At 59.7% G+C, this 55,776-nt stretch carries 55 protein-coding genes, 1 tRNA gene and 1 pseudogene (2 of these 57 running past the window's edge); 27 read left to right on the top strand and 30 right to left on the bottom strand.

Annotated features, from left to right (window positions below; all coding sequences use genetic code 11):
* Both TK42_RS16620 and TK42_RS16615 read left to right on the top strand, forming a co-directional pair.
* Positions 1–210, top strand: partial view of a paraquat-inducible protein A gene (locus TK42_RS16620; RefSeq protein WP_032878056.1) — the final stretch only. The gene continues 414 nt to the left of window position 1, outside the view; only the last 210 of its 624 coding nucleotides appear in the window; its start codon lies off the left edge, out of view; its stop codon occupies positions 208–210.
* Positions 203–2,506, top strand: a complete 2,304-nt coding sequence (locus TK42_RS16615; protein ID WP_103734689.1) for a PqiB family protein — start codon at positions 203–205, stop codon at positions 2,504–2,506. The genes TK42_RS16620 and TK42_RS16615 overlap by 8 nt, the downstream gene beginning before the upstream one ends.
* A gap of 186 nt (positions 2,507–2,692) precedes the next feature.
* On the opposite strand, the gene mksF is transcribed toward TK42_RS16615, so the two are convergent.
* The 3 genes from mksF to mksB are packed head-to-tail and all read right to left on the bottom strand — an operon-like array spanning position 2,693 to position 7,504.
* Positions 2,693–5,533: an Mks condensin complex protein MksF gene (gene mksF / locus TK42_RS16610; protein WP_103734688.1), complete on the bottom strand. Its 2,841-nt coding sequence runs from the start codon at positions 5,531–5,533 to the stop codon at positions 2,693–2,695.
* Complete coding sequence (mksE, locus tag TK42_RS16605) at positions 5,530–6,237, bottom strand: Mks condensin complex protein MksE (protein ID WP_032878054.1); 708 nt, start codon at positions 6,235–6,237, stop codon at positions 5,530–5,532. The genes mksF and mksE overlap by 4 nt, the downstream gene beginning before the upstream one ends.
* Positions 6,227–7,504, bottom strand: coding sequence for an Mks condensin complex protein MksB (gene mksB / locus TK42_RS16600; RefSeq protein WP_005784507.1), 1,278 nt, complete (start codon positions 7,502–7,504; stop codon positions 6,227–6,229). The genes mksE and mksB overlap by 11 nt, the downstream gene beginning before the upstream one ends.
* 187 nt (positions 7,505–7,691) lie before the next feature.
* On the opposite strand from mksB, the gene TK42_RS16595 reads away from it, so the two are divergent.
* Both TK42_RS16595 and rimI read left to right on the top strand, forming a co-directional pair.
* A complete protein-coding gene (locus tag TK42_RS16595; RefSeq protein WP_050549356.1) occupies positions 7,692–8,438 on the top strand; it encodes a hypothetical protein in 747 nt (248 codons plus the stop codon).
* Positions 8,431–8,883: a ribosomal protein S18-alanine N-acetyltransferase gene (gene rimI, locus TK42_RS16590; protein ID WP_003188286.1), complete on the top strand. Its 453-nt coding sequence runs from the start codon at positions 8,431–8,433 to the stop codon at positions 8,881–8,883. Before TK42_RS16595 ends, rimI begins: the two co-directional genes overlap by 8 nt.
* Before the next feature lie 58 nt (positions 8,884–8,941).
* Here the strand turns inward: rimI and TK42_RS16585 are convergent, their stop codons facing one another.
* Positions 8,942–9,346, bottom strand: coding sequence for a serine kinase/phosphatase (locus TK42_RS16585; protein ID WP_103734687.1), 405 nt, complete (start codon positions 9,344–9,346; stop codon positions 8,942–8,944).
* A 139-nt stretch (positions 9,347–9,485) separates the two neighbouring features.
* Here TK42_RS16585 and can point away from each other — a divergent pair, with 139 nt between their 5' ends.
* Positions 9,486–10,130 carry a carbonate dehydratase gene (gene can, locus TK42_RS16580; RefSeq protein WP_005784518.1) on the top strand — a complete coding sequence of 215 codons (645 nt, stop codon included), beginning with the start codon at positions 9,486–9,488 and terminating at the stop codon, positions 10,128–10,130.
* Here the strand turns inward: can and TK42_RS16575 are convergent.
* From TK42_RS16575 to acpA, 3 genes are all read right to left on the bottom strand, one after another.
* Complete coding sequence (locus tag TK42_RS16575) at positions 10,127–10,642, bottom strand: hypothetical protein (RefSeq protein ID WP_032878050.1); 516 nt, start codon at positions 10,640–10,642, stop codon at positions 10,127–10,129. The genes can and TK42_RS16575 overlap by 4 nt on opposite strands.
* Before the next feature lie 137 nt (positions 10,643–10,779).
* Entirely contained in the window at positions 10,780–11,949 is a 1,170-nt protein-coding gene (locus TK42_RS16570; RefSeq protein WP_103734686.1) for a hypothetical protein, read from the bottom strand.
* 119 nt (positions 11,950–12,068) lie between these two features.
* Positions 12,069–13,769: an acid phosphatase gene (acpA, locus tag TK42_RS16565; RefSeq protein ID WP_032878048.1), complete on the bottom strand. Its 1,701-nt coding sequence runs from the start codon at positions 13,767–13,769 to the stop codon at positions 12,069–12,071.
* 157 nt (positions 13,770–13,926) lie between these two features.
* Between acpA and TK42_RS16560 the strand changes: the two genes are divergently transcribed.
* Complete coding sequence (locus TK42_RS16560) at positions 13,927–14,217, top strand: nucleotidyltransferase family protein (RefSeq protein WP_078820214.1); 291 nt, start codon at positions 13,927–13,929, stop codon at positions 14,215–14,217.
* Entirely contained in the window at positions 14,214–14,555 is a 342-nt protein-coding gene (locus tag TK42_RS16555) for a DUF86 domain-containing protein (protein WP_103734685.1), read from the top strand. Before TK42_RS16560 ends, TK42_RS16555 begins: the two co-directional genes overlap by 4 nt.
* A 38-nt stretch (positions 14,556–14,593) precedes the next feature.
* Here the strand turns inward: TK42_RS16555 and TK42_RS16550 are convergent, their stop codons facing one another.
* Entirely contained in the window at positions 14,594–16,012 is a 1,419-nt protein-coding gene (locus tag TK42_RS16550) for a short-chain fatty acid transporter (RefSeq protein ID WP_032878044.1), read from the bottom strand.
* 186 nt (positions 16,013–16,198) lie between these two features.
* On the opposite strand from TK42_RS16550, the gene TK42_RS16545 reads away from it, so the two are divergent.
* Positions 16,199–17,488 (top strand): MFS transporter, encoded by a 1,290-nt coding sequence (locus TK42_RS16545; RefSeq protein ID WP_103734684.1) that lies wholly within the window; start codon positions 16,199–16,201, stop codon positions 17,486–17,488.
* Between the two features lie 3 nt (positions 17,489–17,491).
* Here the strand turns inward: TK42_RS16545 and TK42_RS16540 are convergent, their stop codons facing one another.
* Positions 17,492–18,862, bottom strand: a complete 1,371-nt coding sequence (locus TK42_RS16540) for a gluconate:H+ symporter (RefSeq protein WP_103734683.1) — start codon at positions 18,860–18,862, stop codon at positions 17,492–17,494.
* Between the two features lie 217 nt (positions 18,863–19,079).
* On the opposite strand from TK42_RS16540, the gene TK42_RS16535 reads away from it, so the two are divergent.
* The 4 genes from TK42_RS16535 to TK42_RS16520 all read left to right on the top strand — a co-directional run bounded on the left by TK42_RS16535 (position 19,080) and on the right by TK42_RS16520 (position 25,608).
* On the top strand, positions 19,080–19,985 hold the full coding sequence (locus TK42_RS16535) for a cation diffusion facilitator family transporter (RefSeq protein ID WP_032878042.1): 906 nt from the start codon (positions 19,080–19,082) through the stop codon (positions 19,983–19,985).
* Positions 19,986–20,094: 109 nt separating this feature from the next.
* Positions 20,095–21,321, top strand: a complete 1,227-nt coding sequence (locus tag TK42_RS16530; RefSeq protein ID WP_078820218.1) for a TolC family protein — start codon at positions 20,095–20,097, stop codon at positions 21,319–21,321.
* A 19-nt stretch (positions 21,322–21,340) separates the two neighbouring features.
* Complete coding sequence (locus tag TK42_RS16525; protein ID WP_078820219.1) at positions 21,341–22,447, top strand: efflux RND transporter periplasmic adaptor subunit; 1,107 nt, start codon at positions 21,341–21,343, stop codon at positions 22,445–22,447.
* A gap of 17 nt (positions 22,448–22,464) precedes the next feature.
* Complete coding sequence (locus TK42_RS16520) at positions 22,465–25,608, top strand: CusA/CzcA family heavy metal efflux RND transporter (RefSeq protein ID WP_103734682.1); 3,144 nt, start codon at positions 22,465–22,467, stop codon at positions 25,606–25,608.
* Between the two features lie 74 nt (positions 25,609–25,682).
* On the opposite strand, the gene TK42_RS16515 is transcribed toward TK42_RS16520, so the two are convergent.
* The 3 genes from TK42_RS16515 to TK42_RS16505 all read right to left on the bottom strand — a co-directional run bounded on the left by TK42_RS16515 (position 25,683) and on the right by TK42_RS16505 (position 29,463).
* Entirely contained in the window at positions 25,683–27,137 is a 1,455-nt protein-coding gene (locus tag TK42_RS16515; RefSeq protein ID WP_103734681.1) for a heavy metal sensor histidine kinase, read from the bottom strand.
* The gene (locus TK42_RS16510) at positions 27,134–27,808 is read right to left on the bottom strand and encodes a heavy metal response regulator transcription factor (protein ID WP_005784544.1); all 675 of its coding nucleotides are present in this window, start codon (positions 27,806–27,808) and stop codon (positions 27,134–27,136) included. Before TK42_RS16510 ends, TK42_RS16515 begins: the two co-directional genes overlap by 4 nt.
* A 335-nt stretch (positions 27,809–28,143) precedes the next feature.
* Positions 28,144–29,463, bottom strand: coding sequence for an OprD family porin (locus tag TK42_RS16505; RefSeq protein WP_103734692.1), 1,320 nt, complete (start codon positions 29,461–29,463; stop codon positions 28,144–28,146).
* A 226-nt stretch (positions 29,464–29,689) separates the two neighbouring features.
* Between TK42_RS16505 and TK42_RS16500 the strand changes: the two genes are divergently transcribed.
* From TK42_RS16500 to TK42_RS27355, 3 genes and pseudogenes are all read left to right on the top strand, one after another.
* The gene (locus TK42_RS16500; RefSeq protein ID WP_003188305.1) at positions 29,690–30,022 is read left to right on the top strand and encodes a DUF2790 domain-containing protein; all 333 of its coding nucleotides are present in this window, start codon (positions 29,690–29,692) and stop codon (positions 30,020–30,022) included.
* A 96-nt stretch (positions 30,023–30,118) separates the two neighbouring features.
* Positions 30,119–30,895: pseudogene (locus TK42_RS27360) on the top strand (PAS domain-containing protein); the annotation flags it as partial.
* 108 nt (positions 30,896–31,003) lie between these two features.
* Positions 31,004–31,435, top strand: coding sequence for a methyl-accepting chemotaxis protein (locus TK42_RS27355; protein WP_371920264.1), 432 nt, complete (start codon positions 31,004–31,006; stop codon positions 31,433–31,435).
* Positions 31,436–31,588: 153 nt separating this feature from the next.
* Here the strand turns inward: TK42_RS27355 and TK42_RS16485 are convergent, their stop codons facing one another.
* Both TK42_RS16485 and TK42_RS16480 read right to left on the bottom strand, forming a co-directional pair.
* A complete protein-coding gene (locus TK42_RS16485) occupies positions 31,589–31,825 on the bottom strand; it encodes a hypothetical protein (RefSeq protein WP_005784550.1) in 237 nt (78 codons plus the stop codon).
* 451 nt (positions 31,826–32,276) lie between these two features.
* Entirely contained in the window at positions 32,277–33,086 is an 810-nt protein-coding gene (locus TK42_RS16480) for an AraC family transcriptional regulator (RefSeq protein ID WP_032878033.1), read from the bottom strand.
* A 162-nt stretch (positions 33,087–33,248) separates the two neighbouring features.
* Between TK42_RS16480 and ddlA the strand changes: the two genes are divergently transcribed.
* Positions 33,249–34,343: a D-alanine--D-alanine ligase gene (ddlA, locus tag TK42_RS16475; RefSeq protein ID WP_103734679.1), complete on the top strand. Its 1,095-nt coding sequence runs from the start codon at positions 33,249–33,251 to the stop codon at positions 34,341–34,343.
* Positions 34,344–34,346: 3 nt separating this feature from the next.
* Here the strand turns inward: ddlA and TK42_RS16470 are convergent, their stop codons facing one another.
* The 5 genes from TK42_RS16470 to TK42_RS16450 form a co-directional block, all read right to left on the bottom strand.
* Entirely contained in the window at positions 34,347–35,063 is a 717-nt protein-coding gene (locus TK42_RS16470; RefSeq protein ID WP_103734678.1) for a polyphenol oxidase family protein, read from the bottom strand.
* A 27-nt stretch (positions 35,064–35,090) separates the two neighbouring features.
* Positions 35,091–36,920, bottom strand: coding sequence for a gamma-glutamyltransferase (gene ggt / locus TK42_RS16465; protein ID WP_103734677.1), 1,830 nt, complete (start codon positions 36,918–36,920; stop codon positions 35,091–35,093).
* A gap of 36 nt (positions 36,921–36,956) precedes the next feature.
* Positions 36,957–37,736 carry a PhzF family phenazine biosynthesis protein gene (locus tag TK42_RS16460; RefSeq protein WP_103734676.1) on the bottom strand — a complete coding sequence of 260 codons (780 nt, stop codon included), beginning with the start codon at positions 37,734–37,736 and terminating at the stop codon, positions 36,957–36,959.
* Between the two features lie 127 nt (positions 37,737–37,863).
* A tRNA-Met gene (locus TK42_RS16455) sits at positions 37,864–37,940 on the bottom strand.
* A 238-nt stretch (positions 37,941–38,178) separates the two neighbouring features.
* On the bottom strand, positions 38,179–38,730 hold the full coding sequence (locus tag TK42_RS16450) for an RNA polymerase sigma factor (protein WP_078820225.1): 552 nt from the start codon (positions 38,728–38,730) through the stop codon (positions 38,179–38,181).
* 263 nt (positions 38,731–38,993) lie between these two features.
* Between TK42_RS16450 and TK42_RS16445 the strand changes: the two genes are divergently transcribed.
* From TK42_RS16445 to sctU, 11 genes are read left to right on the top strand one after another with little or no spacing between them, the layout of a single operon-like run.
* Positions 38,994–40,058 (top strand): TyeA family type III secretion system gatekeeper subunit, encoded by a 1,065-nt coding sequence (locus TK42_RS16445; protein WP_078820226.1) that lies wholly within the window; start codon positions 38,994–38,996, stop codon positions 40,056–40,058.
* Positions 40,055–42,148, top strand: a complete 2,094-nt coding sequence (gene sctV, locus TK42_RS16440) for a type III secretion system export apparatus subunit SctV (RefSeq protein ID WP_103734675.1) — start codon at positions 40,055–40,057, stop codon at positions 42,146–42,148. Before TK42_RS16445 ends, sctV begins: the two co-directional genes overlap by 4 nt.
* A gap of 37 nt (positions 42,149–42,185) precedes the next feature.
* Entirely contained in the window at positions 42,186–43,091 is a 906-nt protein-coding gene (locus TK42_RS16435; protein WP_103734691.1) for an FHA domain-containing protein, read from the top strand.
* On the top strand, positions 43,088–44,446 hold the full coding sequence (locus TK42_RS16430; RefSeq protein ID WP_103734674.1) for a FliI/YscN family ATPase: 1,359 nt from the start codon (positions 43,088–43,090) through the stop codon (positions 44,444–44,446). Before TK42_RS16435 ends, TK42_RS16430 begins: the two co-directional genes overlap by 4 nt.
* The gene (locus TK42_RS16425; protein WP_032878023.1) at positions 44,433–44,861 is read left to right on the top strand and encodes a YscO family type III secretion system apparatus protein; all 429 of its coding nucleotides are present in this window, start codon (positions 44,433–44,435) and stop codon (positions 44,859–44,861) included. The genes TK42_RS16430 and TK42_RS16425 overlap by 14 nt, the downstream gene beginning before the upstream one ends.
* Positions 44,858–45,316 (top strand): type III secretion system HrpP C-terminal domain-containing protein, encoded by a 459-nt coding sequence (locus TK42_RS16420; protein ID WP_078820228.1) that lies wholly within the window; start codon positions 44,858–44,860, stop codon positions 45,314–45,316. Before TK42_RS16425 ends, TK42_RS16420 begins: the two co-directional genes overlap by 4 nt.
* The gene (locus tag TK42_RS16415) at positions 45,313–46,326 is read left to right on the top strand and encodes a FliM/FliN family flagellar motor switch protein (protein ID WP_032878020.1); all 1,014 of its coding nucleotides are present in this window, start codon (positions 45,313–45,315) and stop codon (positions 46,324–46,326) included. Before TK42_RS16420 ends, TK42_RS16415 begins: the two co-directional genes overlap by 4 nt.
* Positions 46,323–46,976: a type III secretion system export apparatus subunit SctR gene (gene sctR / locus TK42_RS16410; protein ID WP_078820229.1), complete on the top strand. Its 654-nt coding sequence runs from the start codon at positions 46,323–46,325 to the stop codon at positions 46,974–46,976. Before TK42_RS16415 ends, sctR begins: the two co-directional genes overlap by 4 nt.
* 7 nt (positions 46,977–46,983) lie before the next feature.
* Positions 46,984–47,247 (top strand): type III secretion system export apparatus subunit SctS, encoded by a 264-nt coding sequence (gene sctS / locus TK42_RS16405; RefSeq protein WP_014716816.1) that lies wholly within the window; start codon positions 46,984–46,986, stop codon positions 47,245–47,247.
* A gap of 10 nt (positions 47,248–47,257) precedes the next feature.
* A complete protein-coding gene (sctT, locus tag TK42_RS16400; RefSeq protein ID WP_078820230.1) occupies positions 47,258–48,046 on the top strand; it encodes a type III secretion system export apparatus subunit SctT in 789 nt (262 codons plus the stop codon).
* Positions 48,043–49,140, top strand: a complete 1,098-nt coding sequence (gene sctU / locus TK42_RS16395) for a type III secretion system export apparatus subunit SctU (protein WP_103734673.1) — start codon at positions 48,043–48,045, stop codon at positions 49,138–49,140. The genes sctT and sctU overlap by 4 nt, the downstream gene beginning before the upstream one ends.
* Here the strand turns inward: sctU and TK42_RS16390 are convergent, their stop codons facing one another.
* The 11 genes from TK42_RS16390 to TK42_RS16340 form a co-directional block, all read right to left on the bottom strand.
* A complete protein-coding gene (locus TK42_RS16390) occupies positions 49,141–49,506 on the bottom strand; it encodes a hypothetical protein (RefSeq protein WP_032878015.1) in 366 nt (121 codons plus the stop codon).
* On the bottom strand, positions 49,503–49,706 hold the full coding sequence (gene hrpT, locus TK42_RS27145) for an HrpT family type III secretion system protein (RefSeq protein WP_081883307.1): 204 nt from the start codon (positions 49,704–49,706) through the stop codon (positions 49,503–49,505). The genes TK42_RS16390 and hrpT overlap by 4 nt, the downstream gene beginning before the upstream one ends.
* On the bottom strand, positions 49,703–51,829 hold the full coding sequence (sctC, locus tag TK42_RS16380) for a type III secretion system outer membrane ring subunit SctC (protein ID WP_103734672.1): 2,127 nt from the start codon (positions 51,827–51,829) through the stop codon (positions 49,703–49,705). The genes hrpT and sctC overlap by 4 nt, the downstream gene beginning before the upstream one ends.
* A 14-nt stretch (positions 51,830–51,843) precedes the next feature.
* The gene (locus tag TK42_RS16375; RefSeq protein ID WP_078820233.1) at positions 51,844–52,236 is read right to left on the bottom strand and encodes a type III secretion protein; all 393 of its coding nucleotides are present in this window, start codon (positions 52,234–52,236) and stop codon (positions 51,844–51,846) included.
* Positions 52,237–52,452, bottom strand: coding sequence for a hypothetical protein (locus tag TK42_RS16370; protein ID WP_032878012.1), 216 nt, complete (start codon positions 52,450–52,452; stop codon positions 52,237–52,239).
* Positions 52,453–52,540: 88 nt separating this feature from the next.
* Complete coding sequence (gene sctL, locus TK42_RS16365) at positions 52,541–53,134, bottom strand: type III secretion system stator protein SctL (RefSeq protein ID WP_032878011.1); 594 nt, start codon at positions 53,132–53,134, stop codon at positions 52,541–52,543.
* Entirely contained in the window at positions 53,112–53,693 is a 582-nt protein-coding gene (locus TK42_RS16360) for a type III secretion protein (RefSeq protein ID WP_228309320.1), read from the bottom strand. Before TK42_RS16360 ends, sctL begins: the two co-directional genes overlap by 23 nt.
* Before the next feature lie 13 nt (positions 53,694–53,706).
* Positions 53,707–54,507, bottom strand: a complete 801-nt coding sequence (gene sctJ, locus TK42_RS16355) for a type III secretion system inner membrane ring lipoprotein SctJ (RefSeq protein WP_032878009.1) — start codon at positions 54,505–54,507, stop codon at positions 53,707–53,709.
* A gap of 2 nt (positions 54,508–54,509) precedes the next feature.
* Positions 54,510–54,881, bottom strand: coding sequence for a hypothetical protein (locus TK42_RS16350; protein WP_032878008.1), 372 nt, complete (start codon positions 54,879–54,881; stop codon positions 54,510–54,512).
* Positions 54,882–54,999: 118 nt separating this feature from the next.
* Positions 55,000–55,197, bottom strand: coding sequence for a type III secretion protein (locus tag TK42_RS16345; protein WP_081883306.1), 198 nt, complete (start codon positions 55,195–55,197; stop codon positions 55,000–55,002).
* Between the two features lie 241 nt (positions 55,198–55,438).
* Positions 55,439–55,776, bottom strand: partial view of a sigma 54-interacting transcriptional regulator gene (locus TK42_RS16340; RefSeq protein ID WP_032878007.1) — the 3' end only. The gene runs 586 nt beyond the window's last position; 338 of the gene's 924 nt are visible here — the last part of the coding sequence; its start codon lies off the right edge, out of view; the stop codon is at positions 55,439–55,441.

The raw sequence follows: 55,776 nt of genomic DNA, 5'->3' as shown, positions 1-55,776 counted from the left end.
ATCGAATTCATTGGCCGTTGGTCCATGCTGGATATCTTCGTGATCGCTATCCTGGTGGCGGTCGTTAACTTTGGGCGACTTGCCAGTGTCGAGGCCAATCTCGGCGCTGCAGCGTTCGCCAGTGTGGTGATCTTGACGATGCTTGCCGCAGTAACTTTCGATCCCCGACTGATTTGGGATAACACGGAGTCGGACGACGACCATGAGTGATTTGCCTAAAGCTAAAACCCGCCCGGCCTCCAATTGGTCGGCTATTTGGGTGTTGCCCCTGATTGCCCTGATCATCGGTGGCTGGCTGGGGTGGCGCGCCTACTCCCAGCAAGGTCTTGAGATTCAGGTTCGCTTTGAGAGCGGCGAGGGTATTCAAGTCAACAAGACTGAAGTGGTCTACAAAGGCATGACCGTCGGCAAGGTCAAGACCCTGGCCCTGGATGACGAAGGCAGCAATCGCGGGGTGATCGCCACCATCGAGATGAACAAGGACGTCGAACAATATCTCAAGACCAACACCCGCTTCTGGTTGGTCAAGCCCAGCGTCAGCCTCGCCGGCATCACTGGCCTGGAGACCCTGGTTTCGGGTAACTACATCGCCGCCAGCCCGGGCGATGGTGAGCCCACGCGCAAGTTCAAGGCGCTCTCTGAAGAACCACCGTTATCCGACGCCAAGCCGGGCCTGCACCTGACGCTCAAGGCCGACCGCCTGGGCTCGCTGAACCGTGGCAGTCCGGTGTTCTACAAGCAGATTCAGGTCGGCCAGGTCAAAAGCTATCTGTTGTCCGAAGACCAGAGCATCGTTGAGATCAAGGTTTATATCGAGCCGACCTACGCCAGCCTGGTGCGCAAGCACACGCGTTTCTGGAACGCCAGCGGCATCAGTATCGACGCCAACCTCTCCGGGGTGAAGGTGCGCAGCGAATCGCTTTCCAGCATTGTGGCCGGTGGTATCGCCTTCGCCACGCCTGAGAATCGCCAAGACAGCCCACCCACCGACCCGAGCCTGCCTTTTCGCCTGTACGAGGACTTCGATGCCGCCGCAGCCGGCATCAAGGTCAAGGTCAAACTCACCGATTTCGAAGGCCTCCAGGCCGGGCGTACCCCGGTCATGTACAAAGGCATCCAGGTTGGTAGCCTGAAAACCTTGAAGATCGACCCGGACCTGTCCAGCGCCAGCGCCGAGTTGACCCTTGATCCTTTGGCCGAAGACTACCTGGTCCAGGACACGCAATTCTGGGTGGTCAAGCCGTCCATCTCCCTGGCAGGCATCACCGGCCTGGAAGCACTGGTCAAAGGTAACTACATCGCGATCCGCCCGGGTGACAAAGGCACCCCGCCACAACGTGAGTATGTGGCCCGCGCCAAGGCGCCGCCGTTAGACCTGCGCTCCCCCGGCCTGCACATGGTGCTGCTCACCGACAATCTGGGCTCGCTGGATGTCGGCAGCCCGATTCTGTACAAACAGGTCAAGGTGGGTTCGGTGCAGAGCTACCAGTTTTCACGCAAGAAGAAGCAACTCGTGATCGGCGTTCATATCGAGAAAGAGTATGAAGGCCTGGTCAACGGCTCGACACGTTTCTGGAACGCCAGCGGTGTCACTCTCACTGGTGGGCTCACCGGTGGCATCCAGGTCAAAAGCGAATCCCTGGCCAGCCTGATGGCCGGCGGTATCGCCTTCGAAACACCGGAGCCCAACGTTCCCCTGAAGCACCGTATCCCGCGCTTCCGTTTGTTCGCCGACCGTGACGCCGCGAATCAGCATGGCACCCTGGTGACGATCAAGGTCGATCGTGCCGACGGCCTGCGCCCCGGTACAGCCGTACGCTTCAAAGGCCTCGATGTTGGCAAGGTCGAGAGCGTCGACCTCAGCGCCGACATGCAGTCCGTATTGCTGCGCGCCCGTATTACTCAGGTGGCTGATCGTATCGCCCGCGCAGGCAGCCAGTTCTGGGTGGTCAAGCCGGAGCTGGGCCTGATGAAGACCTCCAATCTTGAAACCCTGGTCACCGGGCAATACATCGAGGTGCAGCCTGCGGTGAAAAATGCCGGGCCGCAAAAAAACTTTGTTGCACTGGATCAGCCGCCGGAGGCTGTCCATCAGGAGCAAGGCCTGAGCCTGACACTCAGCGCCGCTCGCCGTGGTTCGCTCAAAGAAGGCGTGCCGGTCACTTACCGTGAAGTCACCGTGGGCAAGGTCACCGGCTATGAACTGGGCCAGACCGCCGACCGTGTGTTGGTGCATATCCTGATCGAGCCCAAGTACGCACCCCTGGTACGCAGTGGCAGTCGCTTCTGGAACACCAGCGGCTTCGGTCTCGACTTCGGCCTGTTCAAGGGCGCGACGGTGCGCACCGAGTCCCTGGAGACCTTGGTGGCCGGCGGTATCGCCTTTGCCACGCCGGATGGCGAACGCATGGGCAACCCGGCACGGCCACAGCAGACCTTCCCGTTGTTCGATAAGTTTGAAGATGAGTGGCTGACCTGGGCGCCCAAGATTCCACTCGGTAAATAAACCGATGCGCGGCCTTCGCGAGCAAGCCCGGCTCCCACAGGGATATGCATTTTCAGCAAGTATGCATTCCAACTGTGGGAGCCGGGCTTGCCCGCGATGAGGCCCACAAACACACCGCAAATCCCAAGCCGAAAAAAAGGCCGCGATCCAAAAGATCGCGGCCTTTTTGCATGTCAGCGCAACGCGTCAGACCTCATCCAGCTCCGGCTCATCGGCTTGCACATTCATCGTCGCCTTCACCACATCATGGCGACGGATGTATTTCCAGTCCGCCTCATCAATGTAGATTCCGTTCGGCCCGCTGCCGCCTTCCAGGTCGATCGCCACCTGGGCGGAGACCTGCGGCTTCACACTGGCCAGGATCGGCACGAAGCCCAGTTGCAAGCTGGTTTCCAGCAAGGCAGCCTGGTTCTTCTCATCAATGTCTGCAGCCTCATCGAGGTAATACGGCAAACGCACACGGCCGGCCTGGTCACGGTCCATCAAGTGCAACAACAAGTACATGTTGGTCAGCGCCTTGATGGTCATGGTGGTGCCGTTGGACGCGGCGCCATCGATGTCGGTATGAATCACCGGCTGACCGTGCACCTTGGTGATCTCGAACGCCAGTTCGAACAAGTCCTTGAGGCCCAGCTGGTTATGGTTGGCCGCAACGAGGCGCGCCAGGTATTCCTTGGCCTCTTCGTTCTTGTTGTCCTGCTCGGCGCTCTGGCTGAGGTCGAACACCGACAGCGTTTCGCCTTCTTCATACTGGCCAGCACTGTGGATGATCTGGTCGATATGCTTGAGGGCTTCCTTGTTCGGCGCCAGCACGATGCGAAAACTCTGCAGGTTGGAGACCTGGCGTTTGTTGATCTCGCGGTTGAATAACGCCAACTGGTGTTCAAGGCTGTCGTAGTCGCTACGGATATTGCGCAGGGTACGGGCAATATCGGTCACCGCTGCTCGGCGTGCCTTCCCCAGCGTCAACGCCTCATCGGTGCGGTGCGCGTAAGCGTTGATCAGCAGCTGCAGGCGACGCTCCATGTCATCTTCGCTGTCGAACTTGGCCACACCCTTGAGGCGCACCTGAGCGTACAGGGCTTCGATCTGGCCGTCGGCGCGCAGCAAGCCCTGCCAGCTATCCTGGTAGTCATTGAGCAGTGGCAGCAAGTTGTCCATGGAGTCGTCGACCGGGTCCATGAACGGCGTGCCGAACGGCAGGTCCGCCGGCAACAGCTGACGACGACGCAACGCATCATCCAGCGTGCGTTGCTTGGCTTCCATATCGCCGATCTGGCGGCCGACCAGTTGCAGCTTGGCCGATAATTGCTGGACGCGCTCGGTAAAGGCATCGCTGGAGCGCTTCAGCTCATCCTGGGCGGCTTCCATTTGCGCCAGGTTTTCCAGCTTCTCGCCTTCTTCTGCACTTAGGGTCTGGGTGCGGCGGAAATCTTCCAATGCCTTCTGAGCATCCAGCACCTGCTGATACAGCGCTTCGGTCTGGGTCTTGCTCGCCGCGCGGTCGGAAGCTACGGCGTGCTGGGTTTTGAGTTGCTTGAGTTCTTTTTCCAGGCGCTCCTTCTGGTCGCGCAATGCGGCGCGGTCGGCCAGGGCCTGCAACGCAGGCGGCTCGATGTGCGAGATGTCGATGGACAGCCCCGGCACTTCAAAGCGCTCGCCTTTGAAGCCATCGAGAATCTGCTCCAGGGATTTGACCCACTGGCCGTCCTCATCCAGCGTGATGCCGTGCTCACCCAGAGGCAGGCTGAACAACGAGCTGTTGAACAGGCGCATCAGACGTTCGACATCCTGTTGCGAGAACTCCTCGCGCAGCTTGGCATAGCTGTTGTTGTCGGCGTGATCGAGTTGCTGCCTGACCGACTTCAAGCGCTTTTCCAGGTCGCGCAGACGCTCGTCCAGGTCCTCGGCGCTGAACTGTCGCGACTGCGCCAATGCGCCCGCCAGTTCATCGTGGGCGTCCTTGGCGGCGAGCAACTGTTGCTCCAGCACCTTGACGTCATCCACCAGGGCAAAGCGATGCTTGAGTACCGACAGCTCGCCCAGCCAACGCTGGATACCGCTGATCTCCCGCTCCAGACGCATCAGTTCCTGAGTACCGCCACGCTGGTCGTTCTGCAGCGCGTCCTGCTCGTTGCGGTAGTGCTCGGCCTGGATGGTCAGCTCTTCCTTGCGCGCACTGGCGTAGTCCGACCAGGTGCCCAGCAACGAATCCAGCAGCGGTGACAGGCGATGCAGTTTGCCGCGCAAGGCGTCGCGTTGTTTCACGCCATTGGCCAACGCCTCGACCAACGGCCCGGCAGCCACCAGCGAGTTGTAGTCCTGCTCCATGCGTCGCACATCACGGAAGGCTTCTTCGCACGCAGCGATGTAGTCGACACTGCCTGAACGCAAGCTGTGTTCGAACGCGTCGAGGAACAGTTGCTTGAGCTTGGCCGCGGTGATTTCGCGCATGTGCAGCAGGTTGATAAACAACGCACGGAACGTCTTCAAGCTCTGTTCGCTGGTGGAGCGCAGCGGGATCAGGGTCAGGTCCAGCGGGATCGACGTATGGCCGCCCACCAGCAAGCGCCGTAATTCATCAGGCTTGAGTTCGTAGGCTTTGAGACCCTCGCGCTCAAGGTTGGTAAACAGCTCTTTCTGACGCAGACAGGTGTCGTTTTTCTGGTAGTGAGCCAGGTCCAGCTTGCCCGCATAGGCAAAGAACTGGTGACCGAAACCGCCGCCCGGCCCGCGTCCGACCACGCCGATGACGTGCGGGCCGTGGGGCAGGGAGACTTCTACCAGGATGTAGCTGGTATCGGTGGCAAAGTAGAAGCGCCGCGATTGTTCCAGCGTGTACTTGCCGAAACTCATGTCCGACATGCGCGCCAGGATCGGGAACTGCAAGGCGTTGATGGATGCGGATTTACCCAGGTTGTTCGCGCCGTACACCGACAGCGGCTCTTCCAGCGGGAACAAGCCCAGGCTGTAACCGGCGGTGTTCAATAGGGCGAAGCGGCGGATGCCGTAACGTTCCTTACTCATACGTCGGTTTCCTGTTCTTCGGCAATGGCTCGGGCCAGGGCGTCTTCTTCGCTTTCCTCATCGAAGGCGCTAAGGTCCAGCGGGTCATCGGTCTTCAGCAGTTTTTCATCGCTGTCTTCGTCGATGATCACTGGCACCGGCAGCGGCAATACGCTGTGCACGCTGGCGGCGAGGTCGCGGTCCTGTTGCACCGACAGGCACACGTCGAGGAAACGGTGCATTGGTGGCAGGAAGCGGTAGATACCGTTGTCTTCGCTGGCAAAACCGAGTTGGGTCATGCGACGCATGATTTTTTCTTCGAGCTCTTCCTGGGTCTGCACTTCGGCCTGGATAAACAGGTCGCGGTACTTCTCCAGCAACGAAGGCAATTCGTCGCGCCCCAGGCTGCCGCCGTCGAGCACGGCAACCGGGTCGCGGCCCTGGTCGGCCAGGTGCTCGACGAGAATGAAGGTAAACAAGGCCAGGCGCTGGGCGGTCTTGTTGACCTGCGCGGCAGCCACGGCGGTGTCCGGGACGAAGTAGTAGAAACCGCGGGTATCGCATACCAGCTCAAAGCCCAAGGCCTTGAACAGCGTGCGGTACTGGTCCTGGAAGTTCGACAGCTGCGCGTACAGCTCCGGGTCGCGGCGGCTGACGTGGTAACCCTTGAACAGCTCGCGAAAAATCGGCGCCAGCTGGGACAGTTCGGATAGATCAAGATGCATAAGGGGTGCTCGCAGAATTCTCGGTGGCGTCAACGCCGGCCGGGAGCAGGGCGAAGGAGCGCAGGCTGACCTGATGCTCGTGGGTGTGGTAATCGCGACGTTCCAGGCGCTCGCGCTTGAAGCGTTTTTCCCGGGACAGGCGTGAAAACCAGTACAGCAATTCGTCGGTGGCGCCGTCGGGCTCCTGTTCCAGCAGCCAAGTCATCAGGTCCGGCATCGGCAGGGCGTCTTCGCAGCGCTCGAGCATTTCCTTGACCGTACGCGGCGCGCGCGGGGCTTCGCCCTTGTGGGATTTGTGCGCCTTGGGGAATCGCGCCGGTTTCGGCTCGAAATTGGCCAGGGCATACACATAAGCCTCGACCTGGCTGGCGCTGCCCAGGAAGGTGCTTTGCGGTCGGGTGAACATCGGCATCGCCGCTTGCGGCACCGCGTCCAGGCCTTTACGGCGAATCGCCGACAAGGCTAGCGCAGCGCCGCGAGTCACTGCGTTATGCCGGCGTGCTTCTTCGCGCAGCGGCAACAGCAGCTCGCGCGCATGGCGCAAGGTCAACTGGGCGCTGGTCTGCATTTCGAGGATGCGCGCGTGAGTGCGCAGCAGCATGTCGTCGTCCACCAGGTGGCCAAGACGCTGTTGCTCGGTGAGCATGCGCAGCAGCACGTTTTCCACCTTGCGCACGCCTTGCTCGAAGGCGCCGTCAGCGTTCACCAACTGAATCATCGGCTCGACGTATTCGTCCCAGGTTGCCAACACCTCGGCGTAGCGCTGGCGCAACGGGATCTGGCGGTCGCTGGTCTTGGCGCGATCGGCCACGGCGGCGAGGGCCTGTTCGTCGTTGGCAAGTTTTTTCAGCACGTCGCGCACGCGCATATCCAGCAAGCGCAGTTGCCGGGCCAGGTCATGGCCGTCGCGGATGTCAAAGGCGTCCTGGATATAACCGGCCAGACGCTCGAGGTGGCGCAGGTAGGCTTCGATTTCCAGGCACAGGCCAAGCCGGTGCTCCTTGCGAAGATAAGCGAGGAAGTCGTGGATCTGCGCGTTGAGCTCGAAACGGTTCGGGCTCTTGGCGACAGGTACCAGGATATCCAGGCGAATCCACACGTCCAGCAGGCTGGTAATGTCCTGGGGCGTGCTGTCCAGTTGTTGGGCGGCCAATTGTGCGCGCAGCTCGCTCAGGCTCAGGGTGCCTTGGTCGAAGTGTTCGCACAGAGGCTCAAGTAAGGCCCAGTGTTCGGCGAGGGCGCGCAGGACGCGCTTGGGTTCGATCATGGGAATGGCCGGCTGGTTGGCGATTAAAAGTCGCGATTGTACTGCATCAGGCGCGGGATTTATCCACAGCCGGTCAGTGCGCAGTGGGCGATTGTTGCCGAACAGCGGTAGAATCCCCGCTCTTTACTTATCCACAAGTGGCCGAGCTGTGCTTATCGAGTCCCGACGTCGCGCTTACTTGACCGCCATGCAGGTGGTCAACTGGCTGCCCCGCACCGAACTGCCGTTTGCCGCGCCGTCGCGGCCCGAGTTGTTGCAGGCGCTTGAGCCCTATGAGGCGTTCGAGTCGTCGGGGGAAGAGGCTGCCGCGCCCGTGGCGGTGGTCAAGCCCCCAGTCGAAACACGCCCGGTGGTCGAACGGGCAAAGATCGAAGTGCCACGCCCTGCGCCGGTGACCAAGGCTGCCAAGGTGGTGGAGGAGGCCGCGCCGGTGGTCAAGGCACCGGTAGTGCCGCCGCCCCGCTTTGCCCTGCAATTGCTGCGGGCCGGGCGTTGCCTGTTGCTGGTGGAGCTGCCCACCGGCGAGCGCTTCCAGTCCCGCGACCCGGCCTACCTGCTGCTCAAGGACATGCTGCGCGCCGCCGGCCTGCCCGACAGCCCGCAAATCATCGGTGAGCCTGTACGCTGGCCGCTGCTGGTACGCGGCACCATGGACCAGGGCCCGGAAGCTGCGCGGGATTTTGTCCAGGGCTTTGTCTCGGCGCGTCTGGAAGACGAACCCTGCGTGTGCCTGTGGCTGATCGGCTTGCCTGCCGTGCGGTTTGCCGGTGAAGCCAATGCCGAGGCCTGGTACCGCGAACTGCAGGTCGACAGCCTGGGTTCGGTATGGGCCCTGCCGGGTCTGGAATTATTAATGGAAGAGCCACAGCGTAAGGCTGATGTCTGGCAAGCCATGCGCCGGCTGATGGCGCGCTGGAAAACAACTGATGAGTGAGGCTTTATCCTTCCGCCCGATGACCGAGGCCGACCTCGACGCGGTGCTGAAAATCGAATACGCGGCGTTCAGCCATCCCTGGACGCGAGGGATCTTTCTCGACGGGCTGGGCAAGTATCAAATCTGGCTGATGTTCGAAGGTGAGCAGCAGGTGGGCCATGGGGTGGTGCAGATCATTCTCGATGAAGCGCACTTGCTGAACATCACCGTTAAACCGGAAAACCAGGGGCGCGGATTGGGTTTGGCGCTGCTGGAACACCTGATGTCCCGTGCCTACGCGGCCAACGCGCGGGAATGCTTCCTGGAAGTGCGGGACAGCAATACCGGGGCTTTTCGGTTATATGAGCGCTATGGCTTCAATGAGATTGGCCGTCGCCGGGATTATTACCCTGCTGTGGGTGGTCGCGAAGACGCGGTCGTCATGGCTTGCACCCTCGTCGACTAAATACCGGAACCAATGTGGGAGGGAGCAAGCCCCCTCCCACATTTTGAGCTGCGTTGTGTCAGCGTTTGCCGTTGAGCGGATCCAGATCGGCCAGTTCGGCCTCATCCAGGCCATTTCCGCCACCAATATCCTCTTCACCAACAACACTCAGATCGTAGTCCGCCGGGCTGTCTTCTCCTTCCTCCCAAGCATCTCTGGCACCGTCCTCGTGAATCAGCGTTTCCGGGCTCATATCATCATCGGTTGATTCATGATCAGCGGTCGAGGCCCCGGTCATCCCGGCCTCTCGTACCCGTTCGTCGGGCATCAGCTGCTCGCGCTCGCCACGCGGGATTTCATCGCCGATTTCCGCTGTCTGGTCCTCTTCGTCAAAATCCAGCTCGCGCATCGAACCCATGCGGTCTTCGTTGTCGTCGATCGGTTCCGGCTGGGTTGCGCCGTAGGGACGTCGTGATTCAGTCATGGCCAATCCTCATACTGTGGGGCTTATAGTGTGTGGACAGGCGCTGAGCCCCAAAGATTCAAGCTAATTTGCGCCAGGCGTGACCCGGACGAGGGGTTGTCAGTCACAAAACTGCGCATCATTCCTGAGGCTTTCCCTGATGAACGAACTACAAGACCTGCTTGATAACAACGAACGCTGGGCGGATGCGATCAAACAGGAAGATCCCGAATTCTTCGCCAAGCTCGCCCGCCAGCAAACCCCGGAATACCTGTGGATCGGTTGCTCCGACGCGCGGGTGCCGGCCAATGAGATCGTCGGCATGTTGCCCGGTGATCTGTTCGTGCACCGCAACGTGGCTAACGTGGTGCTGCACACCGACCTCAATTGCCTGTCGGTGATTCAGTACGCGGTGGACGTGCTCAAGGTCAAACACATCCTCGTCACGGGGCACTATGGTTGCGGCGGCGTGCGTGCGTCGATGCAGGACCGCCAGTTCGGCCTGATCGACGGCTGGCTGCGCACTATTCGTGATCTCTACTACGAGAACCGCGAACTGTTGGCTCAACTGCCAACTGAAGAAGAACGCGTTGACCGCATGTGTGAACTCAATGTGATCCAGCAGGTGGCCAATGTCGGTCACACCAGCATTGTGCAAAATGCCTGGCATCGTGGGCAGAGCCTGTCGATCCATGGCTGCATCTACGGCATCAAGGACGGTCGCTGGAAGAGCTTGAACACCACCATCAGTGGCTTCGAGCAACTGCCGCCGCAGTACCGCCTGCGTCCGTTGGGCGAAGCCTAGGACCTTTTGTTTTCGCGCCACCAGGCCAGGCCTTGGGCGTTCAACGGCTCTTTGCTGCCGGTGATCCAGCCCCGGCAGTTCAGCTCGCCGCAATGGCAAGCGAACTGCCGGTAAAGCGCGTCTTCAGTAATGGCGTAATCCAGGGTCAGCAGGCTGCCTGCGGTAATGGTGTTCAGGGTCCATAGTTCCATGTACGTGGTGTCCAGGAGCACGTTCGGCTTGCAGGAGTGCCGTATCAGGCCGCAGAACCATCTATCGTACAAGTGAATACGCGGCGACAGTTGCAGCGTATGCGCCCGGCGCTCGCTGACTGCGTAGCCTGAAACCAGAGCGATGCGTACTCGACTGTCAAAGTCGATGCGAGCCTTGATGCCACCCCGCTTGCCATTAGGGTATCGCACGACCTTGAATTGTGCGGTCGAGGGGTAACCCTGTTCCACCTGCAGCGTCTCAAAGGGGTAGAGGCAGTCATTCACTGCCGTTTTAGCCTTATCCATGGCTTGAGTCTTCATCACTCTCCTGAATTGGGCTGCATGGATCTGGGGTGTTCTGACTGCCAGTCTTGCAGCAAGTGGGCGCAAGCCAAGACTCGCCGAAGTTGAAGCCGGTTTCTACTGTCAGATCTGACAGTAGAAACCGCGGGTTCGCGTTAAAGCGCGGGAGAGGTAACAGTGGGGGGCGGCGCGGCGTTTTTCAGCTGCTTCAATTGCGCCTTGATAGGCGGTGTGGCGCACTTGGTATTGGCCTGCTCCGGGGTCAGGTTGCGCACCGAGGTGAAGAACAGCTCACAGGTCTGCTCCTTGCGTGTGACCTGCCAGGTATTCAAGCAGGCTTTGAGCAACACATTCGCATCGCTGGCGGGTTTCTGGCCCATGCCCGCTTGCCAGCAGGCCGCGCTTAAATCCTGCCCCATTACTTTCAATCCGGCCTCGTCGGCCTTTTGTTCATCGCCGTCATAGCTTGCCGGGTCCGCCGCGTACCAGATGTAGCTGGGGTGGTTGGCGCCCAGCACTGACACGCTCGTGCCTGGTGTCGGGCTGATCTGGGTCAGCTCCAGCACGCCGACGTTCTGACCGTATTGTTGCTTGAGCCAACTGCGCACCGGCGCGCCGAACGCCACCATCGGCAGTGAGCCGTTGGCGTGCAGGCTCAGTTCCTTGACCATGCGGGTCTGGTAGTCGGTGAAGTAGCTGTAGACGCTCTCGAGATCCTTGCCTGCGTTGGACGGTGCGGCGATGGGCGCGATATCGATGATGGTCTGGTAAGCCGGTGTCTCGCTGGCCGGGATGCCGTTGTCGGTAAGCAAGGCCGCCCAGCGGTCAGTGGTGGCCGACTCCAGGTAGTCCTGGGCCTGGGTGAGCGAGTAGTCCGGAGGAAAGTGCAGCAGTTCGATGCTCTTGCGGTTCTCCAGGGCCATGCCCAGCGGCAGGAACAGGTACCAGTTATAAGCCCACTTGCCATCGCTGTTGAGCCGGCTGGCACCCTGATAAGCGAGGTCGGCGGTACTGAGCAAGGTGGTCAAGGATTGGCCGTAGGTGTCCGGTACGCCGCTGAAATTCGCCCAGACCTGGCCATCGTGGGTTTTCACACTGACCCTGGCGCGGCTGTAGCCGTCACGCTGCAGGCTCTGGTTCAAGTAGTGCTCAGCGGTCTGCTCCAGCGTCCATGGCCGAAAGCAGATCACGTTGCAGTTATTGGGAAATGCGAATAACTGGGTGACGCGCTGCGTACTGCCCAGAGGCACCTCGATGTCGGCCTGTACGACCGCACTCACCAGCAGTGCGGCGAGGGTGAAGGACAGCCTGGTCGTTTTAAACATAGTTGGTTCCTTGTCAGCGACGCCCGTCTGCGCGGGATAAAAGCCCACCTGCACACAGTAGCGGCTGACCGGGAAAATCGCGTGTTAAATCGCCAGGCATGTCGTTATTGGATAAGCCTCTACGGGTGAAATTGCAAAGCGTTGGTCAGGTCGCCCATGGGCTTCTGGCCGCGGGCGATCATCGCGTCGTCACGCTGCTTGAGGCCGTCCAGAGTCTCCAATTGGAACACTCGGGTGATCAAACGCAGGATCGATGCAGTGTCGTACACCGTGTGGTCAACCGTGCCTTTGCGCGCAAACGGCGACACCACCAGGGCCGGCACCCGCGTGCCCGGGCCCCAGCGGTCACCCTTGGGCGGCGCGACGTGATCCCACCAGCCGCCGTTTTCATCGACGGTGACCACCACCACCATGTTTTTCCACTGCGGGCTCTCTTGCAGCACTTTCAGGGCGCGGGCGATATGGCGGTCGCCCGAGGCCACATCGGCATAACCGGCGTGCATGTTCAGGTTGCCCTGGGGTTTGTAGAAACTCACGGCCGGCAGCTTGCCGGCCTGGGCATCTGCGAAGAACTTGTTCGTGCTTGATTCATCCCCCAAGCCGCCGTCGCGCAGGCGTTTATCACGTTCCGCACGGTTTTGCGGACCTTGCTGCTTGAAGTAGTTGAACGGCTGATGGTGGTACTGGAAGTTCGGGATCTTGGGGATCCCGCCCGAATCCTTGAACTGCTCCAGAGTGGCCTGCCACGCGCCGGCATACCAGGCCCAGTCAACGTTCTTTTTCGACAGCTTGTCGCCAATGTGCTCGTGGGTTTGCGGCACCAGCACATTGGGCAGGTCAGGCTTTGAGTAATCCGGGTTTTGCGGGTCGCGAATCCAGGTGGGCCAATACGGCGGGGCCAGGGTGTTTACGGCGTAACCGTCCGGGGTCAGCGCGCTGGGGCCGAACTGCGGCGGGCCGGTCATGGCGCTGGCCGGGGACGCGTCCAGCGGCTTGAGGCGCGTGTCGGTGGGGTCATCACTTTGCAGCGTGGCGATCTGCGCCTTGGCCACCGATTGCGCGGCATTGGGATAAACCGGCGCCGTGGCGCTGATCAGGTAGTGGTGGTTAAGAAACGAGCCGCCAAATGCGCCCTGGAAAAAGTTATCGCAGAGCACAAACTCCCTGGCAACGTCCCACAGGCGCAGAGAATAACGACTTTGGGCGTAATGGCCCATCACCAGGCCCCCGGCATCGCCCCAGGCGACAAAACCGTCGTTCTTGCCGCCGTTGATCTGCATCTGGTTTTGATAGAACACATGCCACAGGTCGCGGGTTACCAAGCTCAATGGCAGGTCTTCGGCGTTCGGGCCCTTGAGGGCAAACGGTGCGTTGGAAAGGTTTTCCTGGAATTGCACACCGCTGGGGTAGGTCACCCCGTCGACCGTTTGCGGGCCTACTTGCAACACACCGCCCCATGTGGGCGGCAGGCTGGCCAGCACACTACCGTCGCGGTCGCGCTGCCGGGTGTCAGTGGCGGATAACGCCGACAGTGGTTTTTCAAGCCCGGGGAAATCGGCAAACAGGTTGTTGAAGCTGCGGTTCTCGGCGTAGATCACCACCACGGTTTTAACCTGGTCGCTCAAGGCCTTGTCCAGTTCCTGGGGCGTGAGCGGCCTGGCTACCGGTGTGCTCGGCGCTTCGCTGGTATGGCCGCAGGCACTCAAAGTCGCGCCTACCCCCAACACCGCCGCACCGCCGAGGAAGCGCCGACGGCTGGTGTCGACCGGCGTTTTGGGGGCGGAGTCGGGGGTAGGGCGGTCGTTGTGCTCGTCACTCATTGCGGGGGGAGTCCTTGGCGAGATGTTGCAAGATATTTCGCAGGACGGTAGCAATGGAATGTGACGGAACGAAGACACACATGTGATGTGCGGGGCGTGTCTACACAGAGTAAGCGCTGCTAGACTGGGCTTCTAATGCACACCATCGAGGTGAGTCGTGAAACCTTCAACTGCACTTGATCTACAACGAGCAGCTGTCAGAGAAGTGATAGGACGTTTCCAAATATCAAACCCGAGAGTATTTGGGTCTGTATTAACGGGTACCGACCAAGAAGGCAGTGATCTTGATTTGTTGGTTGATGTGCCACCGGGGACAACTCTTTTTGATCTTGGCGGGTTGCAGGTCGAGCTTGAGGACTTGTTAGGCGTCAATGTCGACCTGTTGACGCCTGGCGACTTGCCTTTGAAATTTCGCGCCAAGGTGTTGGCTGAGGCCCGTCCTGTATGACAGAAAATCGCTTAGGGGATTATCTGGAGCACATAAGGCAAGCTGCCACTGACGCTATCACTTTTGTAGAGGGCTTGAGCAAAGAAGAGTTTTTGGAGGACCGGCGAACACAACAAGCTGTGGTCATGAGCCTGATCATCGTTGGTGAAGCGTCGACGAAAATCATGGATCAGCATCCGGACTTCGCGGCACGCCATTCACATATTCCTTGGCGCAATATGCGAGCGATGCGCAACCGAATCGCTCATGGTTACTTCGATATCAACTTGGATGTTGTTTGGGACACGATACAGAGTGCATTACCTGATCTATTGGCACGCCTTCCTGTAAATCCTTGACCGCAGCTGTTCTACCAACAGTTGCGGTCACCCGTTATTCAGGGCATCACAGGCGGCAAATACTTCAACGTCGTCCCCAGCGCCCACAACAAGAACAACACCAGCGGCGTGTGCACCAACAACTGCACAAACGAAAACCCGATCAAGTCCCGCGCCTTCAGCCCCAACACCCCCAGCAGCGGCAGCATATAGAACGGGTTGATCAAGTTCGGCAGTGCCTCGGCGGCGTTGTAGATCTGCACCGCCCAGCCCAGGTGGTATTGCAGGTCATTGGCCACTTGCATCACATAGGGCGCCTCGATAATCCACTTTCCGCCACCCGATGGGATGAAGAAGCCCAGCACCGCCGAATACACGCCCATCAGCAGCGCGTAGGTGTCGTGGGAGGCGATGGAGGTGAAGAACGTCGAGATATGGTGCGCCAGGGTCTGGCCGTCACCGCCCTTGACCACCGTCATCAGTGCGGCAATCGAGCCGTACAGCGGGAACTGGATCAGCACGCCGGTGGTGGTCGGCACCGCACGGGCCACGGCATCGAGGAAGCTGCGCGGGCGCCAGTGCAGCAGGGCGCCGACCATGATGAACAGGAAGTTATAGGTGTTGAGCCCCGAGATGGCGCTGATCGCCGGCTTGGTTGAGAACTCATGGAACAGCCAGCCGGCTGCCAGCAATGCCAGCAATATCGTCAGCAACGGGCTGTGTTCCAGCCATTCGCCAGGACGCGTCGGCGGTTGTGGCTTGGGCAGGTTAAAGGCCGGGTCGACGCCGCAGGCCTTGGCATCCCGGGCACTGTTGGGGCCTGGCGCGGTGGCGTAGGCGATGATCAGCGACACCACGATCAGCGCCAGAAGCAGCACACCGGATTGCCACAGGAAGATCGTTTCGGTGAACGGGATCATCCCGGTGATCGACAGGATCGACGGCGGCAAGCTGGCCGGGTTGGCCTGCAACTGCGCGGCTGACGACGACAGCCCCAACGCCCACACGGCACCGAGGCCCAGGTATGCCGCAGCGCCAGCGGCGCGGTAGTCCATGCGCAAATCGGTACGACGGGCCAACGCCCGCACCAGCAAACCGCCGAACACCAGGGACAAGCCCCAGTTGAGCAACGATGCCACCATGGAAATCAACGCCACCCAGGCTACCGCCGAACGACCGTTCTTGGGGATGCGCGCCAGGCGGTCGATCAACTTCACCGCGGGCGGCGAGCTGGCGACTACATAACCGCCGATCACCACAAACGCCATCTGCATGGTGAACGGAATCAGGCTCCAGAACCCGTCGCCAAATGCCTTGGCCGCTTCGGCGGGCGCTGCGCCCATGCCCAGGGTCGCCACGGCGACGATAATCACCGCGAGGGCGGCAAACACCCAGGAGTCGGGAAACCAGCGCTCGGCAAAATTGGAACAACGCAGAGCAAATCGAGCGTAACGGCTTTCTTCGATAGCATCGGCCATGAAGCTTTCCTCTTGTATTTATTATGGGGTTTGGCAGTTTTACGGCATGTTCCTCTACCCCCATTGATTTGGGAATGTAGTTATCTTCAACGATCAATGAGTAAAACAAATATATCCGTCGTGATTGCCTTCAATGGGTTCAGCTCATAACCTGCACGCCATTTTGTTTGTCTGCCGAGCCTGCACATGACTGCCACCTTTTCCCCACGGGCGCAGCGTTTTTCCCGCTCCGACTACAAAACCCTGGGCCTGGCCGCCCTCGGTGGAGCCCTGGAAATCTACGACTTCATTATTTTTGTGTTTTTCGCGCTGACCCTCAGCCAATTATTTTTCCCCCCGGAAATGCCTGAGTGGCTGCGCCTGTTGCAAAGCTTCGGCATCTTCGTTACTGGCTACCTCGCCCGTCCGCTGGGCGGCATCCTGATGGCGCACTTTGCCGACCACCTGGGGCGCAAGCGCGTATTCAGCTTGAGCATCCTGATGATGGCCTTGCCCTGCCTGCTGATCGGCATCATGCCGACCTACGCGCAGATCGGCTATTTCGCACCCTTGATCCTGCTGGCGCTGCGCGTGCTGCAAGGTGCCGCAGTGGGCGGCGAAGTGCCCAGCGCCTGGACCTTCGTCGCCGAGCACGCGCCGCGCCTGCACCGTGGCTACGCCTTGGGCTTCCTGCAAGCCGGCCTGACCTTCGGTTACCTGCTGGGCGCATTGACTGCCACCTTGCTGGCGCAAGTCTTCACCCCGGCCGAAATCCTCGACTATGCCTGGCGCTTGCCCTTCCTGCTCGGCGGCGTATTCGGCGTGATCGGCGTATGGCTGCGTCGCTGGCTCAGCGAAACCCCGGTGTTCCTCCAAATGCAGGCGCGTCGCCAGGCCGCCGCCGAAATGCCATTACGCACCGTGCTGCGCGAGCATCGCGCCGTGCTGTTGCCGGCCATGATCCTGACCTGCGTACTCACCTCAGCCGTGGTGGTGCTGGTGGTCATCACCCCGACCATGATGCAGAAAACCTTCTGCATGAGCCCCAGCCACACCTTCGCCCTGAGCGCGTTGGGCATCGTCTTCCTGAATATCGGTTGCGTCCTCGCAGGCTTGCTCGTGGACCGCATCGGCGCCTGGCGCGCGGTGCTGGTCTACAGCCTGTTGCTGCCGGTAGGGATTTTTATCCTGTATGCCAGCCTGATCAGCGGCGGTGTGTGGCTGGGCGCGGCGTACGCCGTGGCAGGCTTGAGCTGCGGGGTGGTGGGCGCGGTGCCGTCAGTGATGGTCGGCCTGTTCCCGGCGCAGGTGCGGGTGTCGGGGATTTCCTTCACCTACAACATTGCCTATGCGCTGTGGGCGAGTACTACGCCGCTGCTATTGATCGCGCTGATGCCGACCAGCCCGTGGGTCTGCGTGGGGTATTGCGTGGTGATGGGGGCGGTGGGGGTGGGAAGTGTGGCGTTGTTTGGCAAACGCCACACCTTGGCCGCCTGAAGTTCAGGTCAAGAAGTGCCAGAGCAACAAGGTACCCACCAGCCCAACCACCGAAACAATCGTCTGCAACACCGACCACACCCAGATCGTCTGTTTCAACTGCAAGCCAAAGTACTCGCGCACCATCCAGAACCCGGCGTCGTTGACGTGGCAAAAAAACACCGAACCGGCGCCAATCGCGAGGGCGACCAATGAGCTTTGCGTTGCCGCCAGCCCGGCCATCATCGGCGCGAGGATGCCCGCCGTCGTAGTGGTAGCGACGGTGGCCGAGCCGGTGGCTTGGCGCAGGGCCACGGCGATCAGCCAGGCCAGCAACAGGTAGGGCATGTGCGCGCCTTCGGCGACCTTGCTGATGGTCTGGCTGACGCCTGCGTCCAGCAGGGTTTGCTTGAGGCCGCCACCAGCGCCGATGGTCAGCAGCAACACGGCGATGGGCGCCAGAGCTTTGCGCAGGGTGTTGCCGACGTCGGCGCGTGGCCTGCCTGCGGCCCAGCCGAGGCAAATCACTGCGGCGATGACGGCCAGGCCGAGAGCGATCAGCGGTTCACCGAGGAACTTCAAGGTCAGGCCGAGGGGGCTTTCTGGCGCCAGCGCGACTTTGGCCAGCGTGCTGCCGAGCATCAGGATCACCGGCAACAGAATGATCAGCAACGACACCCCAAAGCTCGGCTGGCGCGGAGCCTTGGGCGGTGCGCTGAACAGCGCGCCAATCTCGGCCGGTTCGTCCACATGCAGGCGCTTGGACAACCAATTGCCGTAGAGCGGCCCGGCCAGGATCACCGCCGGTACCGCCAGGCACAAACCCAGCAACATGGTCAGGCCCAGGTCGGCGTGCAACGCACCCACGGCAATCAGCGGCCCCGGATGCGGCGGCATCAGGGCGTGCAGGGTGGTCATGCCCGCCAATGCCGGGATGGCGATTTTCAGCAGCGGCTGGTTCGAACGCTTAGCCATCACAAAGATGATCGGCACCATCATCACCAGGCCCACTTCAAAGAACAGCGGCAGGCCGATCACCATGGCGACCAGCGCCATCACCCACGGCAATGACTTGCCTTTGCCCAGCCCAAGCAAGGTAGTGGCGATACGGTCGGCTGCACCGGATTCGGCCATCAGCGCGCCGAGCATTGCGCCCAGGGCAATGATAATACCGGCCTCACCCAGAATCGCCCCGGCGCCCTTGCTGAACGCTTTGGCCACTTCCTCTGGTGGTAGACCGGCACCCACACCGGCGATAAAGGTGCCGATCAGAATCGACAGGAACGGCGGCAATTTGGTCGCGCTGATCAGCACGATGATGCTCGCGATGGCCAGCAGGACGCAGAGCATAAGACGGGTGTCGTGAACCATCCACGCGGCAGTCGATAACTCCAAAACGGAACTCCTTATCGAGCAGGTTGGCTAATATGTTTCTTTTTGTTTCGGCTTGAAAAGCATACCTGATAGAACTGCCCCATCGTATCCATGAACGATTTTGGTGCGCTCAACGCTAACGACGTTCTGGCGTGCAGATGACAATTTTGCAAACCATGCCCGTGGATCTGGCCTATAGCTCTATGATCCGTTTCCTCCCAACCCACAAGGACATCCCATGAGCGCAGGACACAGCCACGCCCAAGTACGCGCCGGCCACGAACGCAAGTTGTGGATCGCCCTGGGGCTGACCGGCAGCTTCATGCTGGCCGAAGTCATCGGCGCCTTTATCACCGGCAGCCTGGCACTGTTGTCGGACGCGGCGCACATGATGACCGACGCCCTGGCCCTGGCGATTTCCCTGGTGGCGATCCAGGTCGCCAAGCGCCCGGCAGATCGCAAGCGCACCTTCGGGTATGCGCGGTTCGAGATTCTGGCGGCTGCGTTCAATGCATTGCTGCTGTTCGCCGTGGCGTTCTACATCTTGTACGAGGCTTACCTGCGGCTGCAGACGCCCGCCGAGATCCAGTCCACCGGCATGTTGGTGATTGCGCTGCTGGGGCTGGTCGTCAACCTGATCTCCATGCGCCTGCTCAGCGCGGCCAGCGGCGAGAGCCTTAACGTCAAGGGTGCCTATCTGGAAGTCTGGAGCGACATGCTCGGCTCCGTCGGCGTGATCATTGCCGCGCTGGTGATCATGTTCACCGGCTGGGGGTGGGTCGATTCCGTGGTCGCGGCCGCCATCGGCTTTTGGGTATTGCCGCGCACCTGGACCCTGCTCAAGGCGAGCATGAACATCCTGCTGCAAGGTGTGCCGGAAGGCGTCGATATCGAGCAGGTGGAGCAGGCCATCCGCAGCGTGCCTGGGGTCAGGGACGTGCACGACCTGCACATCTGGGCCCTCACCAGTGGCAAGAATGTGCTGAGTACGCATTTGGTCGCGGATGCATCCCAGGGCACTGAGCAGCAGATCCTCAGCCGAGTGACGGAGTTACTGCACGAGCAATTCGATATTTCCCATGCCACGATCCAGGTCGAGGGCGAGGGTTTTCAGCATGACGATCACGACGACGTGCATGCCTGAGCCTGGCTAACGGATTTGTAATCTTTCACCCACGGCCCTGATAAGTACCGACAGCTACATTGCCCCCGCTGGGACACCTCAGCGACTTCATGGGCGTGGAACTCTCGTTATGGCAATTTCCGTTAGAACACTGTTGGGGGCGGCAGCATTGGCATTGTGGATATCCGCAAACGCCGCCCAGGCACAACCCCTCACCCTCGATGCAGCGCTGCAAACCGCCTTCGCCAACAACCCGGACCTGGCGGCCGCACAATGGGAAATCGACATCGCCCAGGGCGGCCGCCAGCAGGCCGGCTTGATCCCCAACCCGGTGGCCTCCTGGGATGCCGAAGACACCCGCCGCAACAGCCGCACCACCAGTATCAAACTCAGCCAGACCCTGGAACTGGGCGGCAAGCGCGGTGCGCGCATCGAGGTGGCCACCCGCGCCCAGGACGCCGCCGCGCTGACCCTGGAGCAGCGCCGTAACCTGTTGCGCGCCGAGGTCATCGACAGCTACTACGGCGCCCTGCGCGCCCAGGAGCGCCTCGACCTGGCGCAACGCTCCATGACGCTTGCCGAGCGCGGCCTGGTGGTCGCCAACGGGCGTGTCACCGCCGGCAAGTCATCACCGGTGGAAGCTACCCGCGCCCAGGTGCAGGTGTCGGAAATCCGCCTGGAATTGAACCGCGCACAGATTGGCCTCACTGATGCCTACCGTCGCCTGGCCACCAGCACCGGCAGTGCGGCCACCGACTTCCAGGCCGTCGCCACGCCAAACACCTCCGCGCCGGCGTTACCCGCCGCCGCGCCTTTGCTGGCACGTCTTGAGCAAACCGCCGAACTGCGCCTGGCCGAACTCAATATTGTGCAGAACGAAGCCAGCGTGGGCCTGGAAAAAGCCCAGCGCATTCCGGACCTGGATGTGTCCATTGGCAGCCAGTACGACGCCAGCGTGCGCGAGCGGGTCAACCTGGTGGGCGTGTCGATGCCGATCCCGCTGTTCAACCGCAACCAGGGCAACATCCTCGCGGCCACTCGACGCGCCGACCAGGCCCGCGACCTGCGCAACGCCGCCGAGCTGCGCCTGCGCACCGAAACCCGCCAGGCCCTGGACCTGTGGCAAACGGCGAACACCGAAGTGCGTGCGTTCAACCAACAGATCCTGCCTGCCGCACAGAGCGCGGTAGACAGCGCCACCCGTGGTTTCGAGATGGGCAAGTTCAACTTTCTCGACGTGCTCGACGCCCAGCGTACCTTGATCGCGGCCCGCACCCAGTACCTCGCGGCGACGGCCCAGGCCACCGACGCCTGGGTGCGTATCGAACGAATTTACGGCGACCTCGCCCGGTTTTGATTTTTCCTGGAGTTCCCTGATGAACAAAAAACATGGCATGGCGCTCGCCGTCGCCTTGGGCCTGCTGCTATCGGGCTTGGCCCACGCCGAGGAAGAAGAAGGCAAACTTGAACTCACCGAGCAGCAGATCCAGGCCGCCGGTATTCAACTGGCCCAGGCGCAACCGCGCTCGATCAGCACGGTGCTGACGCTGCCCGGCGAGGTGCGTTTTGATGAAGACCGTACCTCCCACATCGTGCCCCGTGCTGCGGGCGTAGTGGAAGCGGTGAACGTCAATCTGGGCCAGTCGGTAAAAAAAGGCGAACTGTTGGCGGTGATCGCCAGCCAGCAGATTTCCGACCAGCGCAGTGAGTTGGCGGCCAGCCAGCGCCGGGTCGAACTGGCGCGTACCACCTTTGAGCGCGAGCGCCAGTTGTGGCAGGACAAAATCTCCGCCGAGCAGGATTACCTGCTGGCGCGGCAAACCCTGCAAGAGGCCGAAATCGCCCTGAACAATGCGCGGCAGAAGATGACCGCCCTCAGCGGCAGCGCAGTTCTGGCCGGTGGCAATCGCTATGAACTGCGGGCGCCGTTCGCCGGGGTGGTGGTGGAAAAACACCTGGGCGTGGGCGAGGTGGTCAGTGAAACCAGCAACGCATTCACGCTCTCGGACCTGTCTCAGGTGTGGGTCACCTTCGGTGTCTTTCCCAAGGACTTGAACAAGGTCCGCGTAGGCAAACCAGTAAAAGTCAGCTCGACGGAAATGGGCACCGAAGTGCTGGGCACCGTGGCGTATGTCGGCAACTTGCTCGGCGAGCAAACGCGTACCGCCACCGTGCGTGTGACGGTGCCCAACCCCGACGACGCCTGGCGTCCTGGTTTATTCGTGGCCGTGCAAGTCGCCACCGATACCTACCAGGCCAAGGTCACCGTACCGCAAGCCGCCATCCAGACCGTCGAGGACAAGCCCTCGGTGTTCGTGCGCACTGCAGAAGGCTTTATCACCCGCCATCTTGAACTGGGCGTCAGTGAAAACGGCTACGTCGAAGTGCGTCAGGGCCTGGAGGCCGGTGCGCAAGTGGCGACGGCTGGCAGCTTCATCCTCAAGTCCGAACTGGGCAAAGGCTCGGCCGAACACGCCCATTGATCTGCGAGTGATTCCCCATGTTTGAGCGCCTTATCCAATTCGCCATCGAGCAGCGCATTATCGTGTTGCTGGCGGTGCTGTTGATGGCCGGTGTCGGCATCGCCAGCTATCAGAAACTGCCCATCGACGCGGTGCCCGATATCACCAACGTGCAGGTGCAGATCAACTCGGCGGCCGCCGGTTTTTCGCCGCTGGAAACCGAGCAGCGCATCACCTTTCCCATCGAAACCGCCATGGCCGGTCTGCCCGGCTTGCAACAGACACGTTCGCTGTCGCGTTCCGGTTTGTCCCAGGTCACGGTGATTTTCAAGGACGGCACCGACCTGTTTTTTGCCCGCCAACTGGTCAACGAGCGCCTGCAAGTGGCCCGAGGACAATTGCCCGATGGCATCGAAACCGCGATGGGGCCGATTTCCACCGGGCTTGGGGAAATTTTCCTGTGGACCGTGGAAGCTGAGGACGGTGCGCGCAAAGAGGACGGTACGCCTTACACCCCCACCGACCTGCGGGTGATCCAGGACTGGATCATCAAACCGCAGCTGCGCAATGTGCCGGGCGTGGCCGAGATCAATACCATTGGCGGCTTCGCCAAGGAATATCAGATCGCACCGGACCCCAAGCGCCTGGCCGCCTACAACCTGACGCTCAACGATCTGGTGACCGCGCTGGAGCGCAACAACGCCAACGTTGGTGCCGGTTATATCGAGCGCAGCGGCGAACAGTTGTTGATCCGCGCGCCGGGGCAAGTGGCGTCTATCGATGACATCGCCAACATTGTCATCACCACCTCGGACGGCACCCCGATTCGTGTGCGCAACGTGGCCCAGGTCGACATTGGCCGCGAGCTGCGCACCGGCGCCGCCACCGAAAACGGCCGCGAAGTAGTACTGGGCACCGTGTTCATGTTGATCGGTGAGAACAGCCGCAGCGTGTCCCAGGCAGTGGCGAAAAAGCTCGAGGAGATCAACCGTTCACTGCCCGAAGGCGTGGTGGCGGTCACCGTCTACGACCGCACCAACCTGGTGGAAAAAGCCATCGCCACCGTGAAGAAGAACCTCTTCGAAGGTGCGTTGCTGGTGGTGGCGGTGTTGTTCCTGTTCCTGGGCAATATCCGTGCGGCGCTGATCACGGCGATGGTGATTCCGCTGGCGATGCTGTTCACCTTCACCGGCATGTTCACCAACAAAGTCAGCGCCAACCTGATGAGCCTCGGTGCGCTGGACTTCGGCATTATCGTCGACGGTGCGGTGGTGATCGTCGAGAACGCCATCCGTCGTCTGGCCCATGCGCAGCAGCGTCACGGCCGCCTGCTGACCCGCAGTGAGCGCCTGCACGAAGTGTTCGCTGCTGCCAAAGAGGCGCGACGGGCGCTGATCTTCGGGCAACTGATCATCATGGTGGTGTACCTGCCGATCTTCGCTCTTACCGGGGTGGCCGGGAAGATGTTCCACCCGATGGCGTTCACGGTGGTGATTGCCTTGCTCGGCGCGATGATTCTGTCGGTGACCTTCGTACCGGCGGCGATTGCGTTGTTCGTCACCGGCAAGGTCAAGGGAGAAGAAAACTTCGTCATGCGCAGCGCACGCCGGGTGTATGACCCAGTGCTCAATTGGGTGATGACGCGCCGCCCCTTGGTATTTGGCCTGGCGCTGCTGACCATCGTCGTATCGGGCCTGGTCGCCAGCCGTATGGGCAGCGAATTTATCCCCAGCCTCAGCGAGGGCGACTTCGCCCAGCAGGCGCTGCGCGTACCTGGCACCAGCCTGACGCAATCGGTGCAGATGCAGCAGCAATTGGAAAAAACCTTGCTGGCCGAAGTGCCGGAAATCGAGCGGGTATTTGCGCGCACCGGTACGGCGGAAATCGCCTCCGACCCGATGCCGCCGAACATCTCCGACAGCTACGTGATGCTCAAACCCAAGGACCAATGGCCGGACCCGAGCAAGTCACGCGAGGCGATCATTGCCGACATCCAACGCGCCAGCGCGATTGTGCCGGGCAGCGTGTATGAGCTGTCGCAACCGATCCAGCTGCGTTTCAACGAGCTGATTTCCGGGGTGCGCAGCGATGTGGCGGTGAAGGTGTTTGGCGATGATATGGCCGTGCTCAACACCACTGCCGGGGAAATCGCCGAGACCTTGCAAAAGCTCAACGGCGCCTCGGAAGTGAAGGTGGAACAGACCTCCGGCCTGCCGGTGCTGACCATCAATATCGACCGCGACAAGGCCGCTCGCTTTGGCCTGAATGTGGGCGATGTGCAGGACACCATCGCTGTCGCCGTCGGTGGGCGTCAGGCCGGTACGTTGTACGAAGGTGATCGGCGTTTCGATATGGTCGTGCGCTTGTCCGACGCACTGCGCACAGACATCGAAGGCTTGTCACGGCTATTGATTCCGGTGCCGGCGCTGGCCGGTAGTACCTCGGGACAACTGGGCTTTATCGCCTTGTCCCAGGTCGCCAGCCTCGACCTGGTGCTGGGCCCCAACCAGATCAGTCGCGAGAATGGCAAGCGCCTGGTGATCGTCAGCGCCAACGTGCGTGGGCGTGATATCGGCTCGTTTGTCGAGGAAGCCGAAGCGGCCATTGCCACTCAGGTGAAAGTGCCCGCCGGTTACTGGACCACCTGGGGCGGGCAATTCGAGCAGTTGAAAGAAGCCTCCGAGCGCCTGCGTATCGTGGTGCCGGTGGCGTTGCTGCTGGTGTTCGGCCTGCTGTTCATGATGTTCAACAACCTCAAGGATGGCTTGCTGGTGTTCACCGGGATTCCGTTCGCGTTGACTGGTGGAATCATGGCGCTGTGGCTGCGGGATATTCCGCTATCGATTTCGGCGGGGGTGGGCTTTATCGCTTTGTCGGGTGTGGCGGTGCTGAACGGCCTGGTGATGATCGCCTTTATCCGCAACCTGCGCGAAGAAGGGCGCTCGTTAGCGGTGGCGATCCACGAAGGCGCGCTGACCCGCTTGCGCCCGGTGCTTATGACTGCGCTGGTGGCGTCCCTCGGGTTTATCCCCATGGCACTCGCCACCGGCACCGGCGCCGAAGTACAACGCCCGTTGGCAACGGTGGTGATTGGCGGGATTATTTCCTCGACCTTGCTGACGTTGCTGGTGCTACCAGCGTTGTACCAATGGGCTCATCGCCGTGAAGAAGAGGCCGAATAACAATCTTGAATGCACCACACAACCAATGTGGGAGGGGCGGTGCGACGATTCGACTTGCTCCCGATAGCGGCAGGTCAGTTGATACATGTGTTGACTGACACACTGCCATCGGGGGCGAGCCCCCTCCCACATGAGATCTCTGTTGTTTGCAAAGGAAACACCAGGCTAAACCGTGTGAAACGCCCAGGTTGGCTGGTGACATGAGCATGCCCCTGATGCAAATGCATGATCGATTTCACTATGGCCAACCCCAGCCCGTTGCCGCCTTCGGCGCGGGTTCGGCTGCTGTCGGCGCGGTAGAAACGTTCGAACAGGTGCGGCAGGTGGTGCGCGTCGATGCCTCGGCCGGGGTTGCCCACCGACAGCGACACGCTCTGGCCATAGGTTTCCACCAACAGCAGGATGCTCGAACCTTCTGGCGTATGGCGTATGGCATTGGAGAGCAAATTGGAAATCGCCCGCTGGATCATCAGACGATCCCCCGTCACCCAGGCCTCGCCGCGCAGGCTCAGGGTGACTTGCTTGTCTTCGGCACTCAGGGCAAACAGCTCCATCACTCGCTCGGCCTCTTGCCCCAGGGATACGTCGGTGAATGACGCCCGCGCCGCCGGATGGCTGACCTGGGCAAGGAACAGCATGTCGCTGACAATACGCCCCAGGCGTTCAAGCTCTTCGGTGCTGGATTCCAGCACTGCCTTGTATTCCTCCGGCGGGCGCTGGCGCGACAGGGTCAGTTGAGCCTTGCCCATCAGGTTGGTCAGCGGGGCGCGCAGTTCGTGGGCCAGGTCATCGGAGAATTGCGAGAGTTGCTGTACGCCCGCATCCAGGCGGTCGAGCATCACGTTGAAGCCTTGGGCCAGTTCCCCCAGTTCGTGGGGCAAATTGTCGACGGACAAACGGTGTGTCAGGTCCTGGGTGGTGACCTTCGCCGCCACCTGGCTGAATTGCTTCAACGGCGCCAAGCCGCGTTGTACCAACCACCAGGCGCCCATGCCGATCAGTATCAACAGCAGCGGCAGCGCAATCAGCGTGGCGCGCAGATAGGCGCTGAGCAGTGCCTGGTCGTCTCTGCGGTCCAGGGACAGCAGCACCCGCACGCGTTCACCGCTGGCCAGGCGCATCAGGCTGGAGGCGCTGAGCACCTGGTTGCCGTCGCTGTCGGTCCAGTTCAGGTAGCCGAGGGTTTCCCGCGGTTTGAAGTCGGTGAGCAACGGCGATTGTGGCTTGGCGCCGATGTTCAGTAACACGCGGGTGTCGGGCGCGGTGCCGACGATGGTCAGGTAGAAATTGTCGTGGCCGATGACCAGGTCCAGCAGCGCATGGGGACGAGCGCGAATGGCCTGGGCGTCGAGCCCCAGGGACAGGCTGTGCTGGAGCTGCTCCATCTTGCTTTCCAGGCCCTTGCGCGCCAGTTTTTCCAGTTCATGGGTGAGGGCCAGGTAGGCCAGGGTGGCCAGCAGCAAGACCAGGCCCGCGCCCATCAGGCTGACGGTCAAACCCAGGCGCATCGACAGGCTGCCGGTTTTCATGGACGCGCCTCCAGCACGTAGCCGACGCCGCGAATGGTGTGGATCAGCTTGACCTCGCTCTGGTCGTCGACCTTGGCGCGCAGGCGGCTGATGGAGACTTCCACCACATTGGTGTCGCAGTCGAAATTCATGTCCCATACCAGCGAAATAATCTGCGTGCGGGTCAGCACTTCACCGCTCTGGCGCATCAGCACCTGCAGCAGGGCGAATTCCTTGGTGGTCAGGTCGATGCGCCGAGTGCCGCGATAGGCGCGGTGGCGACGCGGGTCCAGTTCCAGGTCCGAGACGCGGAACACTTCCGGCTGGGGGATGTGTTCGCTGCGCCGCAACAGGGTGCGCACCCGCGCCAGCAGCTCGGGGAACTCGAACGGCTTGACCAGGTAATCGTCGGCGCCCATGTCCAGGCCCTTGATCTTGTCCGCCAGCCTGCCGCGGGCCGTGAGCATCATCACCCGCTGGTTGCCGTTGCGGCGCAGTTGTTCCAGCACTTGCCAGCCATCCTTGCCCGGCAGGTTGACGTCCAGAATCACCAGCTCGTAGGCATGCTGCTCGGCCAGGTGCAGGCCATCAATGCCATTGGCGGCGCAGTCGGCCACGTAGCCGCTTTCGTTCAAACCCTGTCGCAAATAGTCAGCGGTTTTTTGCTCGTCCTCAATCACAAGGATACGCATGGGGGTTACCTCTTGAATGATGGAGAGAAGGCGCCCATGTCCTTATGGCGGCTGTTATCAAAGTGGGAAAAGTCTGAAGGCTAAAGTAGCTTTAGGGTCAACTGCGACCATCGGTCGCATAGCCCGGCGCACAAAAAAAACGCCCCAAGCGGGGCGTTAAAAATTCATCTCTTTCCAAAGGAGCTACACAAAAGCTTCAGAGATGAACGTGCTCGGTAAATAAGTTGGCGCGAGTATAGAAAGTTGAAACTAACGAGAAGCTGAGGCCAATATTACAATTTTGATAACCGGCTATTTGTGAACAGATGTTAGTTAATCGCGAGCGAATGTAAGTGTCACAAAACGGCCAGTGGATATTCGGCGATCAAGCGAACTTCTTCCAGATCGGACTCAAAGGCACTGGAGCGCACGGTGGCCTGGCGCAAGCGCAGGGACAAATCCTTGAAACGCCCACTTTGCACCACGTACTTGGCCTCGATATCCCGTTCCCAACGGCGTTGATCGGTCAGCGGGTTACCCACCGCATCGCGACGCATATACACGGCGTTGGCATTGCTGTAGTCGGCGCCGGTGCCCTTGCCGTAACGGGTCATGAACGACAGGCCCGGGATGCCGAACGTCTGCATGTCCAGGTCGTAGCGCACCATCCATGAGCGCTCCTTGGGCGAATTGAAGTCGCTGTACTGGATCGAGTTGTTGAGGAAGATCGAATCAGACTGGCGCAGGTAGTCGAAGTCATCGTCGCCATTGTTGCGCTGGTGCGACACGGCCACGCTATGGGCGCCGACCTTGACCCCAAGCCTGGCGCTCCAGATGTTGTTGTCGAATTCGCCGAGCCGTTTCTTGCCCTCGTCCACGGCCTTGTAGTAGTTGACGTCGCCGAACAGAGACACGTCGTCGGTCAATGCGTAATTGGCATTGCTGCCGACGTAGTACTGGTCCCACGCGTCCTTCAAGCGGCTGCTGTAAAGGCTAAAACCCAAGTGGCTGTTGAGCTGGTAGTCACCGCCGAAGTAGGCGATCCAGGGCGAGTCGACCTTGCCTGCATAGAAGGTGGCAAAGCCTTTGTTCGTCCCGCTTTCATTGGGCTGGCTCATGCCGCTCAAGCGTCCGCCTTGCAAGCTCAGGCCATTCAGGCTGTTGTTTTGTACGGTGAAACCGCGAAAGCTTTGGGGCAATACCCGTGAATCGCCGTACGCCACAACGGGCGTCAGCGGGAATACGTCGCCGGCCTTGATCACGGTGTCCAATACACGCAGTTTCGCCGCTCCGCCGAGTTTGCTGTAGCGGTTTTCGGGCTGATTGGTGTTGTCCACCGGCAACACACCGAACGAGCCCTTGCCGCCACTACGGCCTGCACCGGAGTCGAGCTTGAGCCCCAGCATGGCAAACGCGTCCAGGCCAAACCCCACGGTGCCTTGGGTAAAGCCGGATTCGAACCGGCTGATCAGCCCCTGCGCCCAGGCTTCGGAATAGCCGTTACCGGTGGGGCTGGATTGGCCCTTGCGATCGTCGCGATTGAAGTAAAAATTGCGCGCCAGTACGTTCAGGCTACTGCCTTCGATAAAACCGTCGGGCTTTTCCTGCCCTGCCGCCACGGCCAGGGGCAACGCGGCCATCAGTGAAAAGGGAAGGGTGTAGTGACGAATATTCATGATGCGCTCCTCGGTGATGGCAGTTATCGGCTTCTTATAGAGGCAGGCGTTCTTATTGATCTGGCCCAGGCTGATAGTTGCAAACGGCGTATAACAGGCGCATTGCATGAAGATTACGATTCTGGAAACTAACGGCCATCTAACAAATAAGTAATGTTCTGGTGAACTTGGCGTCAGGGTGGGTTGGTTAATCTCGACACTGAACTTTTCAGTCGAGGAAACCGCAATGAACTTTTATAAAGTAGGTGTGGCTGTATTAACGGCTGTGTTGTCATTTGGCGCACTGGCCGAAGGGGGCGGGGATCGCACCTTTGCCCTGATGATGGAGCGCAATGAGAAAGCCATGGCCGCCTACGCGATCAAAAAAGGCAAGCCGGTGCCCGAGGTTCAGGCTTACCGCTATGGCATGGACCTGGACATTGCCAAGGTCGTCAACGTGACGCCGCCGATCCGCTCGTGCAACGTCGTGCCGTCGCGCATGACCTATGAAGACTCCAGCGGCAAGCTCAATACCCTGGAATATCAGGTCATGGGCGTATGCCGTAACAATGGCGGTTGAAAATATAGTTCGGCCCAGGGCTCAAGCGCTCTTCAGAAAACCCCGGCAGCGCCGATGCAAGTTAGAACACCCACCTCACTTGCCTAACGGTGCCCCATGTTCAATACCGGCCTGAAGCAGGAGCTGACCGCTCTGCGCGAAGAATTGTCGAGCTTGCTCCAGGTGAAAGAGAGCCTGGAAAACGAAATGCTCTGCCTGACACTGGACCCTGAAGGCCGTGTGGAGTGGGCCAATGCCAACTTCCTGCAGGAACTGGCTTACTCGCTGGGCGAGATTGTCGGGCGCGCGATCGAAGACCTGGTGCCGGCACATGTGCGCCAGGACGAGTTCCAACTGCGCTTCAAGCACGCGCTGGCCCGCGGGGAACACTTTGCCGGCGCCGTGCGCCTGATGCGTGGCAATGGCAAAGAAGCCTGGTTGCGCTCAATCTTGCAGCCGGTGCGCAGTTCACAGGGGCGCATCAAGCAGTTTTCGATGTTCTCCAGCGACCTTACCCGCACCATCGAGAGTTCGCGTGAACATGAAAACCTCATCACCGCGCTAATGCGCTCCACCGCGTTGATCGAGTTCGACCTGGACGGGCATGTGCTCACCGCCAATGACCGCTTCCTCGGCGCCATGGGGTACAGCCTGGCGCAGATCCAGGGTAAACATCACCGTATGTTCTGCGAACCGCAGGAATACAACAGCGCCGAGTACCAGCAGTTCTGGAAGCGCTTGAACGCCGGTGAGTTCGTGGCGGCGCGCTTCAAGCGCGTGGACAGCCACGGTCGCCTGGTGTGGTTGGAAGCCACCTATAACCCTGTGCTGGACGCCAACGAACGGCTGTACAAAGTGGTCAAGTTCGCCACGGTGATCACCGACCAGGTTAACCGCGAGCAAGCGGTGGCCGAGGCCGCCAACATTGCCTACAGCACCTCCTTGCAAACTGACGACAGCGCCCAGCGCGGCACCACCGTGGTCACCCAGGCGGTGGACGTGATGCGCGACCTGGCCCAACACATGCAACAGGCTGGCGAAGGTATCGAGGCGCTGAATGCCCAGTCCCAGGTGATCGGCAGCATCGTCAAGACCATCAGTGGCATTGCCGAGCAGACCAACCTGCTGGCGCTCAACGCCGCCATCGAAGCCGCGCGTGCCGGTGAGCAGGGGCGTGGCTTTGCGGTGGTGGCCGATGAAGTGCGGCAACTGGCTTCACGCACCAGCAAAGCCACCGAGGAAATCGTCGGCGTAGTGCGCCAGAACCAGGACATGGCCCGCGATGCGGTTGCGCTGATGGCCGACGGTCGCCTGCAAGCCGAGCAAGGCCTGGCCCTGGCAGCCGAGGCGGGTACGGTGATTGTGGAAATTCAGGACGGTGCGCAAAAAGTGGTGAGTGCGGTCGGGCAGTTTGCCAATCAGTTGTCGAGCTAAAGAGCACGTTCGGACACCAAACTCGATTTTGGCGACAACAGAACCCAAATGTGGGAGCTGGCTTGCCTGCGATAGCATCGCCTCGGTGTATCTGATGTACCGAGGTGTCTGCATCGCAGGCAAGCCAGCTCCCACATGAGTTTTGTCGTGTTTTCAGGTGCGCGGCATGCACTCGATGGTGCGGTTTAGCACGGTCTTGGCCATCTCCAGCAAATGCCACGCGGCATGGATTCTGGCGCGGTCATGGGGTTGCAGGTGATCGCAACAGTCCCACACGGTGGCAGAGGCGCTGTTGATCAGGTGTGAGATATAGAGTTGAGCGTCTTCGAAGCTGAGGTCTTCGTTGACGACGAGGCAGTCCATGGGTGGATCGGGAAGTGCTTTGGTCATGGTGTAACTCCTATTGGGCATGGGAGCGACCACCAACGCTGCTAAACGTAGGGTGGCAGCTGTACGCGGGTTAGCAGACCGGTCAATAGGAAAACCAGCGCACCCGAAGGTGCCCCGCGCACAGCCACCATAAATGCAGATGTGGACCGTGTGCCTATTGAACTCAGGCTGCTAAACCCGATCACTGAAATCCAGCGACGGACCGAAGACTAGCCATCGATTCCAACAGGCACAAGGCGGCAGGGATTGTCTCGGAAACGTCCTGCAATTTAAAGGGACACAGCTTGCTGGCCCTTTACAAACCATGACCAAATGCCAGCAACACCACTACATTCAAAATGTGGGAGGGGGCTTGCTCCCGATAATGGTGTGTCAGTCAATATATTTGTCGCTGATACACCGCTATCGGGAGCAAGCCCCCTCCCACATTGAATGCATTCCAAGTCTTGGATCAGCGTCCGAGCATCTTTACCCAACGCGACGGCGGCATGCCGTAGGTGCTGCGAAATTGCCGGGTCATGTGGCTTTGGTCGGTGAAGCCGGCGGTCATTGCGGCATCCACCAGAGATTGGCCCTGGGCCAACAAGTGACGCACCAGGTCCAGCCTGCGCATGGTCAGGTAGCGGTAGGGGCTGGTGCCGAACAACAAGCGAAAATCCCGCGATAACGCCCAGCGGTCGCGGTCGGCATGGTCGGCTATTTCATCCAGGGTGATGCTGCGGCCCAGGGCGCTGTGGATAAATTCACGGGCGCGTTCGGCGGCCACGTAGTCGAAGGATTTACGGCTGACGACGGCACCGGATGCCTCGCTCAGGGCCTGGGCCAGGTCGAACATGGCGTCTTGCTCTTGCATCGGGTCAATCGGGCAATCCAAGCTTTGCAGCAGCACTTCGCTGGCGCGGTGCAGCCGAGGGTCGGTCGACAGGCCGCCGGGAATGAAAGGCAAGGGTTTGCCGCCGAGGATTTGCTGGATTAGCGCCGGCTCCACATAAATCATCCGGTACTTGAAGCCTTCATCGCTGCCGGCACGGCCGTCGTGGGTTTCGTCCGGGTGAATCACCATGGTGGTGCCGGGCATGCTGTGGGTCATGCCACCGCGATAATGAAAACTCTGCACGCCGAACAACGTGCGCCCGATGGCGTAGGTGTCATGGCGATGGGGGTCGAATGCGAAACCGGCAAAGTACGCCTCGATACGGTCCAGGCCGCTGGCGTGCGGGGCGCGGTGCAGCCAGTCGAGGGAGTGGGTGGGTTTGCCCATGGTGACTTGTCACAGAAGGAGGTGGGAACACGTTAACCGAGTCTGCCACGGTTGTCTGTCTGGGGTCTTGTACGATTGTGCAGGCGTCGGGTGGTGCAGATTGCTAGCGGATCGCTGACCGCCCGTGTTAAGAAGCCTTACTTTCAACAGTGAGGCCGGGTCATGAGCAAGGTGCGGGTAGGTATTATTTTTGGTGGCCGTTCGGCTGAGCATGAGGTCTCGCTGCAATCGGCGCGCAACATCGTCGATGCCCTCGACCGTTCGCGCTACGAGCCCATCCTGATCGGTATCGACAAGGCCGGCCACTGGCACCTCAACGACACGTCGAACTTCCTGATCAACCAGGAAAACCCGGCCCTGATCGCCCTCAACCAATCCAACCGCGAATTGGCGGTGGTGCCGGGCAAGGCCAGCCAGCAGGTGGTGGAAACCTCCGGGCAGGGCCTGCTGGAACATATTGATGTGATCTTCCCGATTGTCCACGGCACCCTTGGCGAAGACGGTTGCCTGCAAGGTTTGCTGCGTATGGCCGACTTGCCTTTCGTCGGCTCCGACGTGCTCGGCTCGGCCGTGTGCATGGACAAAGACATCAGCAAGCGCCTGCTGCGTGACGCCGGTATTGCCGTCACGCCGTTCATCACCCTCACCCGTGGCAACGCGGCGCGCACTTCCTTTGAAGCGGCGGCGAACAAGCTCGGCGTGCCGATGTTCGTCAAGCCCGCCAACCAGGGCTCCTCAGTGGGCGTGAGCAAAGTCGGCAGCGAAGCCGAGTACCACGCTGCGGTTGAGCTGGCGTTGGGTTTTGATGAGAAAGTGCTGGTGGAGTCCGCCGTCCAGGGCCGTGAAATCGAATGCGCCGTGTTGGGCAATGACCACCCAATCGCCAGCGGTTGTGGTGAGATCGTGGTGAGCGACGGTTTTTATTCCTACGACAGCAAATACATCGACGATCAGGCCGCCCAAGTGGTGGTGCCTGCGGCTATCAGCCATGAAGCCAGCGAACGAATTCGCAGCTTGGCCATTGAAGCCTTTGAGGTGTTGGGTTGCGCAGGGCTGGCGCGGGTGGATGTGTTCCTGACGAATGAGGGCGAAGTCCTGATCAACGAGATCAACTCACTGCCTGGTTTTACCCGCATCAGCATGTACCCCAAGCTGTGGCAGGCGGCGGGCATGAGCTACAGCGAGTTGGTGAGCCGGTTGATTGAGTTGGCGTTGGAGCGACATGCGGGACGCAAGGGGTTGAAGAGCAATCGCTGATCGTTAGCGTGTACGAGCAATCCACGAATAGATCAATGTCTTCGGCTCCTCCAAGTGATGCGTCCTCCTGCGATAGCTGGCAAACGTCGGTGACGTGCAATAAGTGCACACGTCACTCACCTCGATCTGCTCGCGCTTGACCCCCGCCGCTTGCAGCAACAGCAGCCCATACCCGCTCAAGTCAAACCAGGCACTTCCCGCTTGCCTGGCGTGGGGCGGTGTAATGTGCGGAGCTTGTAGCGGTGTCGGTTGCTCAATGCTCCAGGGCGCCTGGCTGTCCTCCCATAGGTGGCCTTGATCCGCTTGGAACTGGGCAATGAACGTTTCACTCACCTCATAGCAGCAAGGCTTGATCGACGGCCCAATTGCCACCCGCAACTGGGCCGCGCTAATGCCTTCATCGATAAAACGCTGCACGGCATTGCCGATAATCCCGCGTTGCAGGCCCTTCCAGCCGCCATGAATGGCGGCCACTAAATCACCGCCTGCGATCAGGATGGGCAAACAGTCGGCCGTAATGACCGCAATTGGCTGCCGGCTCCGGGTGAACACCCCGTCAGCCTCAATCGTGTTGGCCGGCTGACCCGGCTGCCACTCGATCACTGACGCGCTGTGCACCTGTTTGCAAATAAACACGTCATCAGGGCGCAGCGGATCGTCAATCGAGCAAAAACCGTGATCCACGCCGGGGAGGGCATTGAGGTTACGGGCTTTGTTCACCGTGCATTCTCCTTTGATCAAAACCCCTTAGTCACCCAGCGCCTCGCCTTCACGCCGAGGGTCGGCGCCGCCGCTCAGCGACACCTTGCCCTGGGCATCCCGCGTGCGGACGATGGCCTGTACGCCGCTGGTCATATCGATCTCGCTCAGGGCATGGCCCTTGTCCTTGAGCGCTTGTTTGAGTGCAGGGCTGAACAGGCCGGTTTCCAACTCAGTGGCGCCATTGCGGCTGCCGAAATTCGGCAGGCTGATGGCCGCTTGCGGGTCGAGTTTCCAGTCGAGCATGGCCACCAGGGATTTGCTCACGTACTCGATGATCTGCGAACCGCCCGGGGAGCCCACGGTGGCAAGCAACTCACCACTGTTGCGATCGAACACCAGGGTCGGGGCCATGGCCGAGCGCGGGCGCTTGCCGGGTTGCACGCGGTTGGCCACAGGCTGGCCGTTTTCTTCGGGGATGAACGAGAAATCGGTCATCTGGTTGTTGAGCAAAAAGCCCTGGACCATCACGTGGGAGCCGAACGCCGCTTCCACGGTGGTGGTCATCGACACCGCGCCACCCTGGTCGTCCACCGCCACCACTTGCGAGGTGGAGATGCGCAGCGGCGAGCGATCCGGTGCATACGCCACTTGAACGCCCTCCGGTTGGCCAGGCTTGGCGACCCCCATGCTGCGCTCGCGGATCAACGCGGCGCGCCGGGCCAGGTAGTTGGGTGCAACAAGGCCGGCAACCGGCACGGGGGTGAAGTCTGCATCGGCCACATACAGGGCGCGATCGGCAAAGGCCAGGCGCCCGGCTTCGGCGATCAGGTGCACGGCCTCGGGTGTCGGTTCAAGCCCGGCCGGCGAAGTACTCTTGTTCGGGGTCATCGGCGCGATCGCCAGGCGCGGGTCGCGGGTCTGCAGCGCCTGCAAGGTGCCAAGGATCTGCGCCACGGCAATCCCGCCAGAGGAGGGCGGCGGCATCCCGCAGATTTTCCATTGTTTGTAGTCGGTGCACAGTGGGGCGCGCTCCTTGGCGCTGTAGCCCTTGAGGTCGGCTACGGACAAGCTGCCGGCATTGTGATTGCCCTGCACCTTGCGTGCGATCTCATCGGCAATCGCCCCGTGGTACAGCGCATCCGGCCCTTCCTTGGCGATGCGCTTGAATACCGCGGCCAGCGCCGGGTTTTTCAACAGCGTGCCGGTGGCTTTGGGCGAGCCATCGGCATTCAGGAAGTACGCCGCCATCTCGGGCGATTGCACAATAAAGCGATCCGCCGCGATCAAGCTATGCAAGCGCGGTGAAATGGCAAAGCCCTGCTCCGACAGGCGGATCGCCGGCTCGAACAGCTTGGCCCATTGCAGATGGCCGCTCTTCTTGTGCGCCATTTCCAGTGCGCGTAATACACCCGGCGTGCCGACAGAGCGCCCGCCAATTTGCGCATCGGTGAACGCCATCGGCGTGCCGTCGGCCTTCAGGAACAAGCGCTCGGTCGCCCCCGCCGGTGCGGTCTCGCGGCCATCGTAGGCCTGCACGTTTTTGCCATCCCATAGCATGATGAACGCACCGCCACCAATGCCGGAAGACTGTGGCTCTACCAGGGTCAGCACCGCTTGCATCGCAATCGCCGCGTCGATGGCCGAACCGCCTTGGCGCAACATCTCGCGTCCGGCTTCGGCAGCCAACGGGTTGGCAGCGGCGGCCATATGGTGCTCGGCGTGGCGGGTACTCAGGTCAGTGCGATAGCCCGAACCCAACTCCGGTGCCGGTGGTTGTTCGGTGACAGACGTGTGGCAGGCCGCAAGGGCCAGGGCTGCTGCGATGACCGTCAACTGACGGCGGGAAGTCAAAAGCACGCGCTGAACTCCGTTCATTTTGAGAATGATCTGTTGTCCTTCGGGAATTGCGTTTTACAGATAAATCGTGCCTTGCATATACAGCACCGCCTTGCCGGAGATAATCACGCGGTCGCCCTTGAGTTCACAGCGCAACTGGCCCTTGCGCTGGCCGCCTTGCTCGGCGGTCATCTGCAACTTGCCCAGGCGCTCGGCCCAGAACGTTGCCAGCGAGGTGTGCGCCGAGCCGGTGACCGGGTCTTCATTGACCCCCACATTCGGGCCGAACCAGCGTGAGACAAAATCAAACTGTGTGCTTTTGGCGGTGACTGCAATACCACGTTTGGGCAGGCCCTTGAGCCGTGCGAAATCCGGTGTCAGTGCCGCCACCTGCGCTTCATTTTCCACCAGCACGATGTAGTCATCGGTGCCAAACACCTCAGCAGTTTCAATGCCCAGTGCGCTCAACATTCCGGCCGGTGGCTCGCAGCGTTGCGGCTGTTTGGCTGGGAAATCCATCGCCAGTTCATCGCCATTGTGCGTCACCCGCAACTCGCCGCTACGCGTTGCAAAGCGCAGCACTTGCGGCGCATCGGCCAGCATATGAATCAATACCCAGGCCGCCGCCAAGGTGGCATGGCCGCACAGGTCTACCTCGACTTCGGGGGTGAGCCAGCGCAGCTCGTAGAACTCGCCACGGGGTACAAAAAACGCGGTTTCCGAGAGGTTGTTTTCAGCCGCGATACTCTGCAGTTGCTCGTCGGGCAACCATTCGGTGAGCGGGCACACCGCCGCCGGGTTGCCGCCGAAGGGGTGTTGGCTGAAAGCGTCGACTTGGTAGATGTCCAGTTTCATCGGGGCACTCCGCATTTTAGGGAGGCTGGACACTAACAGTGGGGGTGGGGGGCGTCAAAATACAGTTGGGGAGTTTTTTACGCGCACAAAAAAACGGCCTACCTTTCGGTAAGCCGTTTTTAGTACTTGGTGGCTACACAGGGACTTGAACCCCGGACCCCAGCATTATGAATGCTATGCTCTAACCAACTGAGCTATGTAGCCAAGTGGCGCGCATTATTCGCTCGGAACGGCAATGCGTCAAGTCTTTTTGTTGAGTTTTTTTCTACGCTTTCAACCGTTTAACCGAAAACGCTGCTTTGGGTGACAGGCGGCAGGGAGGCTCGCTGGCGGATGCGCTCTGTAGCGGGGGGCAGATGCAGAGCATTGGTGTCTATCAGGCCAAGTCTGACAGTGTTGGGCAGATATCCCTGTCGCCCAACGCTTGCCCGGCTAATTCAGCTTAGCGATGCAGGGGTGTGTGGGTCACGCGCTTGAGCTGTTCGCGTGCCCGTGACAGGCGCGAGCGCACGGTGCCGATAGGGATGTCCAGTACGTCGGCGGTGTCCTGATAGCTACCGTCGGTTTCCAGTGAAGCGTACAGCGTCTTGCGCATCTCGGTCGGCAAGTGATCGATAGCGCTCAGGGTATTTTCCAGGCGCCGGTTGATCTCAAACTCCCAATCCAGACTGTGGGTGTCTTCCTGGCCATGCCACAGCGACTCATCGAATTCGCAATGTGCGGGTTTGGCGTACAGGCGCCGAAAGTGATTGCGGATCAGGTTCTGCGCGATGCCGCACATCCAGGTGCTGAGCGTTGCGGTGCCGCTGAAACGTTCGCGATTACGCCAGGCTTCCAGATAGGTCAATTGCAAAAGATCATCCGCATCTTCCGGGTTAAGCACGCGTTTATGAATAAAGCGGCGAAGCTTTTTCTGTTGATCGTCTGTCAGATGAAGCATGAATTGAGGCGAATTGCCACCAAGGTGAACTAAGGCTTCAATAGGAATATTCATGATTTTTTCCTTAAGGTAGACGCAGTCGAAACGTATCGACAGGAACCCGATTGCACTGCTTGTGCCAAACAGAAAAAATCACGTAACTACTTAATTTATATATATAAATATCTTGAATTGATGCTTTTTTACGCAGGCTTTTGCACGTGAGGATTAGAGGTCCGTGCAAGTATTTTCAAACGTGCCGTCGTCTCGAATTTCAATGGAACCGTATGGGGAGGCTTTGCCACACAGAGACACACTCTTCCTGAACTGGCCTGTCCATGAAAGTCGAATCGCGCAACGATGTGCCAACGGTCCAACGCCTGGATCAACCTGTTATCAGCAATACTGCCGTGCCTGCGCCTGCGAAGGGTGTTGATGAACTGGCCCAACTGTTCAATCAGGAAGTAGAGCTCAATAAACTTCCGCTGGCCCAGCGGCAGATGGCCCAGCGCGTGCCTGCTGCGGAACAACTGGTGCAGCTTTATGACCAGTTGGGGCATCCGGCCCAGGCGAGCATGGCCTCGGTTTCTCGCCGCATCAGGATGCAGTTACTGCAAAACGCCAGCGTCGACAAATTGCTCGACCTCACAGGCGGCGACCCGGCGCGTGCGTTCGTGGTCCTCAAGCACGTGGCAGGCCAGGCGGACGCTGAACTGCGTAAATCCGAGGCTGCCTTGGCCCGCGCAGCCATTGCCAAATTCGAGGCGCGTTTCAAGGGAGAAATCCAGGCTGGCCTGAACATTGCCGTAGCATTGCAAGCAGCCGGCGCGGACCCGCAGGAACGCCAGGCGCTCCGCGCGCTCTACTATGCCAGCGTGGTCACGCGCCAATCGCTGGCGACCATGATGCAAGCCCTGCTGGGCGTATACGGCGGCGAGCGCTTCTATGAAGGGCTCAATGTGATGCGTAAAGCCTTGGCAGACGATATCGCGGCCCGGGTGTCATCGATGCCCACCCCACTGTTGCGTTCTGTGCTGCTGGGCCTGCGAAGTTGCGGGCAGTTGGGCACCGTATTGGCCGATTGCCTGGCGTTCAACCTGCGACTGGGCATCGATCATGACGCCGTTTCCCTGCTGCAGCGCCTGCTTGGATACGCCGATAGCGGCATCGCCGCCGATGAAATCCTGCGGTTGGGGAATGAGATGGGGAGTGGATCACCCTCCAGGCAACTGGCCGCTCTCAACGCGCTTTACCCTCTTATCCGGCAGTTACCGTTGGCCTTATGGTCTGACAGTAGAGTCCGCGAGGAAACCTTGTTCAGGTTTGTAGCGGTGATGGACGAGCTGAACCGGATCGACGGTGGTACCCAGCGTTTTCCTGAGTTGGCCGGGGTTATGACGTGACCCTGCTGTCGACCATCAACGGCTTGCTGCTCAAAGTGGCACAGCGCGCAGAAGTGCTGGGCGCCGTGGTGGTCATGGCCATTGTCTTTATCTTTATCGTGCCACTGCCGACCTGGCTGGTAGATATTCTGATTGCGCTCAATATCTGCATATCTTGCCTGTTGATCGTACTGGCGCTTTATCTACCAGGCCCTCTGGCGTTCTCATCGTTCCCATCGATCCTGTTGCTGACCACCATGTTTCGTTTGGCGCTGTCGATTGCGACCACGCGCTTGATCCTGCTGGAACAGGACGCCGGTGACATCGTCGAGGCCTTCGGCAATTTCGTGGTGGGGGGAAACCTGGCGGTAGGGATGGTGATCTTTCTGATCCTGACCCTGGTCAACTTCCTGGTGATCACCAAGGGCTCGGAGCGGGTCGCCGAGGTGGCGGCGCGGTTCAGCCTGGATGCGATGCCGGGCAAACAGATGTCTATCGATAGCGATCTGCGTGCAGGGCTGATTGACGGCATGCAAGCGAGGGACAAGCGTGAGCAGTTGTCGCGTGAGAGCCAACTGTTCGGGGCCATGGATGGGGCCATGAAGTTCGTCAAGGGCGACGCTATCGCCGGCTTGATCATCGTCGTGGTCAACCTGTTGGGCGGCTTCTCCACAGGAATGTTCCAGCACGGCTTGAGCGCAGGCGATTCGATGGCGTTGTATTCGGTACTGACGATCGGCGATGGCCTGATTGCACAGATTCCGGCGCTGCTGATCTCTTTGACTGCGGGCATGATCATCACCCGTGTTGCGCCGGATGGACGCAAAGGCGTCAGTAACATGGGCGTCGAAATTGCCCGGCAAATGACCAGCGAGCCCAAGAGTTGGGTGATTGCCTCGGTGGGAATGCTTGCGTTTGCCGCGGTCCCTGGCATGCCTACCCTGGTATTTATCCTGATCGCGCTGATCACCGGCAGCGTGGGTTACTACCTGGTGCGCCAGCGCCAACACCAGGCAGAGCCTTCCAACGAGGCCGCCGAAGTCGTTCGCCCTGAAGAGAACGGTAAAGAGGACTTGCGCGGCTTTGACCCGTCGCGCCCTTACCTGTTGCAGTTTTCCCCTGTTCTGCGTGGCACGCCTGAAGTGACGAATCTGATTCACGGGATTCGCCAGGCGCGAAATTCGCTGGTCGCCAATATTGGCCTGACATTGCCGCCGTTCGAAGTCGAGCTCGATGACTCCCTGGCCCCCGATGAGATGCGCTTTTGTGTGCATGAAGTCCCCATGGTCAGGGCGTCAGTGGTCAATCATATGGCCGTTGAGCGCATGGCGCTTGAGGTTGAGCCAGAGCACGCCATCGCCGGGTTGGCTGAGCGCGATGAACAGGATTGGCTCTGGTTGGCCCCTGACGATCCGCTGCTTGATGATCCGCAACTGGAGCGCTTCACCGCCACGAGCCTGATCCTGGAGCGTATGCGCAAGGCGATGATGCTCAGCGGGCCACAGTTCCTGGGGATTCAGGAGAGCAAGTCGATCCTGAGTTGGCTTGAGCATAATCAGCCGGAACTGGTGCAGGAACTGCAGCGCATCATGCCGCTGTCGCGTTTTTCTGCGGTGTTGCAGCGCCTGGCCAGTGAAGGTGTCCCCCTGCGGGCGGTGCGCCTGATTGTCGAATCGCTGATCGAGTACGGACAGCATGAGCGTGAGCCGGAAGCCCTGGCCGACTATGCACGCATTGCTCTCAAGGCGCAGATCTATCACCAGTACAGCGAGGCCGACGGCCTGCACGCCTGGCTGTTGTCTGCGCAAAGCGAAAACATCCTGCGCGAAGCCCTGCGCCAGACCCAGACCGGGGTGTTCTTTGCGTTGGACCAGGATCACAGCGCGGCGTTTATCAACCTGCTCAATCAGGCCTTTACCTTGAGGGCCAAGAGCAAAAGCGTGATGTTGGTGGCGCAGGACTTGCGCAGCCCCTTGCGGACTCTATTGCTCGAAGAGTTCAACCATGTACCGGTGCTGTCTTTCGCTGAGTTGGGGAGCGCATCCAAGGTCAAGGTGTTGGGGCGCATTGACCTCGGTCAGGAAGCATTGATGCGTGGCGCAGCGGCATGATTTCGCAGCCATGGACAGTACGAAGGAGGGCTCGATGATGTATGAGTTACGCGTGCTTGATGGGCTGCGCCAGGGCGCTGCGTTGCCGTTGTTCGGCGAGCGATGGAGCATCGGTGCCCAGCCGGACGCTGACCTGGTGCTGAGCGATCCAGGGGTCGCCGAGCATCATGCCCTGCTGCAGTTTTGCGACGTTAACTGGTCGGTGCAGGCCCAGGCGCAGTTGGTGTACGGGACTGATGGCCAGGCCCTGGCGCAGATCCCGAGCCTGGCGTTGAACGTGCCCTTTCTGGTGGGTAGCGTGAGATTGTGCGTCGCCTTGGCAGATCATCCATGGCCTGAGCCTGTGCCTGAGGCCCCGGTATCTGCGGCATTGCCATCACCGGAACAACCTGTGCAGACACTGCCGTTATCGTCGATATCACCCTCGCAGCAAAAGCGGTTGATCAGCCTGATGCTGGTGGTGGCGGTAGTCATCGCAGTGGTGGGCATGGTTTCGACAGGGGAGCATGACGCGCAGGCTTCCCTGATGCCATCGGTGATTGGCAAACACGAATTGGCCTCACCGTTTGATGTGCGTCAGCAGTTGTTGAAAATGCTCGGCGAGCGTGAGCTGAGCCAACGGATCGACCTGCAAGTCATCAACGGTCAAGTCGTGCTCAACGGCGATGTTTCCCAGGACGATGTGGAGCTGGTGTCGCGGATGCTCAGCCGCTTTGGTGAGCAATTCGACAGTATGGTGCCGGTGATCAGTCGTGTACGTGTGCGAGATGACGCCTTGCCGTTCAGGATCGTGCAAATTGTCGGCGGACCTAACGGTCATGTGGTTCTGGAAGAGGGTAGCCGGCTCTTTTTGGGGGATCAGGTGGACGGCTTGCGCCTGGTGCTGATCGACAACAGCAAAGTGGTTTTTAATGGCGCACAGCGTTACGAGGTGCACTGGTGAGTACCTCCGAGCAAGCGCGTCTGGACGCCTGGCAGCAACGCCAGGCCCAGGCGCTCGGCAGCTTTGCGCCGGTGTCCATGCGCGGGCGAATCCAGCGCGTCAACGGCATGCTGCTGCAGTGCCGGCTGCCTCAGGCGCGTATCGGTGATTTGTGCCAGGTGGAAAAAGGTCCGGGTGACTGCATGCTCGCTGAAATCATTGGTTTTGATCAGCAGGATGCGGTGCTCAGTGCCCTTGGGAACCTGGAAGGCGTGCGCGTGGGGGCGCCTGTCGAGCGCCTGGGCGTGTCGCATAGAGTGCAAGTCAGCGAGGCGCTCCTGGGCCAGGTTCTGGACGGTTTCGGAAGGCCGATTACGGGCCAGGGTGCCAGCGCATTTGTCGAATCCGAACTGCCGGATACCAGCCCGGTGTTATGTGAAGCGCCCTTGCCCACCGAGCGGCCGCGTATCAACCGTGCGCTGGCCACCGGGGTGCGGTCCATCGATGGATTGATGACGCTCGGTGAAGGCCAGCGTGTCGGTCTGTTCGCCGGGGCCGGTTGTGGCAAAACCACCTTGTTGGCCGAGATCGCCCGTAACGTCGAATGCGATGTCATCGTGTTCGGCTTGATCGGCGAGCGGGGGCGCGAGCTGCGTGAGTTTCTCGACCATGAACTCGATGAGCAACTGCGCTCTAAAGCGGTACTGGTGTGTGCCACGTCTGATCGCTCCAGCATGGAGCGTGCCCGCGCCGCTTTTACCGCCACGGCACTGGCTGAAGGTTTTCGGCGCAAGGGCCAGCGGGTGTTGCTGCTGATTGATTCCCTGACCCGTTTCGCCAGGGCCCAGCGTGAAATCGGCCTGGCTGCCGGCGAACCCCTGGGGCGCGGAGGCCTGCCGCCTTCGGTGTACAGCTTGCTGCCGCGCTTGGTGGAGCGCGCCGGGTTGACCCGTGACGGCGTGATCACAGCGATCTACACAGTGCTGATTGAGCAGGACTCCATGAACGATCCGGTGGCCGATGAAGTACGTTCATTGCTCGACGGCCATATCGTGCTGTCGCGCAAATTGGCTGAGCGTGGGCACTATCCGGCGGTGGATGTGTTGGCGAGCCTTTCACGAATATTGAGCAACGTTGCGGCGCCAGAGGATATTCAGGCGGGCACGGCGTTGCGACGGTTGTTATCGGCGTACCAGCAGATCGAGTTGATGCTCAAGCTGGGCGAGTACCAGCCTGGCAGCGATGCGTTGACGGACCTGGCCGTGAACAGTCGCGAGGCGGTGGACGGTTTCCTGCGCCAGGATTTGCGTGAGCCGACACCGATGGCCGTCACGCTGGAGCAACTCAAGGAGCTGACGACCTATGTCCCCTTCTGATGTGCTGCACGGTGAAGTGCAGATGCTGCGTTGCCTGCGCAGGCACAGGGCTGATCGTGCCGAACGTGCCCTGCGTGAGGCCAAGCGTGCGCAGCAGGCCCTGCTCGCGCATATCCAGCAGGCCCAGGATGCACTTGAACACACTCGGCAGGAGCAAGCCCGGCAAAGTGCTGAGTTGCTCAGTCAGCACCAGGGCCAGCTCTTGACCTTAGCGGGCCTGAAATCCTGGAACGCACAGGAGCGCTCCTTATCCGCCAGTACCCAGCGCGAAGAGGGACAGCTTGAGGCGCTGCGCAACCAACGGCAAGAAAAGGAACACCACGTTGGCAGTGCCCAGAGGCAAGCCACCGAATGCCTGCGGCAGGTGGAAAAGTTACAGGAGCTATCACTTTTGCTTGCACAGGAGCCGACATGACCCAGGTTGCGAATAAACCCACCGAACGACCCCCCCTGCGTGAGCCCCGCGAAGAGCGTGACTCGGGAGCAGCGGGCATGGTTGCGTGGGAACAAGGGCGACTGTTTACGCGGTTGTTTGCGGGTGATGGGGAGGGCGCAGGGACGAGCGCCTCCTTGTCGCGAAAAAAATCTGCGGCCGGTATTGCCATGATCGAGGCGCTGGCCGAACAACTGACGCCTCGTGTGTTGGCCGGTTCGCAGTGGCCGTTGCAGGCAGTGTTGTACTTGCCACGCCTGGGACGGATCAACGCCAGCGTGCGCCGAGAGCAGAGCGGCTGGGCCATTGAATTGGAAGCGGAACACGACGCCACGGCCCGCTGGCTCAGCGGCGTACGGCAACAGTGTGAGGACCGTTTTACGCAAGCGCTGGGTCTGCCGGTCAGCCTGCTTCTGCCAAGCGTCGGCAACCCATGATCGTACCGCTACTGACATTACCTTCGATCAAGAGCGACGGGGTTGCCGCGCGCCGCCAGCTGGGCCGCGGCCTGTACCTGCCGTTCCATGTTGCGGGTCAGGCCGGTGAATTGCGGCTTGAGCCTGGACGTGCGCCTGTTGGCGGTGACGTGGTGTGCTTCGACACGCAGTGCGGTGTGCTGGCGCTCGCTAAGGCGGGGCCGTTGCTTAGCCTGCTGGGTGAATGTCCGGTGACCCTTGCAGGGGCCGACAACGAACCGGATTCCTGGTTCTGGACGTTGTTTCAGTATTACCTGAGCCCCGAAGTGCGAGCGCTGTTGGGTTATGTGCGATTGCTACACACCGGGCGACCAAAAGGCTTTGGCTGTCGCCTCACCGTGACCCTGGGGGCATCGTGGGTTGAGGGTTATGTGTGGTTGAGCCCCGAAAGCTTTTTGGCGTTGTACGAGGCGGGGGCCTGGCGGGCCACGGCTGCGCCGCTGCCGTTGTCGTTTCAACTGGCAATTGCCGTGACCCTTGGGCGGTTGCGGTTACCGATTGTACAGGCCGGCAGTCTGCGAGCTGGCGATGTGCTGGTGCTTGAACAGACCTTTTTCCAGGCCCGGGGCAGCGGCTATGTGTCGGTCGGCAGAGAGCGCCTGCATGGCGGCATTGACGATGACACCGGGTGGTTACGTTTCACTCTTACTTCTATCGAGGACGTGTCTGTGGACGAAGATTTAGATGTACCTCATCACTCGGGGCATGAAGACGATGAACCCGTAATGGACGTATTCGGCCCCGAGCCGTTCGATGAATTGAGCATGACGCTGAGCGTACGCTGCGGAACACTGAACCTGACCCTGGGGGAGTTGCGTAACCTCGTGCCCGGCTCGGTACTGGGCATTACCGGCTTTGCCCCAGGCATGGCGGGTCTGTTTTATGGCGATCGGCCCATCGGCCAGGGGCAGTTGGTGGAAGTTGACGGGCGCCTTGGGTTGCAGTTGTCCCGAGTGGTGTTCGGTCGATGATACTTCAAGGGCTGGACCCGATCGTCCTGGCGATATTTCTGGGCGCGCTGTCGTTGATGCCCATGCTGTTGGTGGTCTGCACAGCCTTCTTGAAAATCGTGATTGTGCTGATGATTACCCGCAATGCCATCGGCGTACAGCAAGTACCTCCGAGCATGGCCATCAACGGAATCGCTCTGGCGGCTACCTTGTTCATCATGGCGCCGGTGGGGTACGAAATCGCCGAGAATATCAAGGCGTCGCCTCTGGACATGAGCAACGTGCAAACGTTTCTGCATACCGGCAATGAGGCCATCAACCCCTTGCGCGCATTCATGTTGCGTAATGTGGACCCGGATGTGCTGACCCATCTGCTGGACAATACCGCACGTCTGTGGCCTGCGAAAATGGCTCAGGAGGTACAGCGTGAGGATCTTATCCTGCTGATCCCGGCCTTTGTGCTTTCGCAATTGCAGGCGGGGTTCGAGATCGGTTTCCTGATCTACATTCCCTTCATTGTGATCGACCTTATTGTTTCCAACCTGTTGCTGGCGTTGGGTATGCAGATGGTCTCGCCGATGACCATTTCCCTGCCGCTCAAGCTGCTGCTGTTTGTGCTGGTGTCTGGCTGGTCGCGGTTGCTCGACAGTCTGTTCCTTTCCTATCTCTGAGTGGCGTATGGAACCTATCGTGCTGTTCAAGCAGGGCATGTTGCTGGTGGTTGTACTGTCTGCACCGCCGCTGATCGTGGCGGTGGTGGTGGGGGTGCTGACCTCTTTGGTACAAGCGCTGATGCAGATCCAGGACCAGACATTACCCTTTGGTATCAAACTAGTGGCGGTGGGTGTCACATTGATCCTCACGGGCCGATGGATTGGCGTGGAGTTGATCCAGCTGATCAACCTGACGTTTGAAATGATCGGCCGTTCGGCCCTGAACTAAGGCGTTGCCTGTGCTGCTTTATCTTGAGTATCTCCCCAGCCTGTTGATCGGCATGGCGCGTATCTACCCCTGTGGCATCCTGGTAGCGGCGTTTTGTTTTCAACATGTGCGCGGCCTGCCCCGGCACACCATCGTGATGGTCATGGCGTTGTTGCCCGCTCCAGGTATTCATGCTGCTTTGGCAGGGCAGGACTATTCAGCATTGATGCTCGGTGCGCTGATGCTCAAGGAGGTAGCGTTGGGGTTGCTGCTGGGGGTGTTGTTGGCGATGCCGTTCTGGATGTTCGAGTCGGTGGGAGCGCTGCTGGACAACCAGCGTGGAGCCTTGGCCGGTGGCCAACTTAACCCGTCACTGGGGCCGGACGCGACGCCGATCGGGCACATGTTCAAGCAACTGGCGATTTACTTGCTGATGGCCATCCTGGGGTTGGGCGCACTCACCCAGGTGATCTGGGACAGTTACCTGATCTGGCCACCCACCGTGTGGTTTCCGCTTCCAGCAGCTAATGGCATGAGCGTATTTGTTGGGCTGCTCAGTGACACATTCATGCACATGATGCTTTATGCCGCGCCCTTTATTGCCGTGCTGTTGCTGTTGGAGTTCGGTATCGCGTTACTGGGGGTCTACAGCCAGCAATTGCAAGTGAGTACCTTGGCGCCGCCGGTCAAGTGCCTGGCGGGAATCGGTATTTTGTTGCTGTACTTCGCACTGTTACAGGATCTTATTGTCGGGCGTATGAGCCAGCTGGGTGACCTTAAGCACTACCTGGGGCTTTTGTTCAAGGTCTCGGCGCCGTGAGTGATTCGGGGGAAAAAAAGCATCCGGCGTCCGCCAAGAAGCTGCATGACCAACGTAAGAAAGGTCAGGTTGCGCAGAGCCAGGATGTGAGCAAGCTGCTGGCGCTGACGGCTATCAGTGAGGTCGCTTTGTTCACTGCCGAAACCAGCTTGCAACGCTTTCAGCAACTGCTGGTGTTGCCGATATCACGCTTGGGCCAGCCGTTTGCGCGGGTGCTGGAAGAAGTGCTGGTGGAGGGCCTGGTGATGTTTTTCTCGTTCTCTCTGTTGATGGCCGGGCTTGCGATTGCCGCGAAGCTGATTGCCAGTTGGATGCAGTTCGGCCTGCTGTTCGCGCCGGACACGCTGAAGATGGATTTCAATCGTCTCAACCCTATCAGCCAGATCAAGCAGATGTTCTCTGCCCAGTCGTTAATGAATCTGCTGATGAGCATCGCCAAGGCGTTCCTACTGGGCCTGATTGTGTACGTGGTGGTCTGGCCCGCGTTGGGGGCGTTGATTAACCTTGCCAACAGCGACCTGCAGAGCTATCTGCTGGCGCTTATCGCGTTGTTCCGTCACCTGCTGCATGCCTGCCTGGGGCTGTTGCTGGTGTTGGCGCTGATCGATCTGACTTTGCAAAAGCACTTCTTCGCCAAGCGTATGCGCATGACACAGGTTGAGGTCGTCAAAGAGTACAAGGACATGGAGGGCGACCCGCATGTGAAAGGCCAGCGCCGCCAGTTGGCGCAGGAATTGGCGCAAGAGGAGCCGAAGGTCAAGCTGCCCAAGCTGGAAGAAGCCGACATGTTGGTGGTCAACCCGACGCACTTTGCAGTCGCGCTCTACTACCGCCCAGGCGAGACGCCTTTGCCCCTGCTGATCAGCAAGGGCACGGACGACGAAGCGCGAAAACTGATCGCGCGCGCAAAGGTCGCCGAGGTCCCGGTGATTCAATGTGTGTGGCTGGCCCGCACGATCTATACCAAGCAGCTGGGTGCAAGCATTCCTCGCGAGACCTTGCAGGCCGTAGCGTTGATCTACCGCACCTTGCGCGAGCTGGATGACGAAGCCAAGCGCGAAACGCTGGAATTGCCTGAGCTTGATCAGCGCTGATCAGCGACTGGAGCCTGGGTCCAGAGCGCTGAGATTGGCCAGCGAGAGCATCCTGCTGAGGATCCTGCCCGGATTGCAGTGGGAGGAGGGCAAGGCGTGCCAGATCACCAAGGCGCCCTGGGTATCGAGATAGATAAAACAGCCATCAAACACCTGTGCCTGCTCAAAGCGGCGCTGCAATACGCGTTGTAGTTGCCCGGCTTGCAACGCTTCGCGAATGATGTGCAAGGCCAGTCCAGGGTGATTACCCGCGTTGAGCGCGCGCACCTCGATGCCGCGAGTGAGAACCTGGTGAGTGGCAGCGCCGCTCACCAGGTTCTCCAGAAATACCTGGCGTGGTTCGTCGGGTATTTCCTTGATGCTCATCGTTCCAGCGATATCGTCTGGTAATCCGCTCGCTCCCCGGAAGGGCCGGGCTCGACGCGCATGTGAGATGGCCACCAGATCACCATCTTTTGTGCGGTCGATTGGGGACGTGAGCAGGAGTCGCCTTTGCACGTGGGGGTGCAAGCGCTGACAAGCAGCGCCGTACCGATCAGAGTGACGCACAACAATTGATGTTTCATGGGCGGACCTTTTGAGATGGCGTAATCAAGGTGGGGCGCGGTACGCTGAGGTGTTCATCCTTCACCACCGGACGCATGGCAATAAATACCTCGGCTTCCTCTCCCGGTTTCAACCAGGCGTGTGGCCACACGGTGACGGCAAGCGTTTGCGAGTTGCTGCATTCTTTTTCATCGATGCGCACATTGCGGTTGAACTGGTTGCGTAGTACTACGACTGCAACGTTGTACTCAGGGCCTGCATACCATTGGCTGCGCTCGGTACTCAGTGCGAGCAGGTCGCGGGTGCTGCACAGCGTGTTCAACCCCACGGGCATTGGCGCCAACTTGAAGGCCTTGGGCACTTGCCCAGTCACCAGGTGCGCCAGGGTACTGATCACGTCGCTACGCTTGATCACCGGCTGGTGAGGGGCGTTACGCCTGGCCAGCGGTGTCAGCGCCGCCTGCAATTGGGCCTGATCTGCCTGGGGTAAATAGCGAGACGGATCGGCCTGGTCGCCGATGACGCGCGGCGTGATGATAAACAGGCGTTCACGCCGATTGTTCTGCCTTTCGCTGGAAGAGAACAGCGCCTTGCCCAGCAACGGGATATCACCCAGCAGTGGCACCTTGCTTTGCCTGTCGGTGCTTTCCGTGACGTGGAAGCCGCCTACAACCATAGAGCGCTTTTCCGCCATGACGGCCTGGGTGCTGACGTTACCGCGGCGAACATCCAGGTCCCTGAGGTTACGGTTGGGGTTGGATTCGTCGAACGTGCCGTCCTCGATATCCACGACCAAGTGAATCTGATGGCTGCCGCGGCTGGTGATGACGCGGGGTATGACCTGAACGCTGGTCCCCACGGTGACCGGCAAGATGGTTGCGTTCTGCCGACCAGGTGTCAGGTATTGAGTGCGGTTGAAGTCGATCACCGCCGGCTGGTTTTCCAGGGTGAGCACGGACGGGTTGGAAACCATAGTCGCCAGCCCCTTGGCTTCCAGGGCGCGTATGTCGGCATAGAAACGTTCGCGATTCTCAAGCGACAACTGTTGGGATGACGAACCTGCACGGAACCGGCTGTTCTGAAACCCCCAGTTCACGCCGAACTCATCCAACTGCGTACGCTCGATATCCAGAATGATCGTGTCGATCTCCACCAGTTTGCGCGCCACATCGAGTTGAGCGATCAACTCGCGGTACATGGCCTGGCGCTCTGGCAGGTCATAGATCAGGACTGCGTTATTGCGAATGTCGGCTTCGACGCGAATCCGGCTGCTGGGTATCGGTGCACGCGGGGGGAGTGTGGCGCCAATATCCAATGGCATGGTGTTGCTGTTTGTACCGAGTATCTGCCCCAGCATGGGATTGCTCAAGCGGGGAACATTCGGCGCAATAGGCGAGGGCTGTGAGGAAGGGCGCTGGCTCAGCACCGAGGAGATCGGATTTGAACGGGGCTCCAGCAGCCCTTGCACAATGCTGGAAACACCGGCAATGGTCAGCTTCTGGCCGCGGTAATCCACTTGACGATCAGCGGCATTGGCGAACTTCAGCGGGAAGCTCAGCACCGTCTGTTTTTCATCCACGGTGCGGCGTTGGCTGCTGAACTGCTTGATTTGTTCGATATAGCGCCGAGGTCCGGAGACCAGTACGACGCCATCCTCGGGCAACTCACCCCAGCCGAAGCGACTATCGAGCAGGCCAATATCAGTGAGCGCCTGCTTGAGGTCGGCAATGGTCTCAGAGGAAACCTCCAGGCGCGCGGACTCCTGCTGGTCCAGGGTGCTGATGTAGAGTGTGTTGTTGTACAGATACCATTGGAAGCGATGTTCTACTCCCAGCCGGTCGAGCAAGGATTGTGGGGTATTGGCGCGTATCTTGCCGTTGACGGTGCCCTCCAGCAGGCCCTCGATTTGCAGTTGCGTACCGAAGGTTTGGGCGAAGTCGTCGAGCACGTCCCGGACTGGCTTATGCTCGGCTTCATAAGCGTAGGCGGTGTTCTTCCATTCGGCGGGGATCGCCGCCACCGCGCTTTGAGTTGAAACCAGCAGCCAGGAAAACAGGAACACATTCCGCCAATGGGCTCTTTTGAATGAAGCATCAGGCGAGTCAAGGCACAAGCGGCCGCCCTTATGGGTCTTGTTAGGCATAGACAGTTCTCTGATTAGTACGCGCGTGAACGTAGCGGGGTGGGTTTGAGGTTTTGGGCTGGACGAGCAAGACGCGCAACGATGGCGCGCCATGTGTCACGTTGGTTCAGCAGGGTCTCGAGGCAATTCAGTACGTGGGCTTCACCACGGTCGGTGCGCAGACTTTGAATCAGCCATAGCGCACCTGTGTCAGCTTTTTGAGCCAATGCACCCTGAAAATGGTTCAAGCTGGCAGCACCCAGGCGCAGCCAGCCTTGCAAGGCTGAGTTATCTGTCACCGCTGAGGTCAGTTGAACACCCAATAAAACGGCGTCGCCCTGACGTCGCAAGGTGACTTCGTCGTCACCTTCAAATATGGCGATTTTTTCCTCCCTGCCGCTCAACCAGTCACCCACGAGCGCTTTCATTTACTGAAAACTTTCAATGGTTGTTTTGAGCATCTGATTGACTGTTTTACCGTGCTCACTATAAAGCGCAAAGGTGACCTCTCTGCGCGTTACTAAATTGTGAAACCGCTCGCTGTCTTCGGCCGCCAGGCTTTCTTCAAAACCGGACTTGAACTCTTTGTATGTAGAAGTTTTATTTCTGGCAATCGAATGAGTCAGCTCTTTGAAAAAATCCATGATTTCCCTCTGATAGCTATGTTGATGGGTGAATTTAAACAGTTAGTTCTGAGTGGAGAATATAAATAAAGTCTCTGTGCTCGTAGGATTAGATCTCGATCGAGTACTCTTTGCCCTGGTTGAAAAAAGTGTCGAGCATGGCATTCCAGCTGATACGGAAGTCCCCCTCATCTGTTTTCAATACGAGTGTTTGAGGATGAACCGTGTCGTCGGCGTTTAACTTCCAGAATCTGCTCTTGTGACGGGCAAGGCCCTGTCTTATCTCCTCAAGATCATGGGGATGACAGAGCAACGTCGCACTGACTTCCTGAACTTGGCTATCCAGCAATTGTTTCAACAGCGCTGCGAGCCGTTGCGGGGCAGTTGTCTCGTCGAGCAGACAGCGAATGGCTTGGTTGGTGATGGCGGTCGCGTAGTGTTCAAGGTTGTCGCACATCGATTGACGGTCGCGTTCCCATTGTTTGAGTTGAGCATCGGCGCGTTGCCAGATTTCCAGTGAGGCTTGTTCAAGCATGGCCTCGCATTTTTTTTCGGTCATACGTATCAATTCGTCGGCCTGGGCATTGGCGTGGCTCAAGAGATGGTTGGCCTGCTCCCAATTGGCTAGCTCTTCGCGCGGGATAAGGTTGGCTCGCGTACCGGACGCGTCCTTGCGTAACTCAATAGTATGTCGGCATAACATCGCTGCTTTCCTCATCCTTGCGAGACAGGGGCATGTTGTCGCTCGCCATGCTTGCGACGCGCCAGACGACGGCCTGCCAGAGGGTGTTCAATCGGCTGCTCGCACTTTCGAGTGGGGCGTCTGCTGTTTCAGCCTCGCTCACACGTGTACGGGGGAAACGCAATCGAAGGCGCTGCCAGGTAGCGGGCTCAACCCAGCTATGAAGTAGTCGCAGCGGATCGGAATGTGGGGGCAGCATGGAAGGGTGCAGCGCCATGGAGAGGCGCATGCACCACTCATGATGATCTTCACTCAAGGGTGATGCTGCCTGGGGATTGAACGTGTGGTTGGCCAATGCCAGCGCCAGGTTGAGTTGGTCCGTGGAGGCCAGGGCCAACCGAAGCACAGTGGCATGAGGTGCAGCCGGCAAGCAGGCGACAAAACCCGTAAGGTCTTCTGGCGCTGACCGACCGCTATAAAAAAGCCTTTCAATCGCACGATACTTGTCGCCTCTCCAGTCTTCGTGGGCCTGTTTCCAGGGAAAAGCCCACCATTGAGCCCAGGCCAGTTGCTCACGCATCAGATGATCGGGTCTAGGTGCCATGCGTTGGCCCCGTTGAGTTTCCTGTAAGCGCGGGCTCCAGATGAGGACGCTTGCGCCGCGCTTGCAGGAAGATCATGGCTGCCACGGCCGAAGCCAGACCGAGCAGCAAGATCATGATGCTGGATCGCCAGAATCCGAGATCGTCGCCGGGCACCAGGAAGGGGCCGAAATACACCAGGCGTTGTTGTTCCTGATAAGTGGAGGCCGGTACAAACACCACGGTGAGTTTTTGCGGGTTATCCACTGCGGTGGTCATCCCCGGGATACTGCTCGCCACCATTCTGCGGACCCGGGCGCGAATGTTGTCGGGGTCCAGGCGTGGATCATGCTTGATGAATACGGAAGCGGATGCGGGTTGGACCGGCTCTCCTGGCGCTATGCGTTCAGGCAATACCACATGCACACGTGCGACGATCACACCGTCGATCTTGGATAACGTGGTTTCAAGCTCTTGAGATAAGGCATAGATGTAGCGGGCACGCTCTTCCAGAGGGGTGGAAATTACCCCTTCCTTGCGAAAGGTATCCCCCATAGTGGTCCGGGCGAGCCGGGGAAGGCCGGCGGCTTCCAAGGTACGTACGGCGCGCCCGATGTCGCTTGTATTAACCGTTACGACGACCCCGTCTTTGGCCGGTACCTTTTGCGCGCGAATATGTTTATCAGCCAATTCGGCTACAACCTCATTGGCTTCTTGTTCGGACAGTTGGCGATGCAGTTCTACCCGGTCACCACATCCGCTCAATATAAAAGTCATACTCAAAACTAAAGCGACAAGCAGAGAGTTATTCATGCTCAAGACTGCATGTTGCTGATCTTGTCAATGCACTGCGTTGTCTTGGCAAGACATTTCACCATCAGTTGTGTTGTAAGTTGCGCGTTATGTAACTCGCGTGGGTAATTTCCTATGGCCTCAACATCAATCCCCTTTTTGGTTGAGCGGATTATTTTTGCGAAGCCATCTCTTGAGTTGCTCAGGTGCTTTGATGCTTCTGTCAAAAGGAGTGAGCCTTCAGGCTTGGCAGAGATTGTGCTTGTGGGATGGGAGCCTTCGAACAGTGACGTGAAAAAACTGACGTCCGTACCGCCTGCCGATTGTTCCTGTGGCTTACGGTCGTGTTCGGTATTGCTGCTTTTCTGTGAAAAGCGGTCGTTTATTATTTGCATGGAGTGTCTACTCATTCAGGGTGGACAGCGGCTCTAGAGCACTAAAATGGTCTGTCGGGCCGGTTGGATGATTACCTTTCGGGCTGCAAAGCCTGAAAGGTAATCGATCACCTCGCGATTATTGGCCTGAGCCCGACCGGATCAGTGCTTGAATATTTTTTACTTCAGCACTCTTCCAGCCATTTTTTATTGCATCAGCCTTCATTTTCTCGAAGATAGCTTCGGCTGAGCCCTCGTTCGCGCCTCCAACTCCATCCATACTCCCTGAATATGTCTGCGGTATAGAGCCTGTACCACTTCCTGCGCCAACATTCATATAGAAATCCTACTATGAGTTTTTTGGGTCTTTATTTTTCCATCGGTCAAATCACGGCAGCATCTACGTGTTACAGAGATTTGCTTCTGGCAACAACTGTGTGGCCCGTATTAGTAATGCGTTCCAGATGTTTCCAGGTCGCGATGTAACTAATTGTTTTCTTGAGTGGTTGTTTGATCAGGTCTTTGGCGATACAGGGTTTTTATGGCCTACTTGTTAGCTGTGAGAGGAATGATTGAGCTTATGCCAGTGATATCTTCAAGTGTTTCATCCTGTAATACAGCGTGCGCTTAGCGACCCCCAGTTCAATTGCTACGGTATCTACACAGTGGTGGTGGCGGTACATGGATTCTTCAATCAATGCTTTTTCAATTTGTTGGAGGCGTGTCTTCAGGTCCGTCTGAAGTGGTTGCTGTCTGCATGCGGGAGTTGAGAGCGGCGGGAGGCCCAAGACGAACCGTTTCGCCGTCGAACGTAGTTCGCGCACATTACCCAGCCAGGAGTGACAGAGCAGTTGATGCAGCAGGCTGTCAGGAGGCGATGGGGCACTGCATTTGAACTGCTCCGCTTCTTCCTGAA

This window comes from Pseudomonas sp. GZJR-8, assembly GCF_002916705.1.
GTDB classification, from domain to species: domain Bacteria; phylum Pseudomonadota; class Gammaproteobacteria; order Pseudomonadales; family Pseudomonadaceae; genus Aquipseudomonas; species Aquipseudomonas synxantha_A.
Note: the sequence above shows the minus strand (reverse complement) of the source record. Positions and strands in the feature narration are given on the sequence as shown.

Excerpts from the sequence above, each read along its gene's own strand:
- TK42_RS16615 (WP_103734689.1), top strand. The coding sequence starts at position 203 with ATGAGTGATTTGCCTAAAGCTAAAACCCGCCCGGCCTCCAATTGGTCG.
- mksF (WP_103734688.1), bottom strand. The coding sequence starts at position 5,533 with ATGAGTAAGGAACGTTACGGCATCCGCCGCTTCGCCCTATTGAACACC.
- mksE (WP_032878054.1), bottom strand. The coding sequence starts at position 6,237 with ATGCATCTTGATCTATCCGAACTGTCCCAGCTGGCGCCGATTTTTCGC.
- mksB (WP_005784507.1), bottom strand. The coding sequence starts at position 7,504 with ATGATCGAACCCAAGCGCGTCCTGCGCGCCCTCGCCGAACACTGGGCC.
- TK42_RS16595 (WP_050549356.1), top strand. The coding sequence starts at position 7,692 with ATGCAGGTGGTCAACTGGCTGCCCCGCACCGAACTGCCGTTTGCCGCG.
- rimI (WP_003188286.1), top strand. The coding sequence starts at position 8,431 with ATGAGTGAGGCTTTATCCTTCCGCCCGATGACCGAGGCCGACCTCGAC.
- TK42_RS16585 (WP_103734687.1), bottom strand. The coding sequence starts at position 9,346 with ATGACTGAATCACGACGTCCCTACGGCGCAACCCAGCCGGAACCGATC.
- can (WP_005784518.1), top strand. The coding sequence starts at position 9,486 with ATGAACGAACTACAAGACCTGCTTGATAACAACGAACGCTGGGCGGAT.
- TK42_RS16575 (WP_032878050.1), bottom strand. The coding sequence starts at position 10,642 with ATGAAGACTCAAGCCATGGATAAGGCTAAAACGGCAGTGAATGACTGC.
- TK42_RS16570 (WP_103734686.1), bottom strand. The coding sequence starts at position 11,949 with ATGTTTAAAACGACCAGGCTGTCCTTCACCCTCGCCGCACTGCTGGTG.
- acpA (WP_032878048.1), bottom strand. The coding sequence starts at position 13,769 with ATGAGTGACGAGCACAACGACCGCCCTACCCCCGACTCCGCCCCCAAA.
- TK42_RS16555 (WP_103734685.1), top strand. The coding sequence starts at position 14,214 with ATGACAGAAAATCGCTTAGGGGATTATCTGGAGCACATAAGGCAAGCT.
- TK42_RS16550 (WP_032878044.1), bottom strand. The coding sequence starts at position 16,012 with ATGGCCGATGCTATCGAAGAAAGCCGTTACGCTCGATTTGCTCTGCGT.
- TK42_RS16545 (WP_103734684.1), top strand. The coding sequence starts at position 16,199 with ATGACTGCCACCTTTTCCCCACGGGCGCAGCGTTTTTCCCGCTCCGAC.
- TK42_RS16535 (WP_032878042.1), top strand. The coding sequence starts at position 19,080 with ATGAGCGCAGGACACAGCCACGCCCAAGTACGCGCCGGCCACGAACGC.
- TK42_RS16530 (WP_078820218.1), top strand. The coding sequence starts at position 20,095 with ATGGCAATTTCCGTTAGAACACTGTTGGGGGCGGCAGCATTGGCATTG.
- TK42_RS16525 (WP_078820219.1), top strand. The coding sequence starts at position 21,341 with ATGAACAAAAAACATGGCATGGCGCTCGCCGTCGCCTTGGGCCTGCTG.
- TK42_RS16520 (WP_103734682.1), top strand. The coding sequence starts at position 22,465 with ATGTTTGAGCGCCTTATCCAATTCGCCATCGAGCAGCGCATTATCGTG.
- TK42_RS16515 (WP_103734681.1), bottom strand. The coding sequence starts at position 27,137 with ATGAAAACCGGCAGCCTGTCGATGCGCCTGGGTTTGACCGTCAGCCTG.
- TK42_RS16510 (WP_005784544.1), bottom strand. The coding sequence starts at position 27,808 with ATGCGTATCCTTGTGATTGAGGACGAGCAAAAAACCGCTGACTATTTG.
- TK42_RS16505 (WP_103734692.1), bottom strand. The coding sequence starts at position 29,463 with ATGAATATTCGTCACTACACCCTTCCCTTTTCACTGATGGCCGCGTTG.
- TK42_RS16500 (WP_003188305.1), top strand. The coding sequence starts at position 29,690 with ATGAACTTTTATAAAGTAGGTGTGGCTGTATTAACGGCTGTGTTGTCA.
- TK42_RS27355 (WP_371920264.1), top strand. The coding sequence starts at position 31,004 with ATGCGCGACCTGGCCCAACACATGCAACAGGCTGGCGAAGGTATCGAG.
- TK42_RS16485 (WP_005784550.1), bottom strand. The coding sequence starts at position 31,825 with ATGACCAAAGCACTTCCCGATCCACCCATGGACTGCCTCGTCGTCAAC.
- TK42_RS16480 (WP_032878033.1), bottom strand. The coding sequence starts at position 33,086 with ATGGGCAAACCCACCCACTCCCTCGACTGGCTGCACCGCGCCCCGCAC.
- ddlA (WP_103734679.1), top strand. The coding sequence starts at position 33,249 with ATGAGCAAGGTGCGGGTAGGTATTATTTTTGGTGGCCGTTCGGCTGAG.
- ggt (WP_103734677.1), bottom strand. The coding sequence starts at position 36,920 with ATGAACGGAGTTCAGCGCGTGCTTTTGACTTCCCGCCGTCAGTTGACG.
- TK42_RS16460 (WP_103734676.1), bottom strand. The coding sequence starts at position 37,736 with ATGAAACTGGACATCTACCAAGTCGACGCTTTCAGCCAACACCCCTTC.
- TK42_RS16450 (WP_078820225.1), bottom strand. The coding sequence starts at position 38,730 with ATGAATATTCCTATTGAAGCCTTAGTTCACCTTGGTGGCAATTCGCCT.
- TK42_RS16445 (WP_078820226.1), top strand. The coding sequence starts at position 38,994 with ATGAAAGTCGAATCGCGCAACGATGTGCCAACGGTCCAACGCCTGGAT.
- TK42_RS16435 (WP_103734691.1), top strand. The coding sequence starts at position 42,186 with ATGTATGAGTTACGCGTGCTTGATGGGCTGCGCCAGGGCGCTGCGTTG.
- TK42_RS16425 (WP_032878023.1), top strand. The coding sequence starts at position 44,433 with ATGTCCCCTTCTGATGTGCTGCACGGTGAAGTGCAGATGCTGCGTTGC.
- TK42_RS16420 (WP_078820228.1), top strand. The coding sequence starts at position 44,858 with ATGACCCAGGTTGCGAATAAACCCACCGAACGACCCCCCCTGCGTGAG.
- TK42_RS16415 (WP_032878020.1), top strand. The coding sequence starts at position 45,313 with ATGATCGTACCGCTACTGACATTACCTTCGATCAAGAGCGACGGGGTT.
- sctR (WP_078820229.1), top strand. The coding sequence starts at position 46,323 with ATGATACTTCAAGGGCTGGACCCGATCGTCCTGGCGATATTTCTGGGC.
- sctS (WP_014716816.1), top strand. The coding sequence starts at position 46,984 with ATGGAACCTATCGTGCTGTTCAAGCAGGGCATGTTGCTGGTGGTTGTA.
- TK42_RS16390 (WP_032878015.1), bottom strand. The coding sequence starts at position 49,506 with ATGAGCATCAAGGAAATACCCGACGAACCACGCCAGGTATTTCTGGAG.
- hrpT (WP_081883307.1), bottom strand. The coding sequence starts at position 49,706 with ATGAAACATCAATTGTTGTGCGTCACTCTGATCGGTACGGCGCTGCTT.
- sctC (WP_103734672.1), bottom strand. The coding sequence starts at position 51,829 with ATGCCTAACAAGACCCATAAGGGCGGCCGCTTGTGCCTTGACTCGCCT.
- TK42_RS16375 (WP_078820233.1), bottom strand. The coding sequence starts at position 52,236 with ATGAAAGCGCTCGTGGGTGACTGGTTGAGCGGCAGGGAGGAAAAAATC.
- TK42_RS16370 (WP_032878012.1), bottom strand. The coding sequence starts at position 52,452 with ATGGATTTTTTCAAAGAGCTGACTCATTCGATTGCCAGAAATAAAACT.
- sctL (WP_032878011.1), bottom strand. The coding sequence starts at position 53,134 with ATGTTATGCCGACATACTATTGAGTTACGCAAGGACGCGTCCGGTACG.
- TK42_RS16360 (WP_228309320.1), bottom strand. The coding sequence starts at position 53,693 with ATGCGTGAGCAACTGGCCTGGGCTCAATGGTGGGCTTTTCCCTGGAAA.
- sctJ (WP_032878009.1), bottom strand. The coding sequence starts at position 54,507 with ATGAATAACTCTCTGCTTGTCGCTTTAGTTTTGAGTATGACTTTTATA.
- TK42_RS16350 (WP_032878008.1), bottom strand. The coding sequence starts at position 54,881 with ATGCAAATAATAAACGACCGCTTTTCACAGAAAAGCAGCAATACCGAA.
- TK42_RS16345 (WP_081883306.1), bottom strand. The coding sequence starts at position 55,197 with ATGAATGTTGGCGCAGGAAGTGGTACAGGCTCTATACCGCAGACATAT.